This window comes from Butyrivibrio hungatei NK4A153, from assembly GCF_000424465.1.
In the GTDB taxonomy this organism is placed as follows: Bacteria; Bacillota; Clostridia; order Lachnospirales; family Lachnospiraceae; genus Butyrivibrio; species Butyrivibrio hungatei_A.
Map to the genome: position 1 here is coordinate 1 of NZ_KE384198.1, position 57671 is coordinate 57671.

At 41.4% G+C, this 57671-nt stretch carries 66 protein-coding genes (1 of these 66 running past the window's edge); 2 read left to right on the forward strand and 64 right to left on the reverse strand.

Annotated features, from left to right (window positions below):
- Positions 1–409: 409 nt before the first annotated feature.
- The 32 genes from G628_RS0114700 to rpsJ form a co-directional block, all read right to left on the reverse strand.
- Positions 410–946 (reverse strand): bL17 family ribosomal protein, encoded by a 537-nt coding sequence (locus G628_RS0114700; RefSeq protein ID WP_026655605.1) that lies wholly within the window; start codon positions 944–946, stop codon positions 410–412.
- Between the two features lie 167 nt (positions 947–1113).
- Positions 1114–2073: a DNA-directed RNA polymerase subunit alpha gene (locus tag G628_RS0114705; protein WP_026655607.1), complete on the reverse strand. Its 960-nt coding sequence runs from the start codon at positions 2071–2073 to the stop codon at positions 1114–1116.
- 48 nt (positions 2074–2121) lie between these two features.
- Positions 2122–2715 carry a 30S ribosomal protein S4 gene (gene rpsD / locus G628_RS0114710; RefSeq protein WP_026655608.1) on the reverse strand — a complete coding sequence of 198 codons (594 nt, stop codon included), beginning with the start codon at positions 2713–2715 and terminating at the stop codon, positions 2122–2124.
- Between the two features lie 139 nt (positions 2716–2854).
- Positions 2855–3262: a 30S ribosomal protein S11 gene (gene rpsK / locus G628_RS0114715; RefSeq protein WP_026655609.1), complete on the reverse strand. Its 408-nt coding sequence runs from the start codon at positions 3260–3262 to the stop codon at positions 2855–2857.
- An 83-nt stretch (positions 3263–3345) separates the two neighbouring features.
- On the reverse strand, positions 3346–3714 hold the full coding sequence (rpsM, locus tag G628_RS0114720) for a 30S ribosomal protein S13 (RefSeq protein WP_026655610.1): 369 nt from the start codon (positions 3712–3714) through the stop codon (positions 3346–3348).
- A gap of 137 nt (positions 3715–3851) precedes the next feature.
- A complete protein-coding gene (gene rpmJ, locus G628_RS0114725; RefSeq protein WP_013280022.1) occupies positions 3852–3965 on the reverse strand; it encodes a 50S ribosomal protein L36 in 114 nt (37 codons plus the stop codon).
- A 152-nt stretch (positions 3966–4117) separates the two neighbouring features.
- Positions 4118–4897 (reverse strand): GGDEF domain-containing protein, encoded by a 780-nt coding sequence (locus tag G628_RS18330; RefSeq protein ID WP_185750418.1) that lies wholly within the window; start codon positions 4895–4897, stop codon positions 4118–4120.
- Between the two features lie 370 nt (positions 4898–5267).
- On the reverse strand, positions 5268–5486 hold the full coding sequence (gene infA / locus G628_RS0114735) for a translation initiation factor IF-1 (RefSeq protein WP_013280019.1): 219 nt from the start codon (positions 5484–5486) through the stop codon (positions 5268–5270).
- A 23-nt stretch (positions 5487–5509) separates the two neighbouring features.
- Positions 5510–6262: a type I methionyl aminopeptidase gene (gene map / locus G628_RS0114740; RefSeq protein ID WP_026655612.1), complete on the reverse strand. Its 753-nt coding sequence runs from the start codon at positions 6260–6262 to the stop codon at positions 5510–5512.
- 14 nt (positions 6263–6276) lie between these two features.
- Complete coding sequence (locus G628_RS0114745; RefSeq protein WP_026655614.1) at positions 6277–6921, reverse strand: adenylate kinase; 645 nt, start codon at positions 6919–6921, stop codon at positions 6277–6279.
- A gap of 88 nt (positions 6922–7009) precedes the next feature.
- Entirely contained in the window at positions 7010–8329 is a 1320-nt protein-coding gene (gene secY / locus G628_RS0114750; RefSeq protein ID WP_026655615.1) for a preprotein translocase subunit SecY, read from the reverse strand.
- A complete protein-coding gene (gene rplO, locus G628_RS0114755; protein WP_026655616.1) occupies positions 8329–8769 on the reverse strand; it encodes a 50S ribosomal protein L15 in 441 nt (146 codons plus the stop codon). The genes secY and rplO overlap by 1 nt, the downstream gene beginning before the upstream one ends.
- 117 nt (positions 8770–8886) lie before the next feature.
- Positions 8887–9075 (reverse strand): 50S ribosomal protein L30, encoded by a 189-nt coding sequence (gene rpmD / locus G628_RS0114760; RefSeq protein ID WP_026655617.1) that lies wholly within the window; start codon positions 9073–9075, stop codon positions 8887–8889.
- A gap of 27 nt (positions 9076–9102) precedes the next feature.
- The gene (gene rpsE, locus G628_RS0114765) at positions 9103–9612 is read right to left on the reverse strand and encodes a 30S ribosomal protein S5 (RefSeq protein WP_026655618.1); all 510 of its coding nucleotides are present in this window, start codon (positions 9610–9612) and stop codon (positions 9103–9105) included.
- Positions 9613–9629: 17 nt separating this feature from the next.
- On the reverse strand, positions 9630–9998 hold the full coding sequence (gene rplR / locus G628_RS0114770; protein WP_026515603.1) for a 50S ribosomal protein L18: 369 nt from the start codon (positions 9996–9998) through the stop codon (positions 9630–9632).
- Between the two features lie 20 nt (positions 9999–10018).
- On the reverse strand, positions 10019–10558 hold the full coding sequence (gene rplF / locus G628_RS0114775; protein ID WP_026655620.1) for a 50S ribosomal protein L6: 540 nt from the start codon (positions 10556–10558) through the stop codon (positions 10019–10021).
- A 15-nt stretch (positions 10559–10573) separates the two neighbouring features.
- Positions 10574–10975: a 30S ribosomal protein S8 gene (gene rpsH / locus G628_RS0114780; RefSeq protein WP_026655621.1), complete on the reverse strand. Its 402-nt coding sequence runs from the start codon at positions 10973–10975 to the stop codon at positions 10574–10576.
- A 191-nt stretch (positions 10976–11166) separates the two neighbouring features.
- On the reverse strand, positions 11167–11352 hold the full coding sequence (locus G628_RS0114785) for a type Z 30S ribosomal protein S14 (protein WP_026515606.1): 186 nt from the start codon (positions 11350–11352) through the stop codon (positions 11167–11169).
- A 21-nt stretch (positions 11353–11373) separates the two neighbouring features.
- Positions 11374–11913, reverse strand: coding sequence for a 50S ribosomal protein L5 (gene rplE, locus G628_RS0114790; protein ID WP_026515607.1), 540 nt, complete (start codon positions 11911–11913; stop codon positions 11374–11376).
- A gap of 22 nt (positions 11914–11935) precedes the next feature.
- Positions 11936–12265 carry a 50S ribosomal protein L24 gene (gene rplX, locus G628_RS0114795; protein WP_026655622.1) on the reverse strand — a complete coding sequence of 110 codons (330 nt, stop codon included), beginning with the start codon at positions 12263–12265 and terminating at the stop codon, positions 11936–11938.
- 12 nt (positions 12266–12277) lie between these two features.
- Positions 12278–12646, reverse strand: a complete 369-nt coding sequence (gene rplN, locus G628_RS0114800; protein WP_022764361.1) for a 50S ribosomal protein L14 — start codon at positions 12644–12646, stop codon at positions 12278–12280.
- 21 nt (positions 12647–12667) lie between these two features.
- Positions 12668–12922 carry a 30S ribosomal protein S17 gene (gene rpsQ / locus G628_RS0114805; RefSeq protein ID WP_013280005.1) on the reverse strand — a complete coding sequence of 85 codons (255 nt, stop codon included), beginning with the start codon at positions 12920–12922 and terminating at the stop codon, positions 12668–12670.
- A 33-nt stretch (positions 12923–12955) separates the two neighbouring features.
- Entirely contained in the window at positions 12956–13165 is a 210-nt protein-coding gene (gene rpmC / locus G628_RS0114810; protein ID WP_026515609.1) for a 50S ribosomal protein L29, read from the reverse strand.
- Positions 13155–13592: a 50S ribosomal protein L16 gene (gene rplP / locus G628_RS0114815; RefSeq protein WP_026655623.1), complete on the reverse strand. Its 438-nt coding sequence runs from the start codon at positions 13590–13592 to the stop codon at positions 13155–13157. The genes rpmC and rplP overlap by 11 nt, the downstream gene beginning before the upstream one ends.
- A complete protein-coding gene (gene rpsC / locus G628_RS0114820) occupies positions 13592–14263 on the reverse strand; it encodes a 30S ribosomal protein S3 (protein WP_022778093.1) in 672 nt (223 codons plus the stop codon). Before rpsC ends, rplP begins: the two co-directional genes overlap by 1 nt.
- A 19-nt stretch (positions 14264–14282) precedes the next feature.
- Complete coding sequence (rplV, locus tag G628_RS17635; protein ID WP_420314844.1) at positions 14283–14678, reverse strand: 50S ribosomal protein L22; 396 nt, start codon at positions 14676–14678, stop codon at positions 14283–14285.
- 28 nt (positions 14679–14706) lie between these two features.
- Positions 14707–14997, reverse strand: a complete 291-nt coding sequence (gene rpsS / locus G628_RS0114830; protein WP_026515612.1) for a 30S ribosomal protein S19 — start codon at positions 14995–14997, stop codon at positions 14707–14709.
- A gap of 11 nt (positions 14998–15008) precedes the next feature.
- Entirely contained in the window at positions 15009–15851 is an 843-nt protein-coding gene (gene rplB, locus G628_RS0114835; protein WP_026655625.1) for a 50S ribosomal protein L2, read from the reverse strand.
- A 185-nt stretch (positions 15852–16036) separates the two neighbouring features.
- Positions 16037–16336, reverse strand: a complete 300-nt coding sequence (gene rplW, locus G628_RS0114840; protein ID WP_026515614.1) for a 50S ribosomal protein L23 — start codon at positions 16334–16336, stop codon at positions 16037–16039.
- Entirely contained in the window at positions 16336–16959 is a 624-nt protein-coding gene (gene rplD, locus G628_RS0114845; protein ID WP_026655626.1) for a 50S ribosomal protein L4, read from the reverse strand. Before rplD ends, rplW begins: the two co-directional genes overlap by 1 nt.
- A 26-nt stretch (positions 16960–16985) precedes the next feature.
- The gene (gene rplC, locus G628_RS0114850) at positions 16986–17669 is read right to left on the reverse strand and encodes a 50S ribosomal protein L3 (RefSeq protein ID WP_026515616.1); all 684 of its coding nucleotides are present in this window, start codon (positions 17667–17669) and stop codon (positions 16986–16988) included.
- A gap of 197 nt (positions 17670–17866) precedes the next feature.
- Entirely contained in the window at positions 17867–18178 is a 312-nt protein-coding gene (gene rpsJ / locus G628_RS0114855) for a 30S ribosomal protein S10 (RefSeq protein WP_013279995.1), read from the reverse strand.
- Positions 18179–18655: 477 nt separating this feature from the next.
- Here rpsJ and G628_RS0114860 point away from each other — a divergent pair, with 477 nt between their 5' ends.
- Positions 18656–19522: a class I SAM-dependent methyltransferase gene (locus tag G628_RS0114860; RefSeq protein ID WP_026655627.1), complete on the forward strand. Its 867-nt coding sequence runs from the start codon at positions 18656–18658 to the stop codon at positions 19520–19522.
- A gap of 122 nt (positions 19523–19644) precedes the next feature.
- On the opposite strand, the gene G628_RS0114865 is transcribed toward G628_RS0114860, so the two are convergent.
- The 7 genes from G628_RS0114865 to G628_RS0114895 form a co-directional block, all read right to left on the reverse strand.
- Positions 19645–20373 (reverse strand): GTP pyrophosphokinase, encoded by a 729-nt coding sequence (locus G628_RS0114865; RefSeq protein WP_242827242.1) that lies wholly within the window; start codon positions 20371–20373, stop codon positions 19645–19647.
- Between the two features lie 194 nt (positions 20374–20567).
- Positions 20568–20858: a LiaF transmembrane domain-containing protein gene (locus G628_RS17640; protein ID WP_051199238.1), complete on the reverse strand. Its 291-nt coding sequence runs from the start codon at positions 20856–20858 to the stop codon at positions 20568–20570.
- Between the two features lie 43 nt (positions 20859–20901).
- The gene (locus tag G628_RS0114875; RefSeq protein ID WP_026655630.1) at positions 20902–21465 is read right to left on the reverse strand and encodes a hypothetical protein; all 564 of its coding nucleotides are present in this window, start codon (positions 21463–21465) and stop codon (positions 20902–20904) included.
- A complete protein-coding gene (locus G628_RS0114880) occupies positions 21455–21919 on the reverse strand; it encodes a hypothetical protein (RefSeq protein ID WP_027209463.1) in 465 nt (154 codons plus the stop codon). The genes G628_RS0114875 and G628_RS0114880 overlap by 11 nt, the downstream gene beginning before the upstream one ends.
- Entirely contained in the window at positions 21916–22440 is a 525-nt protein-coding gene (locus tag G628_RS0114885) for an RNA polymerase sigma factor (protein ID WP_051199239.1), read from the reverse strand. The genes G628_RS0114880 and G628_RS0114885 overlap by 4 nt, the downstream gene beginning before the upstream one ends.
- Positions 22441–22556: 116 nt before the next feature.
- Positions 22557–24800: an extracellular solute-binding protein gene (locus tag G628_RS0114890; protein WP_027209464.1), complete on the reverse strand. Its 2244-nt coding sequence runs from the start codon at positions 24798–24800 to the stop codon at positions 22557–22559.
- An 819-nt stretch (positions 24801–25619) separates the two neighbouring features.
- Positions 25620–26189 (reverse strand): HAD domain-containing protein, encoded by a 570-nt coding sequence (locus tag G628_RS0114895; RefSeq protein WP_026655635.1) that lies wholly within the window; start codon positions 26187–26189, stop codon positions 25620–25622.
- 304 nt (positions 26190–26493) lie between these two features.
- Between G628_RS0114895 and G628_RS0114900 the strand changes: the two genes are divergently transcribed.
- Positions 26494–27945, forward strand: a complete 1452-nt coding sequence (locus G628_RS0114900; protein WP_027209465.1) for an MFS transporter — start codon at positions 26494–26496, stop codon at positions 27943–27945.
- Positions 27946–28010: 65 nt separating this feature from the next.
- On the opposite strand, the gene G628_RS0114905 is transcribed toward G628_RS0114900, so the two are convergent.
- The 25 genes from G628_RS0114905 to G628_RS0115020 all read right to left on the reverse strand — a co-directional run.
- Complete coding sequence (locus G628_RS0114905; protein ID WP_196803775.1) at positions 28011–29141, reverse strand: DUF3048 domain-containing protein; 1131 nt, start codon at positions 29139–29141, stop codon at positions 28011–28013.
- On the reverse strand, positions 29128–30519 hold the full coding sequence (locus G628_RS0114910) for a permease prefix domain 1-containing protein (RefSeq protein ID WP_207637991.1): 1392 nt from the start codon (positions 30517–30519) through the stop codon (positions 29128–29130). The genes G628_RS0114905 and G628_RS0114910 overlap by 14 nt, the downstream gene beginning before the upstream one ends.
- Positions 30520–30539: 20 nt before the next feature.
- Complete coding sequence (locus G628_RS0114915) at positions 30540–30869, reverse strand: PadR family transcriptional regulator (protein ID WP_027209467.1); 330 nt, start codon at positions 30867–30869, stop codon at positions 30540–30542.
- 55 nt (positions 30870–30924) lie between these two features.
- A complete protein-coding gene (locus G628_RS0114920) occupies positions 30925–32328 on the reverse strand; it encodes a permease prefix domain 1-containing protein (protein ID WP_027209468.1) in 1404 nt (467 codons plus the stop codon).
- Positions 32329–32583: 255 nt separating this feature from the next.
- Positions 32584–33969, reverse strand: coding sequence for a permease prefix domain 1-containing protein (locus tag G628_RS0114925; protein WP_027209469.1), 1386 nt, complete (start codon positions 33967–33969; stop codon positions 32584–32586).
- 47 nt (positions 33970–34016) lie between these two features.
- Positions 34017–34346 carry a PadR family transcriptional regulator gene (locus tag G628_RS0114930; protein WP_026655646.1) on the reverse strand — a complete coding sequence of 110 codons (330 nt, stop codon included), beginning with the start codon at positions 34344–34346 and terminating at the stop codon, positions 34017–34019.
- Positions 34347–34350: 4 nt separating this feature from the next.
- On the reverse strand, positions 34351–35691 hold the full coding sequence (locus tag G628_RS0114935) for a permease prefix domain 1-containing protein (protein WP_026655647.1): 1341 nt from the start codon (positions 35689–35691) through the stop codon (positions 34351–34353).
- Between the two features lie 51 nt (positions 35692–35742).
- Positions 35743–37191: a permease prefix domain 1-containing protein gene (locus G628_RS0114940; RefSeq protein WP_027209470.1), complete on the reverse strand. Its 1449-nt coding sequence runs from the start codon at positions 37189–37191 to the stop codon at positions 35743–35745.
- Between the two features lie 26 nt (positions 37192–37217).
- Positions 37218–37511, reverse strand: coding sequence for a PadR family transcriptional regulator (locus G628_RS17645; RefSeq protein ID WP_330365523.1), 294 nt, complete (start codon positions 37509–37511; stop codon positions 37218–37220).
- 34 nt (positions 37512–37545) lie between these two features.
- Positions 37546–38973 carry a permease prefix domain 1-containing protein gene (locus G628_RS0114950; RefSeq protein ID WP_027209471.1) on the reverse strand — a complete coding sequence of 476 codons (1428 nt, stop codon included), beginning with the start codon at positions 38971–38973 and terminating at the stop codon, positions 37546–37548.
- Position 38974: 1 nt separating this feature from the next.
- Positions 38975–39277: a hypothetical protein gene (locus G628_RS0114955; RefSeq protein ID WP_026667370.1), complete on the reverse strand. Its 303-nt coding sequence runs from the start codon at positions 39275–39277 to the stop codon at positions 38975–38977.
- 48 nt (positions 39278–39325) lie between these two features.
- On the reverse strand, positions 39326–39655 hold the full coding sequence (locus G628_RS0114960) for a PadR family transcriptional regulator (protein WP_026667372.1): 330 nt from the start codon (positions 39653–39655) through the stop codon (positions 39326–39328).
- 132 nt (positions 39656–39787) lie between these two features.
- Complete coding sequence (locus G628_RS0114965; RefSeq protein ID WP_027209472.1) at positions 39788–40801, reverse strand: hypothetical protein; 1014 nt, start codon at positions 40799–40801, stop codon at positions 39788–39790.
- 36 nt (positions 40802–40837) lie between these two features.
- On the reverse strand, positions 40838–42190 hold the full coding sequence (locus G628_RS0114970; RefSeq protein ID WP_196803776.1) for an MBOAT family O-acyltransferase: 1353 nt from the start codon (positions 42188–42190) through the stop codon (positions 40838–40840).
- Between the two features lie 316 nt (positions 42191–42506).
- Positions 42507–44159: a ribonuclease J gene (locus tag G628_RS0114975; protein ID WP_026655658.1), complete on the reverse strand. Its 1653-nt coding sequence runs from the start codon at positions 44157–44159 to the stop codon at positions 42507–42509.
- 57 nt (positions 44160–44216) lie between these two features.
- The gene (locus G628_RS0114980) at positions 44217–45218 is read right to left on the reverse strand and encodes an asparaginase (RefSeq protein ID WP_026655659.1); all 1002 of its coding nucleotides are present in this window, start codon (positions 45216–45218) and stop codon (positions 44217–44219) included.
- A 272-nt stretch (positions 45219–45490) separates the two neighbouring features.
- Positions 45491–46264: a class I SAM-dependent methyltransferase gene (locus tag G628_RS17650; RefSeq protein ID WP_034501052.1), complete on the reverse strand. Its 774-nt coding sequence runs from the start codon at positions 46262–46264 to the stop codon at positions 45491–45493.
- On the reverse strand, positions 46254–46484 hold the full coding sequence (locus tag G628_RS17655) for a hypothetical protein (protein ID WP_242827243.1): 231 nt from the start codon (positions 46482–46484) through the stop codon (positions 46254–46256). The genes G628_RS17650 and G628_RS17655 overlap by 11 nt, the downstream gene beginning before the upstream one ends.
- Complete coding sequence (locus G628_RS0114990; RefSeq protein ID WP_034501053.1) at positions 46471–47010, reverse strand: AAA family ATPase; 540 nt, start codon at positions 47008–47010, stop codon at positions 46471–46473. Before G628_RS0114990 ends, G628_RS17655 begins: the two co-directional genes overlap by 14 nt.
- Before the next feature lie 274 nt (positions 47011–47284).
- Entirely contained in the window at positions 47285–48475 is a 1191-nt protein-coding gene (gene tuf, locus G628_RS0114995) for an elongation factor Tu (RefSeq protein ID WP_026655662.1), read from the reverse strand.
- Positions 48476–48577: 102 nt separating this feature from the next.
- Positions 48578–50695, reverse strand: a complete 2118-nt coding sequence (fusA, locus tag G628_RS0115000; RefSeq protein WP_026655663.1) for an elongation factor G — start codon at positions 50693–50695, stop codon at positions 48578–48580.
- A 37-nt stretch (positions 50696–50732) separates the two neighbouring features.
- Positions 50733–51203, reverse strand: a complete 471-nt coding sequence (gene rpsG, locus G628_RS0115005; protein ID WP_026515646.1) for a 30S ribosomal protein S7 — start codon at positions 51201–51203, stop codon at positions 50733–50735.
- 195 nt (positions 51204–51398) lie between these two features.
- Positions 51399–51818 carry a 30S ribosomal protein S12 gene (gene rpsL / locus G628_RS0115010; protein ID WP_026515647.1) on the reverse strand — a complete coding sequence of 140 codons (420 nt, stop codon included), beginning with the start codon at positions 51816–51818 and terminating at the stop codon, positions 51399–51401.
- A gap of 125 nt (positions 51819–51943) precedes the next feature.
- On the reverse strand, positions 51944–55663 hold the full coding sequence (rpoC, locus tag G628_RS0115015) for a DNA-directed RNA polymerase subunit beta' (RefSeq protein ID WP_051199249.1): 3720 nt from the start codon (positions 55661–55663) through the stop codon (positions 51944–51946).
- Positions 55664–55716: 53 nt separating this feature from the next.
- On the reverse strand, positions 55717–57671 hold the 3' portion of the coding sequence (locus tag G628_RS0115020) for a DNA-directed RNA polymerase subunit beta (protein WP_027209476.1). 1918 nt of this gene lie beyond the right edge of the window; only the last 1955 of its 3873 coding nucleotides appear in the window; its start codon lies off the right edge, out of view; it ends in the stop codon at positions 55717–55719.

The following is a 57671-nucleotide window of genomic DNA, read 5'->3' on the forward strand; positions in this document are numbered from 1 at the left end:
TACTATGGGTTCGGCTGACTTCTCACAGTTCGTTGTTACTAGGCTAATGAAACCCCTGTGAGACCTCCACGCTTAAGGCGCGCGCTCTTTCTCTCCATATATCCGCCACATTTACTCTGCTACTACAAAAGTGATAGTTATTAGACTTTGTTGCTTTAAGCCAACTTATCTCTCGTAGCCTAGCCTTATATGTGATTCCTGTCCGTCGGACCAGAGATTTGCTTACAGCTTCCTTCAGATTCCACCTCACGATGGACACCCTTGCTGTTCGGCTATACACTTCCCACTATCTGGGCGTGTTTGGGACTTGCACCCGTTAGAGCGCGCCCATGGCGCGCAAACTTAAAAAGAGGTTTCAGAGCATTCGCTCTGAAACCTCTATATTTATGGTTTAAATAATCAAAAGCTATTAAACAAGCTCAAGAACAACCATCATAGCTGCATCGCCTTTTCTCTGACCGATCTTGATGATTCTTGTGTAACCACCCTTACGATCTGCGTACTTAGGTCCGTACTCATCGAAAAGCTTTGCTACAAGGTCAACTTCCTTAGTGTTCTTCTTTCTTCCCTTGTTCTCCTGAGGAACATCAACTACAGGGTAAAGAGTCTTAAGAAGCTGTCTTCTTGCATGCATACGTGTAGGAAGATCCTTCTTGATTTCCTTAGTAACAGTTGTGAACTTAGTAACCTTCTTACCGTCAACAACTTCCTTTACTCTCTTTCCGTCCTTATCCTTCTCAGGAATCTTAACTTCAACGGAAACAGTCTCAAAATTGTCCTTTTCCTTAGCAGCAAGAGTGATCATAGGCTCTACGATCTTCTTGATTTCCTTAGCTCTTGCCTCAGTAGTAACAATCTTTCCATTGTAAAGAAGTGCTGTTACCTGGTTACGAAGAAGTGCTCTTCTGGGCTTTGTTGCTTTTCCAAGCTTTCTGTACATTGCCATGTTATTTTACATCCTTTCTCATTTGCGGAGTTCCCTCCGCTGTAGGTACATCATAAGATGCGCATCGGTCTTACTCTCACAATGCAGTTTTTTGATCCTATGAGAATCCGCTTCAGTACGCATCGGATTTACCTTCCGCGGACATTCATAATTAATAGTTAGTGATATTACTGTTCGCCATCTGACTTAAGTGAAAGTCCAAGCTCATCAAGCTTAGCAAGGACCTCCTCAAGTGACTTACGTCCAAGATTACGAACCTTCATCATATCATCAGAAGTCTTGCTTGCAAGCTCCTGAACGGTATTGATGCCTGCTCTCTTAAGGCAGTTGAATGAACGAACTGAAAGTTCAAGCTCATCAATTGACATTTCGAGAACTTTGCCCTTCTCATCGTCTTCCTTCTCGATCATAACTTCTGCTGTCTTAGCATTCTCAGAAAGGTCGATGAAGAGGCTCAAATGCTCACTGAGTACCTTTGCTGCAAGGCTTACAGCCTCGTCGGGAGCAAGTGTTCCATCAGTGTGAACATCTAATGTAAGCTTATCGAAATCAGTTACCTGACCTACACGAGTGTTCTCGATGGTTATATTTACTCTCTCTACAGGTGTGTAGATAGAATCGATTGCGATAACTCCGATTGGAAGATCGCCTGTCTTATTCTTGTCAGAGCTTACATAACCTCTTCCCTTTGTGATGGTGAGCTCCATGTAGAGCTTAGCATCCTTTCCGGAAAGTGTAGCGATAACCTGATCAGGATTCATGATCTCAATATCCTGGTCCACCTGAATATCTGATGCTCTTACTACTCCTTCGCCGTTGAACTCGATATAAGCTGTCTTAGGTTCGTTAGTATCAGAGGAATTCTTTATAGAAAGATTCTTGATATTCATAATGATCTCAGTTACGTCTTCCTTTACTCCGGGAATAGAACTGAATTCATGCAGCACGCCTTCAATCTTGACCTGACTTACTGCTGCACCAGGTAATGATGAGAGCATAATCCTACGAAGGGAATTGCCCAGTGTAATACCGTAACCTCTTTCAAGAGGCTCTACTACGAATTTACCATATTTCTTATCATCTGAGATTTCAGCAACTTCAATATTTGGTCTTTCAAAATCAAACACTGATATACCCTCCTTATGTGACTAGTTAACAAGTTTCTATTTAATAGATTACTTAGAATACAACTCGACGATAAGCATCTCATCAACAGGAACGTCGATTACTTCTCTTGAAGGAAGTTCCTTTATTGTACCCTTAAGTCCTTCCTTGTTAACGTCAAGCCACTCAGGAACAAGTCTGCTTGCAGTGATTTCTGAAATATCCTTAAATCTCTGAATGTTCTTAGCTGCCTCTTTAACTTCGATGACATCACCGGCCTTAATGAGGTATGAAGGAATGTTGATTACCTTACCATTTACAGTGATGAACTTGTGAAGAACAACCTGTCTAGCTTCTCTTCTTGTTCTTGCAAAGCCCATTCTGAAGATAACGTTATCAAGTCTTGTCTCAAGAATAGTCATAAGGTTGGAACCTGTCTGACCCTTCATTCTGTCTGCTCTGTCGTAGTAATTTCTAAAAGGCTTCTCAAGGACGCCATATATGAATTTAGCCTTCTGCTTCTCGCGGAGCTGAAGTCCATACTCACTCATTTTCTTACCAGCGTTAGCTGATGTTCTCTTAGACTTTTTGTCATATCCAAGAAATGTAGGATCCAGATCAAGTGATCTGCATCTTTTTAATACGGGAACTCTGTTTACTGCCATTTTAGGCTCCTTTCTTTTACTCAGACAACATTCTGTTATCTGATGTTGTTTACAGTGTCATGCACCTTCATCCAACGCGTTAAATACATATATATTTGCACATGTATTCTGCAATGAGAGTAACGCGATATAAAATCGATTATACTCTACGACGCTTGGGAGGTCTGCATCCGTTGTGCGGTACAGGTGTTACATCTGTGATAGATGTAACTGTGAGTCCACTTGCAGCAAGAGCTCTGATAGCAGCTTCTCTTCCTGATCCTGGTCCCTTAACGAATACATCAACAGTCTTAAGGCCGTGAATAAGTGCAGCCTTTGTTGCTGTCTCTGCAGCTACCTGTGCAGCATAAGGAGTAGATTTCCTTGAACCTTTAAATCCGAGACCGCCGGCACTTGCCCAGCTAAGAGCGTTTCCTGCTGCATCTGTCAAAGTAACGATAGTGTTATTGAAAGATGACTGGATGTGCGCCTGTCCGTGTTCAACGTTTTTCTTGACACGTTTCTTTGCAGCTGACTTTTTAGCTGCAGTTGATTTCTGATTTGCCATTTTAAACTAACCTACTTTCTTCCTAATAATTACTGGTTATAATGTTACATCACTGATCTGCCATGCTCAGACATCAAGAAAAATTATTTCTTCTTGTTAGCGATTGTTCTCTTAGGTCCTTTTCTAGTTCTTGCATTTGTCTTAGTTCTCTGACCACGGCAAGGAAGTCCTCTTCTATGACGCATGCCTCTGAAACATCCGATCTCTGTGAGTCTCTTGATGTTCATAGCGATTTCTCTTCTGAGGTCACCTTCTACATCGTAGTCGTTACCGATAATCTCGGCAATTTTCTTTACTTCTTCGTCTGTAAGATCACGAACACGTGTGTCCGGACTTACTTTTGCTGCTTCAAGAATCTTGTTTGAGCTTGTTCTACCAATTCCGTAGATGTATGTCAAACCGATCTCTACTCGCTTATCTCTAGGTAAATCTACACCTGCAATACGAGCCATTTTTTATTCCTCCATAACTTATAAATAATATTACTTGTTTGATTGGGGCCATGATTCACAGCCCAACCGGACAAAGAATGATCCGATCTTTCCAATACACATTGGTATCAAAAAGTAATCCACCTAAACGGCTCGGATTATCCCTGTCTCTGTTTGTGCTTAGGGTTGTCACAGATAACTCTGATAACGCCCTTTCTCTTAATAACCTTGCACTTTTCGCACATAGGCTTAACAGAAGACCTTACTTTCATTGTTACTCCTTTCCTGCATGGTAAACAGATAATGCTTAAAGAAGGGCATAATAACCCCTCTACCTAAAAAGACCATTTGATATCATAACATATCCAAAGTCAATAATCAAGCAGTTTTTTCAGCTTTTTCATAAGGGTTTTTCATAAGATTGTTACGACAATTTTGAATTTCTTTCTTTTTCTTCCTCATGAAGATTAAATGTGGCTTTTCCGCTCTCTTTTGCCTCATAAAGAGCTTCATCCGCCTTCTTATAAAGCTCACTGAAGCTTGCGCAGTCGTTGTCACTGACAATACCGATACTGCATGTAAGACCTGATACCTGATTGATACGTGCAGTCTTAAACTCGTGAAGAATACTTCTGCATCTCTTTTCCGCAAATCCTTCCGGCATCTCGCCCATCACGAGTACCATAAATTCATCGCCGCCAATCCTTCCCATAATGTCATAGGGATGGAAATAGCTCTGAAGTATCTCAGAGAACTTCTTAAGCACGTTATCACCCGTCTGATGGCCGTATGTATCATTTACTTCCTTGAAATTATCAAGGTCAAAGATAAACAGAATGCATCTTGCACCGGGTTTTCTTTTCTTAAGGTATTCATTACATTTCTCTTCAAAAGAAAGCTTGTTGTAAATACCCGTAAGAAGATCTGTAGTACTCTTTCTTTCGAGGATACGTCTGTCTTCACCTTTATTTATCGCTAGATCGACTATCTCAAAATAGCTGAACAGCGACGCGATGATGGCAACGCCCGCAACAAACAGATCTCTTTTTACACCATAATGGGGACGGATCATAGAATCCATTATGCAATATATGATGGTAAGTACGATCTTGTACACCGTAGTGGCCAAAAAAGTATCCATATATACCGCAGTTATCACGATAATGGCACAAGGGAACACAATACACCTTGATGTCATGTTCATAATAATATCAGCATAGGAGTAAGCAAGAATCATCACTCCATAAAAAAAGAAGGAATACATTCTAGATAATTTGAAGCTCTCAGATATATTACTAAGAAAAACTTTCTGTACTAAATGTATTCCAACAAGAACAAACAATATTGCAATTAGAAAAAAACAAAAATAATAACTTCCCGAAAACAGTAAAATAAGAAATAGCAGGAACGCGCTAACACCGGATAAAAACATCACAGTGTCAGCAGTGTTTCGGATATTATCCTCCGCTATCTTATTCTTGTTATAATGTATGAACGAAATACTATCGAAATGCCTATCCAGAATTTTTTGTATCATAAATCCCTCACACACGTACCGTTATTAGATTATTATATTACTTGTCTCTCCAAATAATTCTTCCTTTTGTAAGATCATATGGTGATAACTCAAGTGTTACCTTATCACCGGGTAAAATTCTGATAAAGTTCTGGCGAAGCTTACCGCTTATATGTGCCAACACAACGTGTCCGTTTTCAAGTTCAACCTGGAACATTGTATTGGGAAGCTTCTCAATTACCTTTCCTTCAATTTCAATTACATCAGCCTTTGACATCTACATCTCCTCTTAATTTACAACTATATTAAAGTTAATATCTCCGGTTCACCATCCGTGATGGCTATTGTATTCTCATAATGTGCTGCAAGTGACCCGTCAAGTGTGACAACAGTCCAGTCATCCTCAAGCCAGCCTATCTTGCGGCTTCCCATTGTTATCATGGGCTCGACGCATATGGTCATACCTTTTTGAAGTTTCACACCTCTTGTCAGTTTCCTGAAGTTAGGCACCATGGGATCTTCATGTAAACTTGTTCCGATCCCGTGACCTGTAAGTTCCCTTACAATGCCGTAACCGTGTGGTCTGATATATTTATCGATAGCAGCGGAAATATCGTGAAGTCTGTTTCCCGCTTTAGCTTTCTTAATTCCTTCAAAAAAGCTTTCTCTGGTGACATCGATAAGTTTCTGCGCTTCATCGCTTATCTTACCGACGCCCCATGTTCTCGCCGCATCAGAATGAAAACCTTTATATATGAGTCCTGTGTCGAAAGAAACAATGTCTCCTTCCTGCAGGATTCGCTCACTGCTAGGTATTCCGTGAACTACTTCATTGTTCACCGAAATGCACACAGAAGCAGGAAATCCTTCGTAATCTTTGCAATTCGGAATCCCGCCCAGAGCACGGATAGTTCTCTCACCAATCTCATCAAGCTCAAGAGTTGATATACCGGGTCTGAGAGCAGCATGCAGTTCTTCATGAACCTTTGCCAATAGATGCCCTGACTGTCGCATAAGATTGATTTCTTCATCTGTTTTGATACTTATAGCCATTTTAACACACCAGATTATGCATTCAATATGCTAACAATATCACTGAAGACTTCCTGCATATCCTTTGTTCCGTCTACAGTCTTCAAAATACTCTTTTTCTCATAGTAATCAATAAGCGGCTGAGTCTGCTCATGATAAACCTTAAGTCTGTTCTGAACTGTCTCAGGCTTGTCATCATCTCTCTGAACAAGCTCGCTACCGCACTTATCACAGATTCCGTCTTTCTGTGGTTTAATATGTTCAATATGATAGGTTGCGCCACACTTCAGACAAGCTCTTCTGCCTGACATTCTGCGAACGATATTCTCATCGGGAACGTCAACATTGATAGCGTAATCAACCTTATCACCAAGCTTTGTAAGTTCTGAATCAAGAACATCAGCCTGGGGAATTGTGCGAGGAAAACCATCAAGTACGTATCCGTTCTTGCAGTCATCATTTGCTACTCTGTCAAGAAGAAGCTCAACTGTAAGCTCATCGGGAACAAGCTGTCCCTTATCCATGAATTCCTTGGCTTTCTTACCAAGTTCTGTTCCGTTCTTGATGTTGGCTCTGAAAATATCTCCTGTTGAGATATGCGGAATGTTGAACTTTTCCGCGATCATCTGAGCCTGTGTGCCTTTTCCCGCACCGGGTGCACCCAACATAATAATCTTCATACTCTAATCCCTTCCATAAAGTAGAAACAAGAGGTTGCAGGGCCCACTGCGAGAGTAGGTCCCTGTACCTCTTTCATTAATTTTTTAATCAGTCTTCCAAAAATCCCTTGTAATTACGTACAAGCATCTGTGACTCAATCTGTTTTATAGTTTCAAGTATAACACTTACCACGATGATAAGGCTAGTACCACCGAATGAAACACTTGCCTTGAACATACCACTGAAGAAGTAAGGAATTATTGCAATAAGAATAAGTCCGCATGCTCCGATAAAGATGATATAGTTCAAAATGCTTGTAAGATAATCGCTTGTAGGCTTTCCGGGTCTGATTCCCGGTATGAAACCGCCCTGCTTCTTCATATTATCTGCAATCTCAATAGGATTGAAGGTAATTGATGTATAGAAATACGCGAAGAAGATAAGCAATAATATGTATACTACAAGACCAATGGAATACTCCCAATGGTTTGGATCAAACCAATTGTCCTGTCTTAAATATTCCAATATCGTTGCCCAAACGCCCGGTCCCTTATAACCTGTGAAATAAGTTATAACGCTGGGGAACTGGAACAATGACATTGCAAAAATGATAGGCATAACGCCCGCTGTGCTGACCTTAAGCGGAATCTCCGAACGATTTCCACCATAAGTTCTTCTACCCTGAATCTTCTTTGCATACTGAACAGGGATTCTGCGCTCTGCGCCGTTAAGAACTACGATCAGTACTACCAATGCAATAATAACCGCTATAATTATTACAGCTGATACTACTCCCCTTGCAATAGGCTTCCCACTCACAAAACGCTCGAAAAGCGAATGAAGATCTGACGGAATTCTTGAAAGAATGTTGATCGTCAGAACTATAGAAATACCATTCCCAACACCGTTTTCCGTGATTCGTTCACCAATCCACATGAGGAATGCACTACCTGCTGTAAATGCAACTACAACCTGAATTGCCAAGAAGATTGATTTATCTGCAAGGGAATCGCCTTTGTAGAAATTAACAGCCATTGCAATGGACTCGATAAGTGCCAAAACTACAGTAATGTATCTTGTCATTGCTGTAAGTTTCTTTCTTCCGTCCTCTCCGTCCTTCTGCCACTCCTCAAATTTGGGAATAGCAATAGTAAGAAGCTGAACAATAATGGAAGATGTGATGTAAGGTGTGATGTTGAGAGCCAGGATTGAAGCATGCTCAAACGATCCACCAGTAAATCGATCCACAAAGCCAAAAGCATCATTTCCGCTCTTTAAACCTTCAAACCAGCTCTTAAAACGCTGGACATCGATTCCGGGAACCGGAATTGTTGTTCCAAATCTGATAACAGCAAGCATTGCAAGAGTAAAGAGAAGTTTCAATCTGATTTCTTTGACTTTTAATGCATTCATTAGGGACTTAAACATTAGATCACCTCTGTTGTTCCACCAAGTGCCTCGATTTTCTCTTTTGCTGCTGCGCTGAACGCATTTGCTTTAACCGTAAGCTTCTTGGTAAATTCTCCGTTTCCAAGAATCTTTACACCATCAAGCTCTTTCTTGATGATTCCCTGATCCTTGAGTGCCTGAACATCTACAACTGCTCCGTTATCAAATACTTCAAGAGCGCTTACGTTAATTCCTACGATGTTTTTATGATTGATATTCTTGAAGCCTCTCTTAGGAAGTCTTCTGAAAAGTGGCATCTGTCCACCTTCGAAGCCAAGTCTGGGAGCACCTGAACGAGCCTTCTGACCCTTGTGTCCCTTACCTGCGGTCTTGCCGTTTCCTGAAGCATGACCACGGCCTCTTCTAAAATTATCGCTCTGTACAGAACCTTCAGCAGGTCTTAAGTTTGATAATTCCATGATAATCCTCCTTTATTTAACTCCGGAGCTTATACCGCTACACGCAATAAGCATCGCTGCTTATCACTCGCGCATACATACTGCAGCTCCGGATACCATTTACTTTTGCTTTTGAGATTAGATCTCTTCTACCTTTACAAGGTGTCTGATCTGCTGAATCTGTCCTCTTGTTGCGGAATTATCAGGAAGTTCAACAGAGCTGTTAAGTTTCTTAAATCCCATTGATTTTACTGTTGCCACCTGCTTAGGAATAGCACCGATAGTGGACTTAACCAATGTGATCTTAAGCTTTTTCTCGTTTGCCATTGATTTATACTCCTTATTTACTAAACCTTAAGCTGTTACTTCAGCAACGGACTTACCGCGCTTAGCAGCAACTTCTTCAGGTGTCTTCAACTGAGCAAGACCGCTGATTGTTGCATAAACAACGTTCTGCTTGTTGTTTGAACCAAGTGACTTTGTTCTGATGTTTCTGATACCTGCATACTCACATACCAAACGAGCAGGACCTCCTGCGATGATACCGGTACCTTCAGGTGATCTCTTAAGTAATACTTCAGCAGAGCCGAACTTACCTACGAAATCGTGTGTAATACTGTTGTTCTCATCAAGAGGAACAGTAATGAGGTTCTTAGTAGCATCTTCCTTACCCTTACGGATTGCATCCGGGATTTCAGTAGACTTACCAAGACCTACGCCAACGTGTCCGTTCTTATCACCAACTACTACAAGTGCTGTGAACTTCATGTTACGTCCACCCTTAACGACCTTAGTAACGCGCTTGATGGTAACAACTTTATCTGTCAATTCGAGCTGACTTGCATCAACTATTGTACGCTTCATTTGTGTTTTCTCCCTTCTTAGAATTCAAGGCCAGCTTCTCTGGCAGCATCAGCAAGAGCTTTAACTTTTCCGTGGTAGATATAACCACCTCTGTCAAATACAACAGCCTTGATGCCCTTTTCCAATGCTCTCTTTGCTACAATATCACCAACTTTTGTAGCAGCTTCAATATCGTCTGTATTCTTGAGTTCTGCCTTGATGTCTTTTTCAAGAGTAGAAGCAGATACAATTGTCTTGCCGGCTACATCATCAATAACCTGTGCATATACATGACTATTGCTTCTAAATACTGCTAAACGTGGTCTCTCAGCTGTACCGCTGAAACGATTACGAATCTTCATATGCTTCTTAGCACGAATTTTCTGTCTTGATTCTTTACTAACCATTTTGCACTCTCCTTATCTTATTACTTCTTACCTGTCTTACCAACCTTACGCTTGATAACTTCATCAACATACTTGATTCCCTTGCCCTTATAAGGTTCAGGAGCTCTCTTCTCTCTGATGATTGCAGCGTGCTGGCCAACAGCCTCTTTGTCGATTCCCTTAACAGTGATTATCTGTCCCTCAACTACTGTCTCTACTCCTTCAGGATCAGCAAGTTCTACGGGGTGAGAATAACCAAGTGTAAGAGAGAGTGTCTTGCCATTCTTAGCAGCTCTGTAACCTACACCGTTAACCTCGAGCTTCTTCTCGAAACCATCTGTAACACCAACTACCATGTTGTTAAGAAGGCTTCTTGAAAGACCGTGTAATGCTCTTGTCTTCTTCTGATCGTCAGGTCTCTTAACTTCGATCTGACCATCTGCCTGTGAGAAAGAAATCTCAGCAGGGAAAACTCTTGTAAGGGTTCCCTTAGGTCCCTTAACAGTCACCTTATTATTTTCTGCAACTTCTACTGTTACTCCAGCAGGAACTGCGATTGGCATTTTTCCAATTCGTGACATGCCCGTACCTCCAATTTACCAAATGAATGCAAGAACTTCGCCACCAACCTGCAGCTCTCTTGCTTTTTTGTCAGTTACAACTCCCTGGTTTGTTGAAATGATTGCGATACCAAGTCCGCCCAATACTCTGGGAAGCTCGTCCTTGCCTGCGTATACACGAAGACCGGGCTTTGAGATTCTCTTAAGACCTGTAATTACCTTGTCATTTCTATCAGCGCCATACTTAAGAGTGATGTGAAGATTCTTAAAAGCTCCGTCCTCAACAACATCAAGCTTCTTAATATAACCTTCGTCAAGAAGAATGTTTGCAATTGCAAGCTTCATCTTTGAAGAAGGAACGTCAACTGTGTCATGCTTTGCAGCGTTTGCGTTACGAATTCTTGTAAGCATATCTGCAATAGGATCGTTCATTGCCATTTTAAATTGCCTCCTTAATTATTTTTGCTTCGCCTTACTACTCCCCGAATTGAGCAGAGACACGAAGCCGCAATGCGCGCTTATGTGTTTCTCTATTTTTTAATTATACGAAGAATAATAACTTTGTAAATATGCGGTTTCCATCCTGAACCGCTTATATTACATCCCCCAAAAGGGGGAATTCTACAGAATTACCAAGATGCTTTACGTACTCCCGGAATTTCGCCCTTGTATGCAAGCTCACGGAAGCAAATTCTGCAGATTCCGTACTTTCTAAGATAAGCATGAGGACGACCACAGATCTTACAACGATTGTACTCACGTGTAGAGAACTTGGGCTTCATCTGCTGTTTCAACTTCATGGATAATTTAGCCATGTGTGCATTTCCCTCCTATTATTACTTTGCAAAAGGCATATTGAACAGTGTGAGAAGCTCACGAGCCTCTTCATCTGTCTTAGCTGTTGTTGTGAAAATGATATCCATACCTCTTGTCTTGTCAATCTTATCATACTCGATTTCAGGGAAGATAAGCTGCTCCTTGATACCAAGTGCATAGTTTCCTCTTCCGTCGAATGAGTTAGGGTTGATTCCTCTAAAGTCACGTACACGAGGAAGTGCGAGGTTTACAAGACGATCAAGGAAATCGTACATCTTGTCGCCACGAAGTGTAACCTTACATCCGATAGGCATACCCTCTCTCAATTTGAAGTTAGCGATTGACTTCTTAGCCTTTGTGTAAACAGGCTTCTGACCAGAAATAATAGCCATATCATTTGCAGCGTTCTCGAGAAGCTTAGCGTTTTCCTTAGCTTCACCAACTGCCATATTGATAACGATCTTGTCAAGCTTAGGCACCTGCATTACGTTCTTGTAACCGAACTTCTTTGTCATAGCATCAACGATCTCGTTTTTGTATAAATCCTTATATCTACTCAACGTTAAATACCTCCTTCCTTAATTAGTCGATAACCTCACCGGTCTTTTTTGCGATGCGGTTCTTCTTTACAACCTTACCATTCTCGTCCTTCTCCACCTTGAATCCGATTCTGGTAGGTTTTCCTTTGTGAAGATACATAACGTTGGAGATATCAAGAGCTGCTTCGCTCTCTACAATTCCGCCATTGGGGTTCTTAGCAGAAGGCTTCTCATGCTTAGTTACCTTGTTGAGACCCTCTACAACAACCTTTCCGTTCTTTGTATCAACAGAAAGGACTTTTCCTTCCTTGTCGATTTCTCTTCCGGCGATAACCTTAACCATATCGCCCTTCTTAATCTTACTTGTTGACATCTGGGCGCCTCCTTATAATACTTCCGGAGCAAGAGAAAGAATCTTCATGAACTTTTTCTCACGAAGCTCTCTGGCTACGGGTCCAAAAATACGTGTTCCCTTAGGCGTACCATCTTCATTGATAACAACAGCAGCGTTTTCATCAAATCTGATGTAGGAACCGTCCTTACGACGTGTCTCTTTTACAGTACGAACGACAACAGCCTTAACAACATCACCCTTCTTTACAACTCCACCGGGTGTTGCTTCTTTTACAGATGCAACGATTGTGTCGCCGATTCTCGCATATCTTCTTGTAGATCCACCCATAACACGGATTGTAAGAAGCTCTTTTGCACCAGTGTTATCAGCGACTCTAAGTCTACTTTCCTGCTGAATCATGATATTTCTCCTTTTTTTGTATTACTTTGCACGTTCAATAATGGATACAAGTCTCCATCTCTTATCCTTGGAGATAGGCTTTGTCTCCATGACTTTAACTGTGTCACCAATACGGCACTCATTATTCTCGTCATGAGCCTTAAGCTTATATGTTCTCTTCACGATCTTCTTGTAAAGAGGATGCTTCACATGGTCCTCAATGGAAACTGTGATGGTCTTGTCCATCTTATCGCTTGTTACTTTTCCAACACGCGTTTTTCTTAAATTTCTTTCCACGATCATTTCTCCTTTTTAAACCAAGCAAAAGGCTTAGTTAGCAGCCTTAGCATTCTGTGTGATTACAGTCTGGATTCTTGCAATATTTCTTCTTACTTCTTTAATTCTTGCTGTATTATCCAGCTGGTTTGTAGCGTTCTGGAATTTTAAATTGAAAAGTTCCTTTTTAGCTGATACAAGCTCAGTCTGAAGTTCATCAGCAGTCTTAGCTTTCAGCTCGTCTACATACTTATTAGTTTTCATTAGATACACCGCCTTCCAAATCAGCCTTTGAAACGATCTTGCACTTGCAAGGAAGCTTATGTGTTGCAAGACGAAGAGCTTCTCTTGCGTCGGCCTCGGCAACTCCACCGATTTCGAACATTACACGACCGGGCTTAACAACAGCTACCCATCTATCAACAGCACCCTTACCGGATCCCATACGAGTTCCGAGAGGCTTTAATGTGATAGGCTTGTCAGGGAAAATCTTAATCCAAACCTGACCACCACGCTTGATGAAACGTGTCATAGCAACACGGGCTGCCTCAATCTGGTTTGAATTGATCCAGCAAGGCTCAAGCGCAACAATTCCAAATTCACCGTAAGTGATCTTTGTACCACGAGTAATTTTATGAGCCATTGAACCGCGGAACTGCTTGCGGTGCTTAACTCTCTTCGGCATTAACATTATTTATCGCTCCCTTCCTTATCTGAATTCTCACCTGCTTTGGTCGGAAGTACTTCACCCTTGTAGATCCATACCTTAACACCAACCTTACCGTAGGTTGTATCTGCTTCTGCAAATCCATAATCAATATCTGCTCTGAGTGTCTGAAGAGGAATAGTTCCCTCGCTGTAGAACTCTGAACGAGCGATATCTGCTCCGCCAAGACGGCCTGAGCAGCAAGCCTTGATACCAAGAGCATCTGTCTTCATTGTTCTGCTCATGCAAGACTTCATAGCTCTTCTGAATGATACACGGTTCTCAAGCTGCTGAGCAATGTTCTCTGCAACAAGCTGTGCATCCTTATCGGGCTTCTTGATCTCTTTGATATCAACAAGAACCTTCTTATCTGTAAGCTTTGAAAGTTCCTTCTTAGTTACCTCGATCTCAGCACCACCCTTACCGATAACAACACCGGGCTTAGCTGTGTAAACGATAACTTTTACTCTATCTGATGCTCTCTCGATCTCGATCTTAGAAACACCAGCTGCATATAACTTCTTCTTCAGAAATTTTCTGATATTGTAATCTTCTACAAGATTATTGGCGAAATCGCCAGATTCAGCGTACCACTTGGAATCCCAATCAGCGATAACACCGACTCTGAGTCCATGAGGATTAACTTTCTGTCCCATTCTTCGCTTCTCCTTTCAATTATCTCTCGTCCAAAATAACAGTCAGATGACTCATTCTCTTGTTGATTCTGTATGCTCTGCCCTGTGCTCTAGGCTGAATTCTCTTCATGATAGGGCCATTGCTTGCAGTACATTCAGCAACGAAAAGATTTGCTCTGTTCATTCCCTTGTTGTTCTCAGCGTTTGCTACTGCGCTGCTAAGGAGCTTGTAGATTACGCTTGAAGCATATCTGGGATTATACTGAAGGATTGCGAGTGCTGACTCAACATCCTTACCTCTGATAGCATCCATGACAAAGCATGCCTTCTGAACAGGTATTCTTGCGTAAGATAACTTTGCAAAAGGTCTTGTTTCTTTATTGTCACGATTTCTTTCTCTTTTAATTTTAGATCTATGCTTGATTTCCATTTCCATGGATTTGACCTCCTTTCATTGGCACTTCTTAGTGAACGCTGCTCTTTCTCTCAACGGGAGAACTTCCAGCATGTCCTCTGAATGTTCTTGTGGGAACAAACTCACCAAGCTTGTGTCCAACCATATCTTCAGTAACATATACAGGAATATGCTTTCTTCCGTCATGAACAGCGATTGTGTGTCCAACAAAAGACGGGAAAATTGTAGAACGACGTGACCAAGTTTTAACTATCTGCTTCTGGCCCTCAGCGTTCATAGCATCTATCTTCTTGAGCAGGCTTGCGTCTGCAAAAGGTCCCTTTTTAAGTGATCTAGACATTTTATTCCTCCTTATTTGATGGCCTTACCGTTTCTTCTTCTTACGATCAGCTTGTTAGAAGCCTTCTTAGCTTTACGTGTCTTATAACCAAGAGCAGGCTTACCCCAAGGTGTGCAAGGGCCTGAACGTCCAATAGGTGCTCTACCTTCACCACCACCGTGAGGATGGTCGTTGGGGTTCATAACAGAACCACGAACTGTAGGGCGGATACCCATGTGACGAATTCTTCCGGCTTTACCATAGTTAATAAGGTTGTGATCGCCATTTCCTACAACACCGATTGTAGCTCTGCACTCAATGGGAACCATTCTCATCTCGCCTGAAGGAAGACGAAGTGTTGCATACTTTCCTTCCTTAGCCATGAGCTGTGCAGCGTTTCCGGCTGAACGAACCATCTGGCCGCCCTTTCCGGGATAAAGCTCAATGTTGTGTACGTTTTCACCGACAGGAATAGCTGAAAGAGGGAGGCAGTTACCAACACGGATTTCTGCGTTAGCACCGTTCATAACTGTCATACCGTCTGTCAATCCATTAGGTGCAAGGATGTAAGCCTTTGTGCCATCCTCGTACTGGATAAGTGCGATATTTGCTGATCTGTTAGGATCATACTCAATTCCGATAACCTTTGCAGGCATATCGTCCTTATTTCTTCTGAAGTCTACGATTCTGTACTTAACTCTGCCGCCGCATCCGCGATGTCTTACTGTGATCTTACCCTGGTTGTTACGACCAGCCTTGCTGTTCTTAGAAACAACGAGTGACTTCTCGGGAGTCTTCTTTGTGATCTCTGAGAAATCTGATCCAGTCATGTTTCTTCTGGATGGGGTATATGGGCCGTACTTCTTAATTCCCATGATTATTTCTCCTTTTTTGTTTATCACGTGACTAGTGTAAAAAACACTTGAATCCCGGACTTTTTATTGGATTCAGCACGTATATTTTTAGTGGTAATGCAAACTTCACTAAACTCGAAAGAACCTCGTTAAGTGAATTCGCATGGCTCACACTAAGCTCGGAACTACCTCGCTAAGTGTTCTGCTCAAAGTCCCTGGAAAATCTCAATATCTTTGCTGTCTTCTGTAAGCTGAACGATTGCTTTCTTAGTCTTAGCTGTGAAGCCGATTGTCATTCCACGTCTCTTCTTTCTGCCGTTGGCATTAAGAGTGTTAACCTTAGCAACCTTAGCTCCTTCAAACATTTTCTCTACAGCTTCCTTGATCTGTGTCTTGTTAGCTTCAGGATTAACAAGGAAAGTGTACTTTTTCTCGCCCATGCCGGCCATGCTCTTCTCTGTAAGAACAGGCTTAAGGATTACGTCATAATACTGTAATGCTGCCATTAGCAATACACCTCCTCTATCTTTGTAACTGCGTCCTTTGTAAGAACGAGTGTCTTAGCGTTTACGATATCATACACGTTAAGTGTGTTTGTAAGTGTTGTGCTTGCTTCTGCAAGATTTCTTGCTGAAAGAACAACGTTCTTATCATTGTCTGCAAGAACAACAAGAGCCTTACGTGTAGCCTTGAGGTTGTTCATAACCTCTGCGAACTTCTTAGTCTTGATTTCATCAAACTTGAGCTCGTCAACAACGATGAGGTTGTTACTCTGAGCCTTGTCTGTAAGTGCAGACTTAAGAGCAGCTCTCTTCTCTTTCTTGTTCATCTTGAAAGAGTAATCTCTCGGAACGGGAGCAAATACAACTCCGCCGCCCTTCCACTGAGGAGCTCTGATAGAACCCTGTCTTGCATGACCTGTTCCCTTCTGTCTCCAAGGCTTTCTTCCGCCTCCTGAAACTTCAGAACGTGTCTTAGCTTTCTGTGTACCCTGACGTTTGTCAGCAAGCTGCTGAAGAACTGCCATGTGTACGAGATGTTCGTTTATTTCAACACCGAAGATAGCATCGCTTAAATCAAGCTTACCAACTTCTTTGCCTTCCATATTATAAACAGATACGTTTGCCATCTGTTTGGTCCTCCTTTCGCGTTCTATTAACCGATAACCTTAACGGTTTCCTTGATTGTAACAAGTCCCTTCTTAGGTCCCGGAATAGCGCCCTTTACAAGAATAAGATTCTTGTCTGCATCTACTCTTACAACCTCGAGATTCTGAACTGTTACCTTAACACTACCCATGTGTCCGGGCATTCCCTTACCTTTAAATACACGGCTGGGATCTGAACTTGAACCATTAGAACCCTGATGACGGTGGAACTTGGAACCGTGAGCCATAGGTCCTCTATGCTGACCATTCTTCTTAATAGCGCCCTGGAATCCTTTTCCCTTTGAAATAGCTGTTGCGTCAATCTTGTCGCCTTCAGCGAAAACGTCAGCCTTGATCTCTGCACCAAGTGCATACTCAGAAGCATTCTCAAGCTTGAATTCTCTTACATATCTCTTGCAAGAAACTCCTGCCTTCTTGAAATGTCCCTGCTCAGCCTTTGTTGCTCCATGGCGATGAATAATTGTCTTGTTTCCGTTTTTGTCCTTGTTAACGATTTTTTCCTTCTTGTCAACAAAGCCAACCTGTACGGCACTGTATCCGTCGTTCTCAACAGTCTTGATCTGTGTTACTACACAAGGTCCTGCCTGAAGAACTGTTACAGGAATAAGTGATCCGTCCTCTTTGAAGATCTGAGTCATTCCGACTTTAGTAGCTAAAATAGCCTTCTTCATGTTTCTACCTCCTTATTACATCTACAGCGGATGCGTACTACGTTCGCAATGTCGTTTAATTACCTGCAACGTTTTGGTAATTCTCCAGTTATCACGGCATCATGCGCCTTGCATCATACTAGTAGAGGTGTGAATAGTTACCTGTTTTATATTTGATAAATTGATACGGATTGCTCTATGTCTTATGACACCTTGTATCACTTCATCTTGATATTGATATTTACACCTGCAGGCATCTCGAGTCTCTGAAGAGCCTCAACTGTCTTTGATGTAGGTGTGATGATATCGATAAGTCTCTTGTGTGTTCTCTGCTCGAACTGTTCTCTGGAATCTTTGTATTTGTGAACCGCTCTTAAGATAGTAACAACTTCCTTCTTAGTAGGAAGGGGTACCGGTCCGCTTACCTGAGATCCGTTCTTCTTGACTGTCTCGATAATCTTCTTGGCTGATGCATCAACAAGCTGGTGATCATAAGCCTTAAGTGTAATTCTCATTACCTGATTTGCCATAAAAAAAGTCGCCTCCTTTTCGCACTTTTATATACAAGTACGACAAGCGGTGACTGTACACTCTCCCGTGTGTGTCCTACGACTTAACACAAATTAAGGCCATAGAATCCCTACACGTCGTTTCTGCCTTGGGTTAGTCGGCAGACTTAATTGTCTGTACAGTGACTTGTCGTCAGTTTGTTTGACCACATCAGTGGTCTCTAGACATTCGCTCCACGGAAAACCTGCTTAACTGGATGAAAGCAGCAACCTCACGCTTCATAGCTATCATGTCACAGCGTTTATGATTGTAAAACATTTTAAAAGTATATGCAACCACTTTTTATAAATTAATCACTTTTATGCAAAAATAGGTGTTTTTAGCCAGTCTTTCTTGATGTTTTTTAACATCATTTCCTATCTCTCGATTTCTGTATCATATAGAAGCTTCTTTATATTATAATAGGCAATGAAAATTTTAGTCAGAAGGAAAAAAATATGTGGATTGCAAACGGATGGAAAGATTATGAGGTAATTGATACCTCTTCAGGTGAAAAGCTTGAACGCTGGGGCGACTACATGCTGGTAAGACCCGACCCTCAGGTAATATGGAAAACGGACAAAAAACATTTCGGCTGGAAGAAATGGAACGGCCACTACCACCGCAGCAACAAAGGCGGTGGCGAATGGGAATTCAGAAATCTTCCCGAAGAATGGACTATTAATTATAAGGAACTTACTTTTAATCTGAAGCCCTTCAGTTTCAAGCACACAGGGCTTTTCCCCGAGCAGGCTGCAAACTGGGACTGGTTCTCTTCATTAATAAAGGAAGCGAATCGTGAGATCAAAGTCTTAAACCTTTTTGCCTACACAGGCGGAGCCACTGTTTCTGCCGCTAAGGCCGGTGCTAAGGTTACACACGTAGACGCAGCCAAGGGTATGGTAGCTTGGGCAAAAGAAAATGCTGCATCTTCAGGCCTTGCAGATGCACCTATAAGATATCTCGTAGACGACTGTGTAAAATTTGTCGAGCGCGAGATCAGACGAGGAAACAAGTACGACGGAATAATCATGGATCCGCCTTCCTACGGAAGAGGCCCCAAGGGTGAGATATGGAAGATTGAAGACTCGGTATTTCCGTTTATCGAGCTGACATCGAAGCTTCTGTCGGATAAACCTCTTTTCTTCCTTATAAATTCATACACAACAGGTCTTCAGCCTGCGGTGCTGTCATATATGCTGCACACGGTACTCGATCCGATTCATCCGGGTACCATAGAAGCCAATGAGATCGGACTTCCCGTAAAGTCAAACGGACTTGTCCTTCCCTGCGGCGCAAGCGGACGTTGGACAGCAAAAAACTAAGAATCTTACGCAAAGAGTCGCTAAAGTTTTCCGCAAAATACATATAAAAAGCCACAACCCCCGTAAATGCTCATTTTACAAGCGTTACGGGGGTTGCTATATAAATAAAATCTCCTACTAAATTATTCTTCTTCGCCGTCTATCTTCCGGCGAATCTGTTGCATCCTTAAATCAAGCTGATTTATCAGATCTGCGCTGAACTTAAGATCGTCGGAAATAACTTCCTGATTGATATTGTCTTTTTTATACTTCATCTTGTGTTCAAGGCTTGCCCAGAAATCCATGGCTATTGTCCTGAACTGCACCTCAACTTTCATGTACTCTTTTTCCTGAACAAGAAAGATCGGGACTTCTATTATAAGATGCAGGCTACGGTAGCCACTCTTCTTAGGCTTGTCGATATAGTCTTTTCTCTGGATCACCCTGATGTCATCCTGATTTGCAAGGCAGTCCGCCAACATATAGATATCGTCCACAAACGAGCACACAACTCGTATTCCCGCAACATCAGATATGTACTTATCAATATTTTCAATCGAAAAATCCACGCCCTTGCTGATCAGTTTCTTATATATGCTAAGAGGTGTCTTGATCCTCATCTTTATCGCTTCAAACGGATTTCTGTTATTCCTCAGAGCCAATTCCTTATTTAATACATCAAGTTTAGTTCGAACTTCCAATAATGCGCTGTCATACTTCATCATAAGAATTCGAAATTCCTTGACCTGACCTTTCATCTGAAGAAGATTCTCAAGATCTATCAAGCTTACATCATCCCAATCATCGTTTTTATTGTAGCTGATCTTTGAATAGTCAAAATGCTCTGCTGCCATAAAAAAACTCACTTTCATGTAATTCTTATATTGTTAGTATATCAGCATCCGTTAAACGTTATATGAACGAATTATAAAAATTATCAAAATCTTGTACTTGATTTTTTTATTTGTATTCAAGCGTTTTTACAGGTTTTTTAGAAAAAAAGAAAAAGTCCCTGCTCCACATTATATCATGAAGCAAAGACTCATAAATCAAAGAAGTTTGCTATTTACATGAGCTCCCGTATCACGCATTTATCCCAACATGCCATAAACATTGCAAATCCTACCATTAAAAACATGATCAATATGGCCGCCTTGTCATAAACCACTTTATTCTTCTCAAAGCTCGAGACAAGTATCTCAACACCTACCCCTATAAGTATGATAGGCCACAGCCTTATTATCGTCGTTATATCAAAAAAGTTCCAAAATACATTCAGTATAAATGCGACTCCAAAAACTATAAGAGTAATACCTGCAGTTATAGTACCAACTCTATGCATGCTTGCTGTCTCCATCTTTTACCTCCCACTCAGAATAATCTCCATCTTCAAAATCAGGTTATTCCTGCTCTGCATCAGACGTAATTCCAAGTTCTTTCTTTTTTCCTTTGATAAGTTTAATTCCCGCATAAATGAATATCACCGCAATAGCCAATCTAGGTATGCTATTCATCACACTTCGAAAGCTAAACCAAAATTCCTCAGAGAAATAGCGAATGAAAATTTTCCGAAGAAGTTCTAACAAACTGTCCCATATTGTACATGCTCCTATCAATATAAGCGCTATTGCCGTAGCTCTGCGAAGTTTTTCTTCTTTGATCGTGAATTCTTTTGGAAGTCCAAATTCCGTCCAAATGTATTTGTCTTCCAACTTCATCAGTATATCCCCGTTTAATCTGTACAAGTTCCAAGCATGAAAAAAAGCATAAAACCAGATTACTACCAACAATCCATATGCAACTGCCGAAATGAATGAATAATCATACATTGAAACCAAACATACCATTACAAACGTTGCCAGTAAAGACACTCCGTTCTTCATAAATCCCATATACATCTCTACCGCCCCGGGTATAAACGAAAAGCAAAAAACAAAAAAGCCGTTTCTTTTCTTATATTCCATCATCTTCCTCCATATCACCAATAAAAATGTTGTTTATTTTTCTTTCTATCTTTTCTTTTTTCTGTATCAAATGTTCACGAAAACCTTTTTCGTTTAACTCCTCATCGCAGTTCTTGCTTTCTTTTCTCACAAAAAGCTCTTCTTTCAAAGATATATCTCTTTGAGAAACGATCTTTTCCATAAAAGAAACATATCTATTTGCAGCAGAAACGCAAGGAACTATGAACATTACCGCTATTGCTGCAGCAACGGCGAGAGCCACTTTCAGGCTGTATAATCTGTATTCGATTATCTTTTGTTTTTTGGTTTTCGCGATGTTGCCGGACTTACTTAAAGCACTGATCTCATCAAGCACTTTTTTCTGAAGATCCACGGGCGCTTCAGCCATGTCATTAAGCTCAACATCGGAAATAAGCTTTTGTAATTCTTCATCACTCAGATATTCATGACTCATGTCAGCAGTTCCTCCTTCCTGATTATTTTCTTTAGCATCTCGCGGGCTCTGTAGATGTGGGACTGTGTCGTCTTAAGAGGTATCCCTTTCTCAAGACTTATCTCTTTTGCAGTCTTTCCTTGAATAAAATGCCCGACTGCCGCAGATCTGTACGGCTCATCAAGTTCATTACACCGGTCAAAAAATCTTTTCTCCACATCCCGTGCTATATACGTTTCAAGCGGCCCGTCCCTGCCGGCGTCCATGGAAGCTTCAAGCTCATCGTCGGTCGAAGCCACCTCGCGCATCTTGCTACTTCTTAGGTAGTCGATGCATTTGTTACTCGCGATCCTGCATATCCACGCTTTTTCATCGCATCCGTCAAAATCCTCAAGATGCCGATATGCGGAAATAAACGTTTCCTGCGTAATATCCTCCGCAGTAAAGTGGTCACCGGTAAGCTTAAGGCACACCGAAAAGACCAGATTCTTGTACCGGTCCATGAGCTGTATTAACTTTTCTCTCGAATCGATCTTCCCCAAACTTTTCTCCTGTTTTTCTCTCTTCATTTAATATAACGATACGCATGCAAAAAAGTCTGCAAAAAAATATAAAAATTTTGCAGACTTTTTTTAAACTTCTAAATCAAGTTCTCAGATCAACTGTTTTCGGCAATATAATTGCTGATTCTGTTCTGTATGATATCTCCGACTTGTTCCGCCGTTTTCTTTCCCTTAAAGAATGCTGAAGCCTCTTCTAAAATTATATCCGAAACCTGCATATCATATCCGACGTTTGTATTTATTGAAACAGCATAATCATAGAACTTCTTTATATCCTCCTCTGACAGCGGTTCTAATTTTACATCTTTGCCGCTCAAAGGATCGTACGTTTGCGCATTGGTGTTGCTATCGCTTATCTCACCTGTAGCTTCCCGTAACTCTTCTTCAAACTTGGGCTTTACCGTAGAGAAGCCTCCACTTGATTCTTTATCCGAAGTCATAAGTTCCCTGATAAGATCGTAGATAACATCCGCATGCTCCGTCTTGCTGTTTACGCCAAATGTAGTTGTGCTTACCGCAGCCATGTTTTTACCAAGGTTATTTGGACATCCGACCAATTCAACATCATCTCTGAATATATACTGCTTGAGCTTTGCATATTCCCATATATTTCTAAAATCTGTGGCGTAGAAAATCCCTTTTCCTCCGGCATATTCTGCCTCAAGCTCGTCCTCCATTACAACATCAACCGGTTCATCATCGGGAAACTTATTTGCAAAATTCAAAAACTCTGCAAACTCAGGCGTATTGAAATTACACTTTTTATTCTTGAGGTCAAAAAACTCATCTCCGTAGAGCATCCAGAAATATGAGCAGACGTATGTTCTGTTTTGATATGAACCAAACGCTGTTTTATAATCCACGCCTTTACTATTTATCAGCTCGTCGCAGTCCTTGTATGTCAAAGATTTTTTTCCCTTCGCGTACTCGGATTTAACTGCATATGTACTAATTTTGAACGTTGGCATAAATGTATAGGTCTTGCCATTGAACTTCATCATCTCCGCTATGTTCGGAAGGATTTCTATATCGCTCAAAGGGCCTCCGTTTTCAAAAGCAGGAGTTAAATCAAGAAGTATTCCTTTATCGGCATATTTTCTGACAGATGCTTCGCTTCCCGAAAAGCAGATGATATCGGCCGCTTTGCCTGCTGTAATATCAAGATTAAACTGCTTTTCACATTGTTTATAGTCATCGTAAAACTCGCTGTAATCCAATATCTTTATCGCATACTTATCGCTTGATCTGTTAAATTTCATGATCTGGCTCGCAATATCACAATCCACATACATACCGGATAAGGTAATAACGGTCTTATCTGCAACATCTTCAGGATTTACTTTGGATAGTTTCACAAGAGTGTTTACCCCACTGTCACCTTCTACAGTATCAGCGATTATTTCTTTTTCATTTACTGCAACAAAACCCTCCTGTGACATCATATCGTCGCTATTGATTGATGAATCCCTGTAATCAAGAAGTTTTACAAGCTTGTCCGCCCCGGTATCACATTTATATACCCCATAGGAATCACCCGCATACAGATTACCGTTTTCATCGTCAAAAAAGTTATAGTAACTGTGCTCCTGGAAATCTCCAAGCTTCTTTTCCACTTTCTTGCTGTCTACGTCAACTATCACAAATGACTGGGCGTAAAGCTTATTATAATAATTTATAAACAGCTTATTGTCCGCAAGTTCGACCATATTTAAGATTCCACCCATACCACTCATGACTTTTTTATCAACAAGCTCTTTCAGACCATTCTGCTCATCATAGGTCTTAACGCCGTCCTCTGTTCCGCATAAAAGTCCGTATTTGTCACTCCACTCAAGGCATCTAAAGTAGAACGGATCGTCCGCAAACTCTTCGGAAAGGTCGAACTTGTAAGCTATTTCACCTGTGGGAGTGATTTTTTCAAGGAACGCGCTATAATCATCCCCACCTTTGTGTTCTTTATAAACAAGATATGCATTTCCTTCATTATCAAAAGTGCCAATAGTTATGTAATCTTCCTTTTTGCCACCGAAATCGCAGGAATTAACCTCAGATCCGTCAGGGTTAAAAGAAAGATATTTAAACCCTCTGTCTCCGATTTCCGCTTCGCAGATAGCCACTACCTTGCCTTCGCTTCGGCCGAGAACACACACCTTTTCTCCTTCGCCAAGGATTCCCGGAAAATCTTCCTGCTTAAAGATGCAGTTCTTATCAATCTGTTTTACCTGCGCAAAATCCTCTTCCGTGATCTTCTTTTTGCCGCAACCGGTAAATGATGTTATGCAAAGAGTAAACGCAAGAATTATGCTTGTTGTTTTCCCTATAATATTTCTTTTTCTCATCTTTTCTCTCCATTCTGTCGACGATTCGCATCATCTTATATGTGCCCGCCGCAACCTATGGGCTGCGGTGTGTGGGCGGTTATTGTTCTATGTGGTTGTACGTTGTGGTGAAGTAACACGTGGCGTGATGCAGTCCATTGTAGTGGTGTGCTTGCGATGTAGTCGCATGTAACGGTATGCTGCGTGTTGTTGCATCGCTATACGTGACATAATGTCACTCGCCGGTGCATAGCTGCATATAGCGTAATGTCGCACGCTGTATTACTGTATTAGTCGCTTAGTACAATAATACAATAACTCCGGAGAGAGGGATTTGTCAATATGTGAATTGTGAAATTATGTGGAAAGGGGATTGGGGACGGGAAGCTATGGAGAGGTGTTGCCAGAGATGTATGGCCCAAATGCAATGTTTTACTTTATGGGACTATGATTGAGTGTTTTATCAGGATTGACTTTTCGAAGATGAATGGCCCAAAAGGGATATTTTATCTTGTAGGGCCATGCTGAAATGTTTTATTTTATTCAAATATTTTAAAAAACATAGTCCCAGTGGTTGATTCTATCTTGTAGGACCATGCTGATATATATTATTGGATTCAAATATTATAAAAAGCATAGTCCCAGTGGTTGATTCTATCCTGTAGGACCATGCTGATATATATTATTGGATTCAAATATTATAAAAAGCATGGTCCCAGTGGTTGATTCTATCCTGTAGGACCATGCTGATATATATTATTGGATTCAAATATTATAAAAAGCATGGTCCCAGTGGTTGATTCTATCCTGTAGGACCATGCAGGCAGATTTATTCTGCATTTAAAGCTTTAAAATGTTCAGGGCTCTTCTTACATCTTCATGTGTGAGCCCAACGTTTGGATCAGGCTTTACCTGATGCCTTGCTATCAAGCCGTTATGAAGTTCCAGGTCATCAAGAACAAGCCAATTTGCCGGAAAATCTGCATCTTTAGAAGTTTCATCGATTTTGAAAGTTTCATCATTTGATGAGAAGTCACTATTTGCGGAAGCTATGTTCTCTTTCAGCCATAGGAGGATTTCTTCAGCCTTAACAAGGCTGAACTTCTTGCTCTTTCTTATTTCTTCGGTGGTAAGATCGGGTGTTACGCCGTCAAGCCTGATGCCCTCTTGAGCCATCACTGTGATCAAGTGCTCTGCTTCAGGCCTTAGTGGTTTAAGATTCTCGTCGAACCAGAAACGCCATCCTGAGTGAAGGATCAGCTTTGCATCCGCCTTCTTTATAAGCTCCGCCAAGAGCCTCACCGCGCCTGCATCTACAAGCCTTCCGTCACTTATTTCGCGCTGATGCTCCTCATCCCAGAACTTTGAATTCAAGACTCCGTCTATATCAAGAAATATTATGTTTTGCATGATGTTCCTCCGTTATGTGGGTTGTGATTCTGTTATTTGTTTGGCAGGTTTTTGGGTTAATGAGCGCTCGCCATAACTTTCCTAATAGGAAACTTTTCTTTTCTCAGCACATACAAACGGTGTATTATACTCTCCCGCGCATTCCCTTACACTGAAACTATAGATAAGGGCACATGTATGTTGCATACTTGCTGAATAACCGCGCAACTAACTAAACAACAGAACAAGGCTTGCAATCAATTCTACTTCAATACACATTAAGCCAACAGTCAGCAAAACAATGCGTCACAAGGGAGAACCAATAATGAAAAGTAATAGCACCACCGACATCAGAAAAAAAGCCAAATACAATAACACAACCGGCAAAAAAACCGGAATAAAAAACAAAGCAAAAACCAATAACACCACTAATTATAAATCCATATTAAGCGAAAGCACATACAGAAAGCTTCTTTTTGCAAATCTGGTCAACAGGTTCGGGGATTCGATAGAATCAATTGCCTTTACATGGATTGTATATCAGATTACAGGAAGCGCAGCGTGGTCTGCGATAATATTTGCATTTATCATGTTGCCAAACGTTGTTGTTCAGCCGATTGCAGGAGCCATTGTTGAGAAGATGGATAAAAAAAATGTTGTCATCACAACTCATTTTCTCAGAGCACTTCTGATTGCACTCTTCATCTTTCTGTTTAAGCTTGAACTGGTAACTCCAGTGCTCCTTTCGGTATTTGCGCTGACAATAACGAGCGTAGAGTCTTTCTACCTTCCTGCGACGAGCGCACTTAGTGCGCAGGTGTTTAAAAGAGATGACATAAGCGCCGGAGTGGGCCTTGATTCTGTTTTCAGCAACGCTGCCACCCTTGCAGGAAGCGGAATTGCAGGATTTATAATTGCAAAACTCGGCGTTGAAGCAGCAATGTTCACAGATCTCTCGACATTCATAGCAGCCGCAGTACTGATTGGCATGCTCAAAACTGCAGCAGGGTCCGCTTCTGAAGTCGGTAGCACCGGCATTGTCAACGAAGCTGAAAGCATACACTCATTTTACGAAGACAAAATTAAAGACTCACTACATGAAGCCGATAGCACCGACGCCACCTCCGAGCCCGGCTACATCTCCATGCTCAGAGACGGCATATCATATGTATTTATCACTCCGGTTGTACGAAACTTCTGTATCATCTGCATACTGCTCAACGGAATGCTGATTCCATTGAACGCTCTTCAAGTTCCTATAGTATCCGAAATTTACGGAATGGGCAGCGAGCTTATAAGCATCTCCGGCATATTCTCATCAATAGGCGGAATCTTGGGCGCGGTGGTATTGCCGAATTTGTCAAAGAAACTATCGCCCCTTAAGATCACTGTCCTTGGAACCGCCCTGTTAGCCGGCGCAATGGCCTGTATTCCTTACGGAAGATTTGTAAAAGAAAACTCATTTCTCGCATACACGTTGCTGTGTGCATGCTACTTCGTCATAATGGCAGCCGTTTCGCTGGTCAGCGGAATTCTCCATATCCAGATCATGAAATGTGTTGACCATAAGTATATGGCCCGCGCATCAGCTGTATTTAATTCATCTGCGGCCGCCGTGACTCCCATCGGGTCACTTGCAATCGGTTTGCTGGTTTCCCACGTAAGCATTGCCCAAGTATTGAGCATCAACGCCGCTTTCGCTGCAATCGTATTGCTATTGATCTTAATCAAGCGACCTGTACTTGAAAAAGTTCCCTATTGTTGGGATTCTCACTAAACTCGTAAATAAGGAGCCTCACCTCAAATCAAGGTGAAAGCTCCTTTCTGCATTAAAAAACTCTATTATTTCATTGTCACTGAATCCCATGTATCTGACGGAACAAGTGTGATATATGTCTTACCTGTGTTGATCTGAATCTCCTCACCCTTGTCATCATAAAATCTGGTCAGATGAGTTGCATCATCCTTAACCCATGTGATACTTTTGGCAACACCGTTTGTGATATACCATCCGGGCTGTCCTGCTGCGATACAGTTGTAAATAAGATAACCGTGATCATCAAGCTGATTGAAATCACATTTCTGGATAAGTACATTCTTAAAGCTAAGAGGCTCTCCGTCCTCTGCATCTTCATGACGTGATCCGTACTCGTAATACTCATACTGCTTAGTTTCGGCATTATACTTAAGTGTAGAAGTATTGTGCCAGAAAGGAAGTCCGATCTCCGTTACGGGATATGTCTTGTCATAAACCTTTGTAAGGTCAACTTCTTTGCCGTAAGGAGCAAAGTTGAAATGACTTCCCTCGTTTCTGTACTCGGTATAAGTTGTTGAATATGCGGGATCCTTTTTCATGCTTGAGAAGTTACTCTCCATATCACCCGAACAGACATACTCTGTAAACTCTTTAGGTTTTCCGTTTTTAACTCTGGAAAAAGTTCCGGAGAAATGCTGTGCCCATGGATTCTTAAAATATGCAGTAATATGAGCTATAGGTCCTCCGTCATGGCAGAGCACCGCATCCCACTCGGCTGCAAGAAGAATATTTGTCGGACGTGTACTTCTGATACTGCCCATCTGTTCAATCTTGCCCCAGTCTTTTACAATGCACATAAGTCTTGTTACTCTGTCATTCAATGTACTGTTCATAATTTCATAAACAACATCCGCTTCTGCTATTCCAAAGTGTGGAAGCGCAATTTTTTCATTGTCAACCATTACAGCGATAGGACGCTGATCTTTAATATCTTCGCTTATTGGCTCACCTGTGATCTCGCTAAGGTACATTCCTTCCGGAATCTCGAAATTCTTCACTCCATCCGATGAAGCTTCCGCAGCAGTATCACCGGTAACTACATCTTCGACAGAAATTGAAAGAGAAGAATCATCCGCTTCCTTTTTGCCACAGGCAACATCTGAAAGCACCATTAGCATGCACATTGCAAGCGCAACGATCTTTTTACTTTTTGTCATAGATAATTTCTCCCATTTTTTGTTTTATTAAAGCCTTTTTTTCTTCCTTCACCTCCTTACGTAGTCTGATGTCAAGCTCATAATTCAAAAGTTTCAGTTGAACTCCCGATTGAGCTTTAATGTCTACATGCTGTGAATAAGCATTCTTGTATTTATATATACTGAGAATTATCCCCAGGAAGACATACGATACTATAACATTGCTGTCTGATATAAAAGGAAAAAAAGTATCGCCTACATATGTCGTAGAAAATAATCCAAATCCCACAAGTAAATTTGCAACAGCATTTGCCGTAAGCCAAATGAGACAACCGCTTCCCATTGCGATTCCCACTTGATTCTTTATCTTAGATAAAGCGATAAATCCAAAAACAATCAATCCGACAACGCTTAAAATAACTGTTAATCCTATAAGCCATCCCCAATCTGAACATATATACAGAAGGACTTGCTCTCCTGTCTTTACACCAAAATAACTGCTTGCGGCCATAGTCACATTTTCGCCAAGATTAAGATATACTACCCCGCATCCAAGCGGCTTAAGTCTATCCATAACATGTCTTACATTTATTAATTTACTGCTGGGAAAACAATTCCTTAGTTCAATCATCAAATTCGCAGGAAAAATCGCAAACGCAGCCCACAAAGATGCAATCACCTTCTTTTGTGGAATTTCAAACCAGCCCTTCTTTATTGCTATTGTAAGCTGAGCCAGCAAACTTAATGCGATCATCATAACATGCAAGGCCGCATGCCCCTCCAGTCGCGAACTCATATACATGCACGGAATAACAATCCAAAGAACCGCCTTGATCAGCCCTTTATACGCCTGCCCTCTATACCTATAGATTATTCCGGAATATAGAGGAATAAATAAGACAAACAACGTTGTAAAAACAACCCTCGTAATGGAATATGGCTGCCAGAAAAAGTTTCCTTCCGGTCCATGTGAGTAAATAGCCTGATTAAGTACCATTCCCACTATCAATACAGCCGCCAGCAACTTAGAATATTTTAATATAGTCGTATAATCCACAAGAAATGCAAGTAGCATCAAGGAAATACCAAAAAAAGCATTAATAGCAATTACGAAGTCATCATACTCAGAATATGCTACCGTCATCCTGATCATCGCTCCGACAGCTCCAATGGTCATTGCCGCGATTATCAAGCCCCATGCAATTTGCGGCCTGTGAACCCTGTCAAGCGACATTCCGACTTCCATGGGATCCCCCATGTCCTCGACAGCTTTTTTCTCCGCGGTCACACGGTCCATTCCGTCTGAAACATTCGCTTCTATCTGCTCTTCTATATGCGCCCTGATCTCATCACCTATAGCCTTGTGCGCCTTCTCAAAACGCACCTGCTCCAGTAACATTTTGATATATTCTTCCATACTCATACCCCGTAGGCCAGAACGTTTGCTATCGCGCCGGAATAAACCTCCCACTCCTGTGTCTTTTCCTTTAATAGCTTTCTGCCCTCTTTCGTTATGCTGTAATATTTTCTTGTCTTGCCGAGATAATCCTGCTCGTAAACCTTGAGAACACCTTTCTCCTCCAGTCCGTGAAGAAGCGGATAAAGTGTTCCCGCCTTAAATTCAAAGACATTCTGTGATCTCTTTCTTAATGTGTCGATCATTTCATACCCATACATGTCTTTTTCCGAAAGTAACTTCAGAACCAACATTGTACTGCTGCCTGTTAAAAGAGATTTATCTACTGCCATTTTATCCTCCTTGAAGCGCGACAACGGCGCTAACTTATCTATACTAAACCTTTCCCTAATTATCTTTTAAGGATTGCAATCTTTTTTCCTTATTGCTCCGAGTCTTAATATCAACATGCTGCGGATAGGCGTCCTTATATTTGTACACGCTTATCAGTATCCCCAAGAATACATACGAGATCACAATATTGTTATTAGATATGAATGGAAAAAAAGATGCATAAAACTCCGGAACAATTCCGAATCCCACAACGATATTGGCAATAGCATTTACCGCGATCCACATCATGCAACCGCATCCCATAATCTGTCCGAGCTGGTTCTTTGACTTTGCCATACTTACAAATCCAAAAACAATCAGCGCTGCAACTATCATAACAACCGCAAGTCCTATAACCAGTCCCCAGGTCGCCGAGATATAAGTCAAAACATAACTCCCCGCAGGAGAATTTACACATCCCCTTGACTGCATTGATGCTGCGCCGCCCCAAGTATATATTTTCCCTTCTCCGAATATCTTCATTGAATCCATGATTGTTTTTATATCATTACTGCCACTTCTTATGAATCCGCCAACCTCAGTCCGGATAAAGTAGATCAGATAAAATACATAAGCCAGCCATATAGATATGATTGAAGGAATCTTTCGCACTTTTATCCAACCTTTTTTTATTGCATAAGTAAGCTGAACAAGCATGCTGCCTACAACTATAAAGGCACGCATATTATAATATCTTGTTGATACAAACGGTATGAGCCTTGGCACAAAAACCCAAAGAAGAGCCTTTATAAGCCCCCCATACGATTGTCCTCTGTATTTGTAGAGAATTCCCGCATATAGAGGAATCAGCAAAAACATCAATGCAAAAGAAACGCTGACACAACCATTTAAAACCCCCATCAGTGATTCCAGTTGGTCATAATTTAACGCTTCTCCGTTTAATTCACTCTTATCCGCTATCAGTCTATAAAACTTATAACTTCCGTAGTATGCAATCAGATATCCCGCCACCAATACAGTTGCGATCACTTTGGAATACTTGGCAACAGTTGTGTAATCCACAAGATACATGAAAAACATTGCGCCAATCCCCAAAACAGTAAAAAGGATATAATATCTGTCATCGGCTGCAAAAGGCGGCTCACTTATAGAATCGATCAGTAGTTTGTCCTTCGCAATATAGGTATGGATTATTATTCCTATAACGCCGACAAGCACCGCCGCGATTATAACGCCCCACGCTATCTGCGGTCTGTGAACCCTGTCAAGTTCAATACCGGTGGCAACCGGATCTCCCATATCTTCTACAGCTTTTTTCTCCGCAGTATCTTCATCCATTCCGTCTGAAATATTCGCTTCTATCTGATCTTCAATGTGAGACTTAAGCTCATCGTGTATCCCCTGATGAGCCTCACGAAACCTCACTTGTTCCAATAGCTTTTTTATATATTCTTCCATTGTTACAACCTCTGTACCCCTGTAAATCCAACAATACTTATATCATACACCGTATGCCAATACACTTACGATAGCGCCCGAATACTCGTTCCACTCATCGGTCTTAGCCTTTAAGAGCTTTCGTCCCTCTTTTGTTATGCTGTAATATTCTGTCCTGTATTTCCTGATTCGAATTTTTTTGACTTACTGCAAAATTTTATATCTATGCGCTGTAGGTAAGCGTTTTTATATATGCCAAGCACCACAAACATCCTTTTACAGATTCAAATCTTTTAATAAATTTCTTATCCCAAAACGCTCAATTTCCACATCTTGTGAATATGCATCCTTATACTTATATATGCTGAGCAGTATTCCGAGCGCCGCATATGCATAAATAAGAGAATCAGAATTATCAGTTGATACAAACGGCAAAAAAGCACCAACGAAAAACCATTCCGGAAAAACTCCAAATGCAGTGAACACATTAACAATAGTATTTACTGCAAGCCACATCATACACCCCATACCCATAACATGTCCCAACTGATTCTTTGACTTAAATAAATTCATAAATCCCAATACGATTATTCCAACTACAATGGCAATAATCACTATTCCCCAAAACGCTCCGTAAGTCGATGAAATATATGTCAAAAAATATGTTCCAAATGGCCGATCTATAAAGCAACTTGAAGGTTTTTGAAAACCATCGTGTCCGTAATATATTCCTGAGCCAAACAAATATATTGAATCAACAACTTTTTTTAATATCTCCTCTTGCACACTATCTCCATAGCATTTAAACATACGTCCGTAAGACAATGATGTGATTATTATAAATCCCCCATATAGGTGTACCAGTACCTTCTTTTGTAACTTTATCCATCCTTTCATTATTGCAACTGTAAGCTCTGCAAGCATACATATCGCGATTATTGTAGCATCACCCCTTATCAGGTAATCTCCAAAATATATGTAAAAAACAGGAATAAAAATCCACAAAAGCGCCTTCGAAAAAGTCTTTTTTCGTTCCTTATACTCATAAAGAATTCCGGCGTAGAGAGGCACCAATATGAGCATCTTGTCAGAAAGCCTCCATGCAATCTCATTTAAAATACCAATTCCAAATGGCGTTTGCTTAAACGTCAATACTCCTGTATTGATCAATAAAGCATCCGGCAACGATGTAATCAAATAACCTGATGCCCATACAATCCCTATAATTCTGGAATACTTTGCAATAACCGTAAAATCCAAAAAATAAAAAAGGAGCATCAAACATATCCCCATAATGGTATATGAAAAAAAGTTATTAACAATATAATTTCTATCTGGGTTATAATACTGCCCATCTTTTATCAAAACCTGATCATTCCGCAAAAGAAACTGGAATATTGCGCCAACAATCGCAACAGCTAATACTGCTACGATTACCCCCCACGCCATCTGAGGTCTGTGAACCTTATCAAGTGCAATTCCCGTCTCAACGGGATCTCCCATATCTTCGACAGCTTTTTTCTCCGCTGTCTCTTTGTCCATTCCCTCGGAAATATTTGCTTCCGCCTGATCTTCTATATGTGCTCTTATTTCATCCCCGATAGCCTTATGCGCTTTCTCAAATCGGATCTGCTCAAGTAATTTTTTAATGTACTCTTCCATTTTGTAAAACCTATCTGTCATTTTTATTTAATGTATTGCTTAGTCTGTCATACACCGTATGCCAATACGCTTACGATAGCGCCCGAATACTCGTTCCACTCATCGGTCTTAGCCTTTAAGAGCTTTCGTCCCTCTTTTGTTATGCTGTAATATTTTCTGGTCTTACCGAGGTATTCCTGCTCGTATGATTTGAGCATTCCTTTTTCTTCAAGTCCATGTAAAAGAGGATAAAGAGTCCCTGCCTTGAATTCGAAGACGTTCTGCGACTTCTTCCTCAAGGTGTCTATCATCTCATATCCATACATATCTTTTTCCGAAAGTAATTTTAGAACCAGCATTGTACTGCTGCCGGTTAAAAGAGATTTATCTACTGCCATTTCTTTATACCCCCATATCCTTGGATCTTGCGCGGAGACTTATGTCTACGTGTTCTGCATATGCATTCTTATATTTATATATACTCAATATTATTCCAAACATGGCGTATGACGCTAACAATCCATCAAATCGTAGTCCCCCTGAAATAAACGGTAGAAAGGATGCACTACTATAGTCAAAGAATAATCCAAATCCAAATGTCATATTAAAAATGACTTTTTCTATAAGCCACATCATGCAACCGATCCCCATAACAAGACCCAATTGATTCTTAGTCTTAGCTGTTACTATCAGTCCGTAAATAATAAGACCAAGTATAGCAGCTATAACTGCTATTGCGATACCTATTCCCATTGTCGTTGATATATATGTCAAAATGTTAATATCTTCAACACAATCAATACTGTCTCCGGATACCTGCCCTCTTCCGAATAGCTTTGCCGATCTGATGATTGGCCTTATTGTTATTTCCTCATACCAAAAATCATATAAGCTAAAAGTTTTGATAACGCTTATAATCGGAAGTACAAGCAATGACCATATAAAAATAATAGCAGGTGCCTTACGTACCTTTATCCACTCTTTTTTTATTGCAATTGTCAGCTGCGCTAGCATACATACCATTGTTATTGCCATTGTCTCAAAACTATATTTTCCGTCATAAAACGATAATAGGAAAGTACATATAAAAATCCACATTACTGCTTTTATAAGTCCGCCGTACTTCTGTCCTCTATATTTATAAAGTATTCCTGCAAAAATCGGGATCATCAAAAACATAAGTGAATCCACCCTTGAATTTAAATCATTAAAAAGCCTCGCAATCTCATAATCTACTGAATCCGGATTCGGCATCCAGACCCAATAAAGTGAAGCAAAATAAGATATTAACAAGATAATCCCTGCAATCTTAGAATACTTGGCAATCGTTGTGAAATCCATAAGATATAGGAGTAACATTAAAGCCACTCCAAGTATAGAATAGAAAACAAACATTGTCCCCTCTTGAACAATATGCCCCTTAGATATCTGAAAAGCCAGGCCCCAGTTTAACTGTTTTGTCATAAAAATATGAAGTATAATGCTAAAAACTGTCACAGCCAAAGTTGCAACAACAAACTCCCACGCCAGTTGCGGTCTGTGAACCTTATCAAGCGCAATTCCCGTCTCAACGGGATCACCCATATCTTCAACAGCTTTTTTCTCCGCTGTAGCTTTATCCATTCCCTCGAAAATATTTGCTTCCGCCTGATCTTCTATATGTGCTCTTATTTCATCCCCGATAGCCTTATGCGCTTTCTCAAATCGGATCTGCTCAAGTAATATTTTGATGTATTCTTCCATACAATCCTCCTTAGTACAACCACTTGCTGTCGTGACAAAATATAATTCACACTACTTTAGTTTTTTTAATCTCAGTTTCTTAAAATCAATGCGAAGATTTATATCTATATGCTGTGAATAAGCATTCTTATACTTATAAATGCTGAGTAATATTCCAAGTAATGCATATGACTCAACCAACTTATCATTTGAAACAAACGGCAAAAATGCCCCTCCGCCTTGATCATCGATAATTCCTGTTCCAACAAGAATATTAACAACGGTATTTGAAATAAGCCACATCATACAGCCGATTCCGATTACCATTCCCAGTTGATTCTTAGTCTTTAAAACTGTAACAAGTCCATACACAATAAGTCCGACTACAGTAGCTATAACCACTATTCCAACAATCAGTCCGCCTGTCGTCAGAATATATGTAAGGATCATACTGGTTCCGGAATCTGAAATACTATACTGGGCAGGCGAATATGATTTTCCTCCCAAACTGCTTAACAATGCATTTCCAAACAGCTTTACCTGCTTCATATATGCCCTGACTATATCTATATTTGCATTAATGGTTGGTCGTTCATACAGATTTCCATCCTCGCCGACCCATCTAAGAACAGTTCCGCTTGCGCGCTCATATTCTTTTTTAGCAACAAATCCCAAAAACACCGAGAAGGTAGTCCATAACGTTATAAGTACAGGTATCTTTGATACTTTCAGCCATTCTTTTTTTATTGCAAACGTGAGCTGAACAAGCATGCTGAGCACAAATATCAAACATATTACATAGTTATGTCTATAACTAACAATATAACTTGGAATAATTAACCAAAGAACTGATTTTATAAGTCCATCATACTTTTGTCCTTTGTACTTATAGATTATACCTGCATAGAGCGGAATAAGTAACAGCATAGGCGGATTCATAAAAGATGAGGTTGAATCCAGCACTTTTATCGGTAACGGAAAGTCTGCGTTTTCCCATCCCGTCCTATGCCCCGTCTTATCGAGCCACTCCAGTTGCATGAAGTAAACTTTATCACGCAAAAAAATTCCAAGCATATACAAGGCTATCATACATGTTGCTACTACCTTAGAATACTTTGCAACTGTTATATAATCCAAAAGATAAAGCAGCAACATTACAGCTATTCCGCTGACAGTAAACATGATAAATGAACCGATATCATTACGATACTTTAAATACTCTAAAGCCGGATCTTTTGCCATAAGGACATGAATCAATGTTCCCACGATTGCAACAAAAAAAGCTACGATTACAACTCCCCATGCCATCTGTGGTCTGTGAACCTTATCAAGTGCAATTCCCGTTTCAACGGGATCTCCCATATCTTCGACAGCTTTTTTCTCCGCTGTTTCTTTGTCCATTCCGTCTAAAACATTCGCTTCTATCTGATTTTCTATATGTGCTCTTATTTCATCCCCAATAGCCTTGTGCGCTTTCTCAAAACGCACCTGCTCAAGCAGTTTTTTAATATACTCTTCCATCTTAAAAACCTATCTGTAACGCCTTATTACTCTTCTTGTTTTTCCTCTTTGGCTATGCTGTAATACTTTCTCATCTTCCCGCGGCAATATTGCTCATATGAGTTAAGAGTCCCGTCGCTCTCAAGCCCATGAAGCAGAGGATATATCATTCCAGCCTTCTTTTCAAAAACGTTCTGCGCTCTCTTTCTAAGAGTTTTTATCATCTCATATCCGTACATATCTTTTTCCGAAAGTAATTTTAGTACCAATGATTCGTTATTTTCATTTTCATGAGACAGTTCTTCAGCCATTTCTTCCTTATCCTCCTTGTATCGTGCCATTTGTCATTGTGCCTTAAATATTCTGTCTTATATTTCACGATTCGAGATCTTTTGACTTGGTTCGAATTGTTATGTCGATATGCTGCGGGTAAGCGTCTTTATATTTGTATATGCTAAGTATTATTCCAAGGAGGGCATATGATGCGACTACCTTATGGTTTGATATGAATGGGAAAAAAGATGTGTACTGATACGCCGGCAACATTCCAAAACTTATAAACATATTTAGGATTGCATTTATTGCAAGCCATAACATGCATCCGCTTCCCATTACCATTCCAAGCTGGTTCTTTGTCTTTGCTGTGCTGACAAATCCAAAAACAATCAAAGCTGCAACAACTGTGATAATTGCAAATGCCAAAGCTCCTCCAAAAACTACAGCAACTTTGGTTATCATATAGCATTCTCCGCTGCCTATTCGCGAACTGATAAGATTTAATGTCGATACGGTGATCTTTCCGCCCATATAGCTTACAGAACCGCTTCCAAAAGTCTTTACTCCACTCAATAATTCTTTTGCTCTGCTTTTGGAAGTAGCCGGGCCAAAGAGTGATCTGACAAAATTCATTTTAGTCAAACTTAAAATCTTGTTGTCATACATGAATCTGATCAAAACTATCGGAATCACCGTAAATAATAACCATATCGCCGTAATTGACTGTACCTTGGGAACTTTTATCCATTCTTTTTCTATAGCGATTGTAAGCTCAACAAGTAAGCAGATCACAATTACAAGTGCGCGAAATTCCTGATTGTTTATTCCCGTTGCAACCAAGCCGCTAACTATTATCCAGATAAGCGATTTTATCAGGCCTTTATATTTCTGTCCCTTGTACTTATAGAGTATTCCGGCAAAAAGCGGAACAAGTAAAAAAATACATGGCCCCGACCAGCTAAAGAAACTCTCTATAGATGTGTACACACTTGGAATTTGATTCCAATATTCCGGATCAAAATTCTCAATTCTTTTATAAAATGCAAAGTTCTTTATTGTGTATGAAATCAACAGTAAAGCCGCTACTACCTTGGAATACTTTGCAACCATCATATAGTCTATAAGATACATCCCCAGCATTATGACAATTCCGCATACGACGTTGTATAAGTAGTAACCGGCATTATCTAAAGTAATATTTCCGATTATGTTAATTCCGCAGTCGGACGACGATGGCAATTTCTCCAATAAGAAATGAATTATTGCTCCGAAAAGTCCTACACCTATTGCTGCAACTATGACTCCCCACGCAACTTGCGGTCTGTGCACTTTATCAAGCGCTATTCCCGTTTCAACCGGGTCTCCCATGTCTTCAACAGCTCTTTTCTCCGCTGTCTCTCTGTCCATTCCTTCCGAAATATTTGTTTCTATCTGGTCTTCAATATGTGATCTAAGTTCATCACCGATTGCCTTGTGAGCTTTTTGAAACCTCACTTGCTCAAGTAACTTCTTAATATACTCTTCCATATCAGACTGCTCTTTTCTCTACCTTTTCCCTATCACTTTCGTGTTCCGTTTCCTGTTTTTTCCCTGAAATATCATCTTTACAGTCGATGCATTTCTCTGTATTATCCTCTATGATATTCTCTTCTTTTCTGTCATGTTTATCATTACTGTTTTCTGCGATGCTCGCAAGAACGTCGTTTCTCATATCGTAACCATCGCCCGTAATGAAAAACACACATAACCACACCAACAAAATAGCCACCAAGAACAAATGATACAAACCTATGCTATTGCCAAACACAATTATTGAAATTAATGCTGACATGATTCTCGCTCCTCCTTAATATTCTTAGTACGTCTCTTTTTCTATATCTTAAACACCGTAAGCCAATACGCTCACAATTGCACCGGAGTATTCCTTCCACTCCTCTGTCTTACTCTTTAAGAGTTTCCTTCCTTCCTTGGTGATGCTGTAATACTTTCTTGTTTTACCAAGGTATTCCTGCTCATATGATTTGAGCATTCCTTTCTCCTCAAGTCCATGGAGAAGGGGGTAAAGAGTGCCCGCCTTAAACTCAAAGACGTTCTGGGATTTTTTTCTTAAAGTGTCTATCATTTCATATCCATACATATCTTTTTCCGAGAGTAGTTTTAGCACCAACATTGTGCTACTACCTGTCAGAAGGGACTTATCTACAGCCATATTGACCTCCTTATATCGTGCATCTATATATCGTAAGTCTATATATATCGTTCATCTACATACTATATCGGTTGCCGATATATGTCAAGAAAAAAGAAGCTTGCCTCAGATTTACTGAAACAAGCTTCCTATTTATCCGGCGTTTATGCTATTTTTTATCTCACGGCTGTTGGCATCCCATGACTTGTATCTCTTCTCGCCTCTGTGGTCGGGAAAATCAAATCTGCTTGTGATTTCTTTTCCGAGATATTCTGTAAATTTCTCGGCGCCGTAGTAATTAAGGTGTGATTCATCCATGAAGTCTTTTTCAAAATCAAGGCCTATGGCGTCGTAGTCATGGTTTGCATTGGTAAATCCGATTCCGTTTTCCTGAGCAATTTCTTTTAACCGGTTAAAAACAAGTTCCTGCTCATCAGTGAAGACGTACGGAGTTACTATCATGTGCAGCTCTATGCCGTTCTGTTTGGTATAGTCGATTATCTTGCGAAGATAGAGCTCGGACTTTTCGGTCAAGCCGCCACTGCTTTCTTGCGTAATCTGCGGCCTGAGCTGTGGCGTAACCTTGGTCATTGGCTTAAAGCCCTTGAAATTCCTAAGATACGTGAATTTCCTGATAGGATATGTGAAATCGTCCTTGGTAAGTCCGTTGAGTCTGCCGTGGTAAACGGCAAAGCTCGGAAAGTATTCGGAAAAATGTTCTTTTTCAACGCTCACTTTTAACATTTGCATTTTATTAAGTGAAAAGCGCATTCCAAGAGCGTTTGGAAGCATCCACTTATACTGGTAATCGTCTTTTTGAAATGCCGGCGAATACACATCGAGCACAACGAGCTTTGGCTTCTGCGTCTTGCATACTTCTTTAAGGTAATGGTATGTGATCCACAGTGGCTGTTCCGCAGCGCTGTAATCGTATGCCGCCATCCCATAGTCGTCCCAGAGCTTGCCCGTATCTATCGCGTAGTGTACATGACTTGAGCCCATCATAACGACATCAACGGTGTTGCGCGGCTGATAATAAAGGGCCGCCGCCTGCATGACCCCGTCATCGTTTTTTATACTCAAAACACCATCCCAATACCATATCGAAAGGATTGTGACGATCGCAAATATTATGCTGAACCTATTGTTATAAAACCTCTTTAACATCTAATCCCACCAACTAATTTTTTCTGCGCACTTTTTTTAAAAACTTACATACATAAAGCTGCTCGCATTGTACCCCGGTCCATATATCCCAAGCAGCAAAAGCGCCATGATCATTCCATACAAAACAACATATCGCAGTGCACACGGAAGGCTGTCCATTGCTCTTCCGATTCTCTTGTTTTTCCTTGCTATCAAAAGATCGAGTGCAAGAACTATGCAGCCGTAGATTGGAATTATAATATCTCGTCTCGATGCGCCTATATCGGCCGCCTGTGCCGCGAAAGAGTCGACTCCCGGCGTAAATGACAGCATTCTTCCGACATATCCGAGAGCACTGCTCATATTTGTCGCTCCGAAAAAGATCCATGCAAAAGAAACAAGCAAAAAAGTGATCACTCCGGAGACTATATTTGAGATAAATGCCGGCTCTTTTGTCGGTTCTTTTCCTTGTGCCTTCTTTATCTTTATCCCCGAAATTATTCCAAATGCCATTGTATAAATGCCGTGAAGCAGTCCCCATGCAAGAAAACTTGCATCTGCTCCATGCCAGATTCCACATATGATAAATACGATTGCTGTGTTAAGGAACCTGCGCGCGTTTCCCTTCCTGCTTCCTCCAAGCGGTATATAGATATAGTCTCGCAGCCATCTTGAAAGCGATATGTGCCATCTCCTCCAGAATTCGTTTATATTCTTCGAAAGGTACGGTGCATGGAAGTTCTCGGTAAGCTCCACTCCGAAGAGATTGGACACACCTATCGCAACCGCACTGTATCCCGCAAAGTCGCAATATATCTGGATCGAATACATGAGCATTCCAAAAAACAGCCACATTGCCCCAAATCTGGACAAGTCATTAAATAATCTTGTTGTGAAAAAAGCAAGCCTGTCCGCCACTACCACTTTCATGAAGTATCCGTAAAGGATGGTCGTGAAAGAAATCGAAAGGCGCTTGTTCTCTAACATTTTGACGTTAGGCAGCTCTTTTATCCGGTGTAAAAAGTTATCGGATCTCTCAATCGGTCCGCTGATAAACTTCGGAAAATAGCACATGTAAAGCGCAAAATGTATCGGGTTCTTTTCCGCTTTAGCTTCTCCCTTATACACATCCACGATGTAGGATATTGCCTGGAATATGTAGTACGAAAATCCAATCGGCATCAGGATCTTTATAAGCGTGTCGTCACGCTGTCCCCATCTTGCTACATTCTTTAGGGTAAAAAGAAGTACTGCACTCAGCACAACGCCCGCTATTGTCACTATCTTCAGCGCTTTGGTGTGCTTTTTTTCTTTGAGCTTGTCTTCCAAAATGCCAATGCCGTAAACTACCGCCGTTACCGACACAATCCACATGAGGGAATTAATGCCAAGGTGATAGATGAACGCCAAACTTGCAGCGAGTAAAATTAATGCTCTGGCTCTTTTCAGCAAATAAAAAAATATGAAAATCATTGTAACAAACAAAAAAGTACTTATGGAAAAGGACATTATAAACTCCGCCTTTTTATATTAAATATTGCAATAAAAAATGACAGAATACGAAAAATAAGGCATAGACTGCCCCCCTCTTCATATTCTGTCACATATATAAATTTCTTTTCACGATGCGAAATACTCGTTATTCTATAAAAATCCGACGTAAACCGCTTCATAAAAGCATTGCCTTTCAGCTATATATTGTAACAAATTCTATTTTATACACAAATTATAGCACAGTATTTGTTACAAAAGCAATAACTATTGGTGTTTTTCCGGACTTGAATTTAATAAAATTTTCCGCAACCGAGGTAACGCCTTTACTGATGCGATCATCTCTTACCCCCTGCCCCAAAAGCCTTGATATTTCTTTCATTGAAAGGTCTTTTAGCTCATCTGAGATCTCATTAAATTTCTCTTCGTCAAGAAAGCCTCTGCACCTGATATTTAAGTCTGATACGCATCGTCCTGTCTTCTTATCAATGCAGATCTCGATTATGACAACGCCCGACTCGGATAATAGCACTCTGTCACGAATAACGTTATTATCAATCTTGCTCTTTTCCCGTCCGTCAATAAGTATCTCGCTTAAGGTGATCTTACCGGCAGCACTGCAGGTATTTTCCGTTAGTTCGACTATATCGCCGTTCTTTATGAGAAAGACATTTTCAGCCGGAATGCCTACTTCTGTCGCAATTTTCTTTGCTTCTCTTCTGTATCTGTACTCTCCGTGCGCAGGGATCACGAACTTTGGGCGAAGCATGATAAACAGTAACTTGAGTTCTTCGGCGCAAGCGTGTCCCGTAGCGTGAAGATCCTGAAATTCTATCTTTGCCCCATGCTCCTCGAGGCTGTTTATTGTTTGGCTAAATTCCAGCTCACTACCATGAATCGTGACTGAGCTGAACAGGACCACGTCATTTTTCTTTATCCTGATGACGGGATTGTTTCCTGCGGCAATCTCGGCGATACACTTTACAGATTCTCCGTGATTACCCGTCGTGAGGAAAATAAGTTCCTCATCCTTATACTCATCAAGCATATCGTTTTCAACGAGCATATCGTCAGAGATTTCAATATATCCAAGTTTTCGCGCCGATGAAAAGACATCGAGAAGAAGGTCGCCCTCAAGTGCGATCTTTCGCCCGTATTTTTGCCCAAGCTTTATTATCTGCTGGATTCTGTCCATGTTGGTCGCAAATGTCACGATGATAAGCCTGTTCTCACGATACATGTTCATGAATCTGTCGAGCTGTTCGTTGACATATCTCTCCGACCGAGAAAAACCGCTATGCATGGCGTTTGTACTGTCAGACAAAACTGCAAGCACGCCTTTTGTTCCGAGTGCGGAAAGTCTCGCAAGATCTGCAGTTTTGCTCATTACAGGCGACATGTCAAATTTGAAATCGCCTGTATCAAATATTATTCCCTGAGAGGTATAGATCGCGAGCATGGCTGAATCGGGTATGCTGTGATTGCCTCTTATAAATTCAATCTTAAAATTGCCGACAACTATGGTGCTTCCGAATTTTATTGCCTTTGTCCTGATTTTTTTTATCCCGAAATCCTGAAATTTCTTTTCCACCATCGCGATGGTAAGCGGAGTTCCGTAAACGGGCACGTTGATTCCGTCAAAAATGTACGGAAGAGCTCCTATATGGTCCTCATGCCCGTGTGTAAGGATTATCCCCTTAAATCTATCGATATTCTCTTTAATATAGCTTATATCAGGTATTATCGCCGCAACGCCGGGCAGATTGTTGGGTGGAAAAGACGTCCCGCAGTCAATTGCGATAATGCTGTCTGAAGACTCTATAAGAGTCATATTCATACCGATCTTGTCGAATCCGCCAAGCGGAATGATCTTAATACTGTCTCCCATCTAACCTCGTAATCCTTCCGTTATGCTCAATGTTTTTTATCACATATTAACATTTTATCATTTTCTTACAGTCATTTCCCCGATCATGTTTATGGAATAATAATCACGTATTTCCGAGAGATTATCTGTTATTCCAAGTATCCACATGAGCTTTGTAAGCGCCGCCTCTGCTGTCATGTCATGGGCTTCCATCGCTCCGATAGCGAGAGTTCTTTTGCCCGTCTCATATACATCCATCTTGGTGCCTTCATATCTGCACTGCGTACCTACAACAACCGCCATTCCGCCTGAAATAAGCTTATCAAGCGTTCCTATGAAGTCATGCTTTAAGAACGGCATTCCTCCGATTCCGTAACCTTCAATATATAGCCCTTTATATCCTTGGTCGGCAATTGATTCTATAAAGCTTCTATGCATGCCCGGGAACATCTTAACCATGCATACTTTATCAGAGTAGTTGTTTGAAAGAGTGAAAATACCTGTCCTTTCAGGCACGGCTGAAGTATCAATCTTCATTCCGAGAGAACTTATCGTCGCAATATTGGGGTAATTGATACTCTCAAAAGCATCAAAACTAAGTGCTCTTACTTTAGACGCCCTGCATCCAAGCATGACTTTTCTGTTGAACGCAACAAACACTCCGGGAATATTGCTTGCTGCCATATGTATCGCACATCTGCAGTTCTCCATAGCATCTGCAACGGGATTTGTTATTGATAACTGCGATCCCGTGATAACAACAGGAATTGCGATGTTTCTCAGCATAAAAGAAAGCATCGAAGACGTATATGCAAGCGTATCCGTTCCATGTATCACAACTATTCCGTCATAGTCATTCCTGCATTCGCTGATGCGCTGCGCAAGTGCCGACCAATCATCCGGAAAAATATTTGCACTGTCCAAAGAACAGAAATCTTCTATCTCAATATCCGTATCCCCCGAAACCATCTTCAGCTCTTTCTGCATATCATAGATTGACAAGCCCGGTATAAGGCCGTTCTTCTTCATAACCGAAGATAATGTTCCGCCTGTGTTGATTATAAGTATTCTCTTACTCATTGTTCTTTCCTTTTATTTCTACTTCAATTTCAAAAGTTGTGGATTCGCTTATGGAATCCTCCTATGTAAGAATAAAAAAGAGCTTGGAAAAGTGCAAGCACTTTCCAAGCTCTTTATAAAATCAGTGTTTATGCAATCCGATAAGAATTACTCAACGATTGTAGCAACCTTACCTGATCCAACTGTACATCTACCCTCACGGCTTAACGTTAATTATATCTATTTTAAAAGCCTTGATTTTACGTGGTTTCTATTCGCACATATCTCATGTATTATCTTTTTATATACCAAGTATAGCCATCGAAAACTAGTTCTTGCTCCTTATCTTTAAAAATCGGAGATAAAGTATCCTTCATCCAGCTTCTAACCTGCGATTCAGCCATCTCACCACTTTCAATCTTGGCATTAACGTTGGATTGTATCATCATAAAGTCTATAAAGTCTTCCAAACTAAAAGAATGAATGAGTTCATAATTGATCTGCTTATACATTTTCAGGCCACTTATTAAGTCTGCATCCGTCCAAATATTCTCTTTACGCGGCGGCTTAGGGAATCGTTTCAAATACTCATCCTGATACCAACTTGTATATTCGGGAACATTCTTCATTTTATCTGTAATCCAGAAATCATAAATTATAATAAAACACTCATCTTTGGTCACTTTGATGAGATTTTCCATAAATTTATTTTCATCAACCCAATTGACCATCCCTGCTGCTGATACCACATCATACTTTTCATCAGGTATCAAAGTATCTTCTGCTTTGGCAGTATAAAAACTATAGGCTTCGTCTGATCCATATAATTCATTGCAGACCTCTACCATTGATTCTGCAATATCTGTACCTGTCACATGCCTGCATATAAGCTTCAGCGCTTTAGTTGACAGCCCTGCACCACAGCCAACATCAAGTCCATTACTGAACATATAATCTTCGGGCAAATCACAATCTTTTCTAAACCTGTCAATTACACCTTTATGTAACCATGGTCTTTTTGCGTACCCCTCGGCAATTCTTTTTGAATTAAATGATTCATTGTTCATTATTCATCCTCTGTTTTTTTAACACTGTAGTTTCAAAACCCACAAGTGTATCATCATCATAAATCCCAAATGGAAATGCATAACCATTATTGGTAATAGTCGTGTAAGCCTCTATGATACTAACCTCATTAGAAGCGACGAATTCTCTCTGGCCTTCATTAACAGATAGTTTTAATATATCCCAAACATTTTTACCATTTATCTTCTCAAGTCTTAACATATAGTCTCTTCCCCAAGTAATTTTGAACGAGCATTGTGACATTGTTTTCCGTTTCAGCACGTCCATCTATATAAATCACAGGACAAGATAAATCAATTAGCCATTTCTTAGCATGATCATCAGACCTGGCCTCCACCATTTTAAAGAAACGTTCTTCACTCTCGTACAGGTCTCCTCCAGGTAGCATGCGATTTCCAAACTTATCATTGGAACGTTTTCTTACTCTTGCCATTCGTATTTCTTTTGGTATATCTATGTATACTGCCAGATCAAATAGTTTTTCTATCTTCTTACTGTAATTTCCACGAACTGAAGCAAGAACAACATCATCATTCTCTTCCAAGTCCTTTAACAACAGAGCTGCTACTTCTTCATCTGTTCTCTGAATACTGTATTCATATTTATCATCTATCTTAGGAAAATAATAATCTTCTATATCTCTGAATTCATAATTAAGCCGTCCTGCCAATGCTTTCCCCAAAGTACTTTTTCCTGCTCCATTTAGTCCACAAATAATAATGCGCATAGTGATTTACTTCCCCCAATTATGCTCAAATACGTTCTTTTATTGTACGAAAAAAGAACACCGAAGTGTTCTTGGTAAATCTTCACGTTCACCGCCTTCCATCGCGGATTCCGATTCACAGGCAAATAAAGCATTTTTATGAGTGTGCTTCTCAAGAAGTTTCCTTCTACCATCATAATACATATTCCAGTCATGATAGTCAATCAAAAAACTATACAAAAAAACAGCTTCCAGAGAAACTCTGGAAGCTGCATAAAATCTAGATTTGTTAAGATTACTCAACGATTGTAGCAACCTTACCTGATCCAACTGTACGTCCACCCTCACGGATAGCGAACTTAAGACCCTGCTCCATAGCGATAGGGTGAATAAGCTCGATTGACATTGTTACGTGGTCACCAGGCATGCACATCTCAACACCATCGGGAAGGTTGCAGACACCTGTAACGTCAGTTGTTCTGAAGTAGAACTGAGGTCTGTAGTTTGTGAAGAAAGGTGTATGACGGCCACCCTCGTCCTTTGTAAGAACGTAAACCTCAGCAGTGAACTTTGTGTGGCAAGTTACTGTGCCGGGCTTTGTGATAACCTGACCTCTCTGGATTCCATCACGGTCAACACCACGAAGAAGAAGACCAACGTTGTCACCAGCTTCGCAGTAATCCATTGTCTTACGGAACATCTCGATACCTGTTACAACAGACTTAGATGTCTCTTCCTTGATACCAACGATTTCGATTTCGTCGTTGAGGTTAAGAGCACCTCTCTCTACTCTACCAGTAGCAACTGTTCCACGTCCTGTGATTGTGAATACGTCCTCAACAGGCATAAGGAAAGGCTTATCTGTCTCACGAGTAGGTTCAGGGATATACTCATCAACTGTGTTCATGAGCTCGATGATCTTGTCGCCCCACTCGCTCTTAGGATCCTCAAGAGCCTTAAGAGCTGATCCACGGATGATAGGTGTATCATCTCCAGGGAACTCATACTCTGTAAGAAGGTCTCTGATCTCCATCTCTACGAGGTCAAGGAGCTCTTCATCATCAACCATATCGCACTTGTTCATGAATACGATGATGTAAGGAACACCTACCTGACGAGCAAGAAGAACGTGCTCCTTTGTCTGAGCCATAACACCGTCAGTAGCAGCAACAACAAGGATTGATCCATCCATCTGAGCTGCACCTGTGATCATGTTCTTTACATAGTCAGCGTGGCCAGGGCAGTCAACGTGAGCATAGTGTCTCTTCTCTGTCTCATACTCGATATGAGCTGAGTTGATTGTGATTCCACGCTCTTTCTCTTCAGGAGCCTTATCGATCTGATCGAATGCTACTGCAGGGCTGAATCCTCTATCAGCAAGTACTGCTGTGATTGCAGCTGTAAGTGTTGTCTTACCATGGTCAACGTGTCCGATTGTTCCAATGTTAACGTGCGGTTTGCTTCTGTCAAATTTAGCTTTTGCCATTTCTAAATATCCTCCTTAAGGTTAAATGTTAAGAGTAACATTTACATACATAATTTCACATACTATATCGATTATAGCCAAACTTTAGCGTTTAATCAATATTTATTTTCCCTTATTCGAAAGAACTTTCTCCTGAACGTTCTTCGGAACGGGCTCATATTTTTCAAAGAACATTGAGTAGTTACCACGACCCTGTGTTCTTGAACGAAGATCTGTAGCGTATCCGAACATCTCAGCAAGAGGAACATAAGCTCTTACGATCTTTCCGCCGCCAAGATCATCCATTCCTTCTACACGTCCACGACGAGAGTTAACGTCACCGATAACATCTCCCATGTACTCTTCAGGCATTGTAACTTCAACCTTCATGATAGGCTCAAGAAGTACAGGTGATCCCTTAGCCATAGCATCCTTGAACGCCATTGATCCGGCAATGTGGAATGCCATTTCTGATGAATCGACTTCGTGATATGATCCGTCGTATACAGTAGCATGTACACCTACAACAGGATATCCACCAAGTGTTCCGGCCTTCATAGCCTCTTCGATACCTTCGCTGATAGGCTGGATGAATTCCTTAGGAATAGCACCACCGACAACTTCGCTATCAAACTGGTAAAGGTTATCTCCGTTGGCATCCATGGGCTCGAAACGAACTTTACAGTGTCCGTACTGACCACGTCCACCGGACTGCTTAGCATACTTAGACTCGATATCAACAGCCTTTGTAAGAGCCTCTCTGTAAGCAACCTGAGGTGCACCAACGTTAGCCTCAACTTTATACTCACGAAGAAGTCTGTCTACGATGATATCAAGGTGAAGCTCACCCATTCCGGCAATAATTGTCTGACCTGTCTCAGAGTTTGTATGAGCTCTGAATGTAGGATCTTCTTCAGCAAGCTTCTGAAGAGCCTCATCAAGCTTCTGCTGGCCGGCCTTAGTCTTAGGCTCGATAGCAAGCTCGATAACGGGATCAGGGAATTCCATAGACTCAAGGATAACAGGATTCTTCTCATCGCAAAGTGTATCACCTGTTACAGTGTTCTTAAGACCAACTGCTGCAGCGATATCACCGGAGAATACCTTATCAAGGTCAGATCTCTTGTTAGCGTGCATCTGAAGAATACGTCCAAGACGTTCCTTATTATCTTTTGAGCTGTTAAGTACGTATGAACCTGAGTTTGCAGTACCACGATATACACGGAAGAATGCAAGCTTTCCTACGAAAGGATCGCTGACAATCTTAAATGCAAGAGCTGCAAACGGGCCATCGTCTGTTGACTCAATCTCGATCTCATTGCCATCCATGTCTGTACCCTTACAAGCAGGGATATCAACAGGTGAAGGCATGAATTCGATAACTGCGTCAATAAGTTTCTGAATACCTCTGTTTCTGTGTGCTGATCCGCAGCATACAGGGAAAGCCTTACATTCGCAAGTTGCCTTACGAAGTGCAGCCTTAAGAGCTTCCTTAGAAGGCTCGTTACCCTCAAGGTATTCCATCATAAGATCCTCATCAAGATCACAGATCTTCTCAACGAGTTCGCTGTGATAAAGCTCAGCATCATCCTTGAGGTCTGCAGGAATCTCACCGATTGTGATATCCTCACCCTTATCATCATTGTAGATGTATGCCTGCATCTCGAAAAGGTCGATAACACCCTGGAACTGATCCTCAGCTCCGATAGGGATTTCGATCATAATAGCATTTTTCTTAAGTCTGTTACGAATCTGCTCTACAGCTCCGTAATAGTCTGCTCCGATGATATCCATCTTGTTGATGAATGCCATACGTGGAACATTAAATCCATCAGCCTGACGCCAAACATTTTCAGACTGAGGCTCAACGCCTTCCTTAGCACTGAATACGCCTACAGCGCCATCGAGTACTCTAAGTGAACGCTCAACCTCAACGGTAAAGTCTACGTGACCGGGAGTATCAATGATATTGATACGATGCTCAAGAGCACCGGGCTTAGTCTTTCCGTTTTCCTGAAGTGTCCAGTGGCATGTTGTAGCTGCGGATGTGATAGTGATACCTCTCTCCTGCTCCTGTTCCATCCAGTCCATGGTAGCAGTACCTTCATAGGTCTCACCAATCTTATAATTTACACCGGTATAGTAAAGAATACGCTCTGTAAGTGTAGTCTTACCTGCGTCGATATGCGCCATAATACCGATGTTCCTGGTTCTCTCCAATGGGTATTGTCTATCAGCCAAAGGTTCTTCCTCCTAAAAAATCTGAAATCTCACCAGATTAGAATCTGTAATGTGAGAATGCCTTGTTTGCTTCTGCCATCTTGTGCATGTCTTCTTTTCTCTTTACAGCTGCACCAGTGTTATTGTATGCATCCATAATCTCTGAAGCGAGTCTGTCAACCATAGTCTTCTCGCCTCTTGCACGTGAAAATGTGACAAGCCAACGAAGTGCAAGCGCCTGACGTCTATCGGGTCTAACCTCGATAGGAACCTGGTAAGTAGCACCACCAATACGTCTAGCCTTAACCTCGAGTGCGGGCATGATGTTATTCATTGCTCCCTCGAAAATTTCAAGAGCGGGCTTTCCACCCTTCTCTTCTACCTGTGCAAATGCACCATATACGATCTTCTGAGCAACACCCTTTTTACCATCAAGCATTACCTGATTAACAAGCTTAGTAACAACCTTGTTATCGTATAAAGGATCTGCTAATACGTCACGTTTTACAATATGTCCTTTACGCGGCACGGTTCTTCCCTCCTTTAGAATCGCTAGTGAAGAAATATCTTCACTGCTTACTATAAATCATCGGTACTCACTAATTTAGTGTACGTGCGGTTTTCTAACTTTAGAACAATAATACTGCCCGTAATACAGGCGTGTTACTACTATATCTATACAGAATAGAATCCCAACACTTAAAAAATTAGATCAATTAATAAATTACTTGGCAGCCTTAGGTCTCTTAGCGCCATACTTAGAACGAGCCTGTTTTCTGTCGGCTACGCCTGCAGTATCAAGAGTACCTCTGATGATGTGATACCTTGTACCAGGCAAATCCTTAACTCTTCCACCACGGATGAGAACTACGCTATGCTCCTGAAGGTTGTGACCTTCTCCGGGAATGTAGCTTGTTACCTCGATACCGTTAGAAAGACGTACTCTGGCGATTTTTCTCAGAGCAGAGTTAGGCTTCTTAGGGGTTGCTGTCTTAACTGCTGTGCAAACACCACGCTTCTGAGGAGAAGCTGTTGCAGTTGCTTTCTTATGAAGAGAGTTAAAACCCTTCTGCAACGCAGGTGCTGTAGACTTCTTAACAGATGTCTGACGACCCTTTCTAACTAACTGGTTAAATGTTGGCATTCCTTTCACCTCCTGTTTTGATGTAAAACATATATGCATACAACAAAGGGGTAAAAAATCACCCCTTTGAAAGTACACGCAATTATAAAGTATAAGTATAAATCAAAATAATGTCAACTTTTTTATTATTCGTCTTCGGATACAGAAACTTCCTCGTCGAAATCATCATCACTGACAATTACTTCGTCATCTAAATCTCTCTTCTTTTTCTTAAGAATGAGCTTCTCAGAATCTGCAAAGTTTGCGTCGGTATTAAGAGGAGTATTTCTATATCTCTTCATACCTGTACCTGCAGGGATCAACTTACCGATAATAACGTTCTCTTTAAGTCCGATAAGTGGATCAACCTTTCCTTTGATAGCAGCATCCGTAAGAACCTTAGTTGTTTCCTGGAAGGAAGCAGCTGACAAGAATGAGTTTGTTGCAAGAGCTGCCTTTGTAATACCAAGTATTACCTGCTTGCCCTCTGCAGGTCTCTTTCCTTCAGATATAAGTGCTTCATTGCTGTCCTCAAAGTCAAGCACATCTACAAGTGTTCCGGGAAGGAAATCTGTATCTCCGCTCTCGTCGATTCTTACCTTCTTGAGCATCTGACGAACGATAACCTCGATATGCTTATCGCAGATATCAACACCCTGTAAGCGGTAAACTCTCTGAACCTCTCTTAAGAGGTAATCCTGTACTGCACGGATTCCCTTGATCTTAAGAAGATCGTGAGGGTTAACTGAACCTTCAGTAAGTTCATCACCGGCTTCAATTGTTGTTCCGTCCTGAACCTTGATACGTGATCCGTAAGGGATGAGGTAAGCTTTTGACTCGCCGGTCTCATCATTTGTTACGATAACTTCACGCTTCTTCTTTGTATCTCTGATCTCAGCTCTTCCGTCAAGTTCTGAGATGATTGCAAGTCCCTTAGGCTTTCTTGCCTCGAACAACTCCTCTACACGGGGAAGACCCTGTGTGATATCGCCACCGGCAACACCACCTGTATGGAATGTTCTCATGGTAAGCTGTGTACCGGGCTCACCGATTGACTGAGCAGCTATGATACCAACTGCCTCACCAACCTGTACTGCCTCACCTGTTGCCATGTTAGCACCGTAGCACTTAGCACAGATTCCGTTGTGTGACCGGCAAGTAAGGATTGTACGAATCTTAACTGCCTCAACAGGCTGTCCCTTAGCATTAACACCTACTGAAAGGATCTTAGCGGCACGGGAAGGAGTAATCATATGATTCTTCTTAACGATTACGTTTCCGTCCTTGTCCTTGATAGTCTCACATGAATATCTTCCTGTGATTCTGTCCTTCAAAGGCTCAATTGTCTCCTTACCATCCATGAATGCCTTAACTGTCATTCCGGGGATAACATCCTTATCGGCGCAGCAGTCAATGTCACGAATAATAAGTTCCTGTGATACGTCAACCATTCGACGTGTAAGGTATCCTGAATCGGCTGTTCTAAGAGCTGTATCTGACAGACCCTTACGAGCACCGTGAGCTGACATAAAGTATTCCAAAACGTCAAGACCTTCACGGAAGTTTGACTTGATAGGAAGCTCGATAGTACGACCTGTTGTATCAGCCATAAGTCCACGCATACCTGCGAGCTGCTTGATCTGCTGGTTACTACCACGGGCACCTGAGTCAGCCATCATGTAGATATTGTTGTACTTATCAAGACCTGCAAGAAGCACATCTGTAAGTTCCTTATCGGTCTCCATCCAAGTATCAACAACTGCACGATAACGCTCTTCATCAGTGATAAGACCACGACGATAGTTTGTTGCGATCTTATCAACTGTAGCCTGTGCTTCATCAAGCATCTGCTGCTTCTGCGGAGGCACAGTCATATCAGCGATTGAAACGGTCATAGCTGCTCTTGTTGAGTAGTGATAACCTGTAGCCTTGATATTATCAAGAACCTCTGCTGTCGCGAATGTTCCGTGTGTATTGATCATAGCGGTAACAATCTGCTTAAGCTGCTTCTTACCAACCATGAAATCTACTTCAAGCTTAAATGCATTCTCAGGATTGCTTCTGTCTACAAATCCAAGATCCTGAGGAATGATCTCGTTAAAGAGGAATCTTCCGAGAGTTGACTCTACGATTCCGCTCTCAACTGTTCCGTCAGGCTTATTTCTCTCCATCCTGATCTTGATTCTGGTCTGCAATGTGCAGTATCCGTTCTCATAAGCAAGAATTGCTTCGTCTACGCTCTTGAAGAACTTGCCTTCACCCATAGCACCGGGTCTTTCCTGTGTAAGATAGTAGATACCAAGTACCATATCCTGTGTAGGAACGTTTACAGGGCCACCATCTGAAGGCTTAAGCAAGTTATTAGGTGAGAGCATAAGGAATCTACACTCAGCCTGTGCCTCTACTGAAAGAGGAAGGTGTACAGCCATCTGGTCACCGTCGAAGTCGGCGTTGAAAGGTGTACATACAAGAGGATGAAGCTTAATAGCCTTACCTTCTACAAGGATAGGCTCGAAAGCCTGAATACCAAGTCTGTGAAGTGTGGGAGCACGGTTAAGCATAACGGGGTGCTCTTTGATAACATCCTCAAGTACATCCCATACCTGCTCATCAAGTCTCTCAACAAGCTTCTTGGCATTCTTTATGTTCTGTGAAATTCCTCTGGAAACAAGTTCTTTCATAACGAAAGGCTTGAAAAGCTCGATAGCCATTTCCTTAGGAAGTCCACACTGATAAATCTTAAGTTCAGGTCCTACTACAATAACTGAACGTCCTGAATAGTCAACACGCTTACCGAGGAGGTTCTGACGGAATCTTCCGGACTTACCCTTAAGCATATCTGAAAGTGACTTAAGCGCTCTGTTTCCGGGTCCTGTAACAGGTCTTCCTCTTCTTCCGTTATCGATGAGGGCATCAACAGCTTCCTGAAGCATTCTCTTCTCGTTGCGAACGATGATATCAGGTGCACCGAGATCAAGAAGTCTCTTAAGTCTGTTGTTTCTGTTAATAATTCTTCTGTAAAGATCGTTAAGATCTGATGTAGCAAAACGTCCACCGTCAAGCTGTACCATGGGGCGAAGATCCGGAGGGATTACAGGAATGCAATCCATGATCATCCATGCAGGAAGGTTTCCTGACTCTCTGAAGGCTTCTACAACCTCGAGACGCTTGATGATTCTTGTTCTCTTCTGTCCGCTGGAAGTATCAAGGCCTTCCTTAAGCTCCTGATACTCTTTTTCAAGATCGATATCAAGGAGAAGCTCTTTTATAGCCTCGGCACCCATTCCTGCACGGAACTTAGGGCCCCACTCCTCTCTCGCATCCTGATATTCTTTCTCTGAAAGTACCTGCTTGTACTCAAGTGTTGTCTCACCGGGATCAAGCACTATGTAAGAAGCAAAGTACAATACCTTCTCAAGTACACGGGGTGAAAGATCAAGAATAAGTCCCATTCTGCTGGGGATACCCTTGAAGTACCAGATATGTGATACAGGAGCTGCAAGCTCGATGTATCCCATTCTTTCACGACGTACACTGCTCTTTGTGATCTCTACGCCACAACGGTCGCAGACAACACCCTTATATCTAATCTTCTTGTACTTACCGCAGTGACATTCCCAATCCTTGGTAGGTCCAAAAATTCTTTCACAGAACAGACCGTCTCTTTCAGGCTTTAATGTTCTGTAGTTAATTGTTTCAGGCTTGGTAACTTCTCCGCTCTTGGGATCGTTATCAATTCTATGAGCCCAGCTTCTGATCTTCTCAGGAGAAGCAAGACCAATCTTGATTGAGTCGAAAGTCATCGGCTGATAGGTCTGCTGCTGGGTTGTTCTTCCACTTGAAGCCTCATTTATTGCTTTATTCATTGTTGAATCAGACATTCGTAACCTCTTTTCTTTGCTTTGTTAGTTACTGCAAATCACTCGTCATCAGATGCATCGCCAAAATCATCAAAACTGTCATCTGAATCAAAGTTTCCGGAATCCTCAACTTCCGATACAAGTTCACCACTTTCATCGAAACGCTGCTGTGTATATCCGTTTGCCTCAAATGATTCCTGTCCATAGTCACGACCTGCGTTATCGCCTTCGATCTCTGTGCGATAATCAGAATCTGTATAATCAACGCTCTCTTTGATTTCAACTTCTGTGTTGTCTTCGCGAAGAACTTTGATGTCAAGTCCGAGTGACTGAAGCTCCTTCAAGAGAACCTTGAATGACTCAGGTACTCCGGGTTCAGGAATATTGTCACCCTTGATAATAGCTTCATATGTCTTAACACGTCCTACAACATCATCAGACTTAACTGTAAGAATCTCCTGCAATGTGTATGCAGCACCGTATGCTTCCAGCGCCCAAACTTCCATCTCACCGAAACGCTGTCCACCGAACTGAGCTTTACCACCCAGAGGCTGCTGTGTAACAAGTGAGTAAGGACCTGTTGAACGAGCATGGATCTTATCGTCAACCAGGTGATGGAGCTTAAGGTAATGCATGTGTCCGATTGTTGTCGGGCTGTCGAACTTCTGACCTGTTCTACCGTCACGAAGCTGAACTTTTCCGTCCGATCTGATCGGAACACCCTTCCAAAGCTCTCTGTGATCCCTGTTCTCATATAAGTAATCCATGATCTCAGGAACAACAATATCTTTGTACTTAGCTTCAAAGTCTTCCCATGAGCTGTTAACGTAATCGTTAGCCATCTCAAGAGTATTCTGAATATCTATCTCGTTAGCACCGTCGAAAATAGGTGTTGCGATGTTAAATCCAAGTGCCTTAGCAGCAAGTGAAAGGTGAATCTCGAGGACCTGTCCGATATTCATACGGGAAGGAACGCCGAGAGGGTTAAGCACGATGTCGAGAGGTCTGCCGTTAGGAAGATAAGGCATATCCTCGATAGGAAGTACGCGGGAAACGACACCCTTGTTACCGTGACGTCCGGCCATCTTATCACCTACGGAAATCTTTCTCTTCTGTGCTATATAGATACGAACTGCCTGGTTAACACCGGGTGAAAGCTCATCTCCGTTCTCTCTTGTAAATACCTTCGCATCAACGATGATACCGTACTCACCGTGAGGAACCTTAAGAGATGTATCCCTTACTTCTCTTGCCTTCTCACCGAAGATTGCTCTAAGGAGTCTCTCTTCAGCTGTAAGCTCTGTTTCTCCCTTAGGAGTAACCTTACCCACAAGGATATCACCTGCACGAACCTCAGCACCGATACGGATAATTCCGCGATCATCAAGATCCTTGAGTGCGTCATCACCGACACCGGGAACGTCTCTTGTAATCTCTTCAGGTCCAAGCTTGGTCTCACGAGCTTCTGCTTCATATTCTTCGATATGTACAGATGTGAATACATCGTCACGTACAAGTCTCTCTGAAAGAAGAACAGCATCCTCGTAGTTATAACCTTCCCAAGTCATGAAACCGATAAGAGGGTTCTTACCGAGTCCGAGTTCTCCCTGTGAAGTTGAAGGACCGTCGGCAATAACCTGTCCTGCTTCAACATGGTCGCCCTTAAATACGATAGGTCTCTGGTTGTAGCAGTTACTCTGGTTAGATCTCTGGAACTTAATAAGATGGAATTCTTCTTTTTCTCCATCATCATATGTCATCTGAATAAGCTTACTGTCAACAAAGTCAACAGTTCCGGCTTTTCTTGCGACTACGCAGACACCTGAGTCAACAGCTGCCTTACGCTCCATTCCTGTTCCTACTGCAGGAGCTTCTGTTGTAAGAAGCGGCACCGCCTGACGCTGCATGTTTGATCCCATGAGGGCACGGTTAGCATCGTCGTTCTCAAGGAAAGGAATAAGTGCTGTAGCTACTGAGAATACCATTCTCGGAGACACGTCCATGTACTCAAATG

What these genes read in the sequence shown, in the direction of transcription:
- rpmJ (WP_013280022.1), bottom strand. Translation starts at nt 3,965, where the DNA reads ATGAAAGTAAGGTCTTCTGTTAAGCCTATGTGCGAAAAGTGCAAGGTT.
- G628_RS0114900 (WP_027209465.1), top strand. Translation starts at nt 26,494, where the DNA reads ATGAAAAGTAATAGCACCACCGACATCAGAAAAAAAGCCAAATACAAT.
- rpsM (WP_026655610.1), bottom strand. Translation starts at nt 3,714, where the DNA reads ATGGCTCGTATTGCAGGTGTAGATTTACCTAGAGATAAGCGAGTAGAG.
- G628_RS0114990 (WP_034501053.1), bottom strand. Translation starts at nt 47,010, where the DNA reads ATGCGCATTATTATTTGTGGACTAAATGGAGCAGGAAAAAGTACTTTG.
- G628_RS17645 (WP_330365523.1), bottom strand. Translation starts at nt 37,511, where the DNA reads ATGGCACGATACAAGGAGGATAAGGAAGAAATGGCTGAAGAACTGTCT.
- infA (WP_013280019.1), bottom strand. Translation starts at nt 5,486, where the DNA reads ATGTCAAAGGCTGATGTAATTGAAATTGAAGGAAAGGTAATTGAGAAG.
- rpsL (WP_026515647.1), bottom strand. Translation starts at nt 51,818, where the DNA reads ATGCCAACATTTAACCAGTTAGTTAGAAAGGGTCGTCAGACATCTGTT.
- G628_RS0114940 (WP_027209470.1), bottom strand. Translation starts at nt 37,191, where the DNA reads ATGGAAGAGTATATTAAAAAACTGCTTGAGCAGGTGCGTTTTGAGAAA.
- rpoC (WP_051199249.1), bottom strand. Translation starts at nt 55,663, where the DNA reads ATGAATAAAGCAATAAATGAGGCTTCAAGTGGAAGAACAACCCAGCAG.
- G628_RS0114910 (WP_207637991.1), bottom strand. Translation starts at nt 30,519, where the DNA reads ATGTTACTGGAGCAGGTGCGTTTTGAGAAGGCGCACAAGGCTATAGGT.
- G628_RS0114860 (WP_026655627.1), top strand. Translation starts at nt 18,656, where the DNA reads ATGTGGATTGCAAACGGATGGAAAGATTATGAGGTAATTGATACCTCT.
- rplB (WP_026655625.1), bottom strand. Translation starts at nt 15,851, where the DNA reads ATGGGAATTAAGAAGTACGGCCCATATACCCCATCCAGAAGAAACATG.
- G628_RS0114955 (WP_026667370.1), bottom strand. Translation starts at nt 39,277, where the DNA reads ATGTCAGCATTAATTTCAATAATTGTGTTTGGCAATAGCATAGGTTTG.
- G628_RS0114925 (WP_027209469.1), bottom strand. Translation starts at nt 33,969, where the DNA reads ATGGAAGAGTACATTAAAAAATTACTTGAGCAGATCCGATTTGAGAAA.
- rplV (WP_420314844.1), bottom strand. Translation starts at nt 14,678, where the DNA reads ATGGAAATGGAAATCAAGCATAGATCTAAAATTAAAAGAGAAAGAAAT.
- rpmD (WP_026655617.1), bottom strand. Translation starts at nt 9,075, where the DNA reads ATGGCAAACGAGAAAAAGCTTAAGATCACATTGGTTAAGTCCACTATC.
- rplD (WP_026655626.1), bottom strand. Translation starts at nt 16,959, where the DNA reads ATGGCAAACGTATCTGTTTATAATATGGAAGGCAAAGAAGTTGGTAAG.
- rplX (WP_026655622.1), bottom strand. Translation starts at nt 12,265, where the DNA reads ATGTCAACAAGTAAGATTAAGAAGGGCGATATGGTTAAGGTTATCGCC.
- G628_RS0114965 (WP_027209472.1), bottom strand. Translation starts at nt 40,801, where the DNA reads ATGTTAAAGAGGTTTTATAACAATAGGTTCAGCATAATATTTGCGATC.
- rpsE (WP_026655618.1), bottom strand. Translation starts at nt 9,612, where the DNA reads ATGAAGCGTACAATAGTTGATGCAAGTCAGCTCGAATTGACAGATAAA.
- G628_RS0114915 (WP_027209467.1), bottom strand. Translation starts at nt 30,869, where the DNA reads ATGGCAGTAGATAAATCTCTTTTAACAGGCAGCAGTACAATGTTGGTT.
- G628_RS0114920 (WP_027209468.1), bottom strand. Translation starts at nt 32,328, where the DNA reads ATGGAAGAATATATAAAAAAGCTATTGGAACAAGTGAGGTTTCGTGAG.
- G628_RS17650 (WP_034501052.1), bottom strand. Translation starts at nt 46,264, where the DNA reads ATGAACAATGAATCATTTAATTCAAAAAGAATTGCCGAGGGGTACGCA.
- G628_RS0114880 (WP_027209463.1), bottom strand. Translation starts at nt 21,919, where the DNA reads ATGAGTCATGAATATCTGAGTGATGAAGAATTACAAAAGCTTATTTCC.
- G628_RS17655 (WP_242827243.1), bottom strand. Translation starts at nt 46,484, where the DNA reads ATGTTAAGACTTGAGAAGATAAATGGTAAAAATGTTTGGGATATATTA.
- rpmC (WP_026515609.1), bottom strand. Translation starts at nt 13,165, where the DNA reads ATGAAAACTAATAAGTATGTAGACGAGCTGAAAGCTAAGACTGCTGAT.
- G628_RS0114890 (WP_027209464.1), bottom strand. Translation starts at nt 24,800, where the DNA reads ATGAGAAAAAGAAATATTATAGGGAAAACAACAAGCATAATTCTTGCG.
- G628_RS18330 (WP_185750418.1), bottom strand. Translation starts at nt 4,897, where the DNA reads ATGAACATGACATCAAGGTGTATTGTGTTCCCTTGTGCCATTATCGTG.
- secY (WP_026655615.1), bottom strand. Translation starts at nt 8,329, where the DNA reads ATGTTTAAGTCCCTAATGAATGCATTAAAAGTCAAAGAAATCAGATTG.
- G628_RS0114895 (WP_026655635.1), bottom strand. Translation starts at nt 26,189, where the DNA reads ATGCAAAACATAATATTTCTTGATATAGACGGAGTCTTGAATTCAAAG.
- G628_RS0114960 (WP_026667372.1), bottom strand. Translation starts at nt 39,655, where the DNA reads ATGGCTGTAGATAAGTCCCTTCTGACAGGTAGTAGCACAATGTTGGTG.
- rpsK (WP_026655609.1), bottom strand. Translation starts at nt 3,262, where the DNA reads ATGGCAAATCAGAAATCAACTGCAGCTAAAAAGTCAGCTGCAAAGAAA.
- G628_RS0114785 (WP_026515606.1), bottom strand. Translation starts at nt 11,352, where the DNA reads ATGGCTAAATTATCCATGAAGTTGAAACAGCAGATGAAGCCCAAGTTC.
- G628_RS0114875 (WP_026655630.1), bottom strand. Translation starts at nt 21,465, where the DNA reads ATGGAATATAAGAAAAGAAACGGCTTTTTTGTTTTTTGCTTTTCGTTT.
- G628_RS0114905 (WP_196803775.1), bottom strand. Translation starts at nt 29,141, where the DNA reads ATGACAAAAAGTAAAAAGATCGTTGCGCTTGCAATGTGCATGCTAATG.
- rpsS (WP_026515612.1), bottom strand. Translation starts at nt 14,997, where the DNA reads ATGTCTAGATCACTTAAAAAGGGACCTTTTGCAGACGCAAGCCTGCTC.
- rpsC (WP_022778093.1), bottom strand. Translation starts at nt 14,263, where the DNA reads ATGGGACAGAAAGTTAATCCTCATGGACTCAGAGTCGGTGTTATCGCT.
- rplF (WP_026655620.1), bottom strand. Translation starts at nt 10,558, where the DNA reads ATGTCACGAATTGGAAAAATGCCAATCGCAGTTCCTGCTGGAGTAACA.
- G628_RS0114865 (WP_242827242.1), bottom strand. Translation starts at nt 20,373, where the DNA reads ATGAAAGTGAGTTTTTTTATGGCAGCAGAGCATTTTGACTATTCAAAG.
- rpsD (WP_026655608.1), bottom strand. Translation starts at nt 2,715, where the DNA reads ATGGCAGTAAACAGAGTTCCCGTATTAAAAAGATGCAGATCACTTGAT.
- tuf (WP_026655662.1), bottom strand. Translation starts at nt 48,475, where the DNA reads ATGGCAAAAGCTAAATTTGACAGAAGCAAACCGCACGTTAACATTGGA.
- rpsH (WP_026655621.1), bottom strand. Translation starts at nt 10,975, where the DNA reads ATGGCAATGAACGATCCTATTGCAGATATGCTTACAAGAATTCGTAAC.
- map (WP_026655612.1), bottom strand. Translation starts at nt 6,262, where the DNA reads ATGGCTATAAGTATCAAAACAGATGAAGAAATCAATCTTATGCGACAG.
- rplN (WP_022764361.1), bottom strand. Translation starts at nt 12,646, where the DNA reads ATGATTCAGCAGGAAAGTAGACTTAGAGTCGCTGATAACACTGGTGCA.
- rpsJ (WP_013279995.1), bottom strand. Translation starts at nt 18,178, where the DNA reads ATGGCAAATCAGGTAATGAGAATTACACTTAAGGCTTATGATCACCAG.
- rplW (WP_026515614.1), bottom strand. Translation starts at nt 16,336, where the DNA reads ATGGCAGCATTACAGTATTATGACGTAATCCTTAAGCCTGTTCTTACA.
- rplC (WP_026515616.1), bottom strand. Translation starts at nt 17,669, where the DNA reads ATGAAGAAGGCTATTTTAGCTACTAAAGTCGGAATGACTCAGATCTTC.
- G628_RS0114935 (WP_026655647.1), bottom strand. Translation starts at nt 35,691, where the DNA reads ATGGAAGAATACATCAAAATATTACTTGAGCAGATCCGATTTGAGAAA.
- G628_RS0114930 (WP_026655646.1), bottom strand. Translation starts at nt 34,346, where the DNA reads ATGGCAGTAGATAAATCTCTTTTAACCGGCAGCAGTACAATGCTGGTT.
- G628_RS0114700 (WP_026655605.1), bottom strand. Translation starts at nt 946, where the DNA reads ATGGCAATGTACAGAAAGCTTGGAAAAGCAACAAAGCCCAGAAGAGCA.
- G628_RS0114975 (WP_026655658.1), bottom strand. Translation starts at nt 44,159, where the DNA reads ATGGGAGACAGTATTAAGATCATTCCGCTTGGCGGATTCGACAAGATC.
- rplP (WP_026655623.1), bottom strand. Translation starts at nt 13,592, where the DNA reads ATGTTAATGCCGAAGAGAGTTAAGCACCGCAAGCAGTTCCGCGGTTCA.
- G628_RS0114980 (WP_026655659.1), bottom strand. Translation starts at nt 45,218, where the DNA reads ATGAGTAAGAGAATACTTATAATCAACACAGGCGGAACATTATCTTCG.
- rplR (WP_026515603.1), bottom strand. Translation starts at nt 9,998, where the DNA reads ATGGTTAGTAAAGAATCAAGACAGAAAATTCGTGCTAAGAAGCATATG.
- G628_RS17640 (WP_051199238.1), bottom strand. Translation starts at nt 20,858, where the DNA reads ATGGAGACAGCAAGCATGCATAGAGTTGGTACTATAACTGCAGGTATT.
- G628_RS0114950 (WP_027209471.1), bottom strand. Translation starts at nt 38,973, where the DNA reads ATGGAAGAGTATATTAAGAAGTTACTTGAGCAAGTGAGGTTTCAAAAA.
- G628_RS0114745 (WP_026655614.1), bottom strand. Translation starts at nt 6,921, where the DNA reads ATGAAGATTATTATGTTGGGTGCACCCGGTGCGGGAAAAGGCACACAG.
- rplO (WP_026655616.1), bottom strand. Translation starts at nt 8,769, where the DNA reads ATGGAATTATCAAACTTAAGACCTGCTGAAGGTTCTGTACAGAGCGAT.